The organism is Collinsella tanakaei (assembly GCF_030373545.1).
GTDB classification, from domain to species: domain Bacteria; phylum Actinomycetota; class Coriobacteriia; order Coriobacteriales; family Coriobacteriaceae; genus Collinsella; species Collinsella tanakaei_C.
The window spans coordinates 1-41,458 of the sequence record NZ_JAUDCO010000012.1 but is presented as its reverse complement, the minus strand read 5'-3'; the positions used below and the strand labels follow the sequence as shown (position 1 = coordinate 41,458).

Below are 41,458 nucleotides of genomic sequence, written 5' to 3'. Positions count from 1 at the left end.
GGAATCCCGCGCTCCACGGGGTCTTCACAATTCGTCTGTTTTTCACTGATTGTTGCACTATATCTTGTGTTTTCAGACGCTTACCGCGCCATAGCTACCTTTTGCCGGGCTTTGGAGCTAGGAGAGCTCTCCCCTTGCTACGTCGCTTCCAGCATCGAGCAAATCATCGCGCAGCTCTACAGTCGGCGCCTCGGCGTACACACGGACAAGCGCTTCTGTTCCACTTGGCCTCAGCAGCAACCAGGACTCGTCTGCAAACTCAAGGCGCAGGCCATCCATATGGCTCACGCGAACCGGCTCGCGACCGGCAATCCGCTTGGGGTTGATGCCGGGCAGCATCGTCCGCAATACCTCGATCTGTTCGTTTTGCAGGCGAAGGTCGCGACGGGCGTAGCTCGTCTCGCCGAACGCTTCCTCAAACTCGCTCACAAGCTCGGCCAAGGTCTTGCCCGTCATGGCCATAAGCTCGCAGAGGAGCAGCGCCATCAGCAGGCCGTCGCGCTCGGGGAAGTGCTCCGGGATGCCGAAGCCGCCCGTCTCCTCGCCGCCCATCAGCACGCCGCCCTTGCGCATCTCCTCATATATATATCTGAAGCCAACCGGTTTGATGGCATAGCGGCAGCCGAGGGCATGCGCCACACGGCGGGTGAGAACCGATGAGGACAGGCCGAGCACGACGCGCCCGCTCATGCCGCGATGCTTGACCAGATGGCCCAAGATCAGCGAGAACAGCTTGTGCGCGTTGACGAAGCGACCGTGCTCATCGACCGCACCGATGCGATCGGCGTCGCCGTCGTTGATCAGTCCGACGCTGGCGCCCAGCTCGACAACCGCCTGCTCGCAATCGTCTACCCACGGCTCGATGGGCTCGGGGCGCATGTCGCGCATTCCCTCGTCATCGACACCGTGAATCTCGTCGACCGTGACGCCCAGACTGCGCAGGATGTCAGCCAAGTAGCCGCGGCCGGCTCCGTACATCGGGTCGTATACGACATGCAGGCCGGCGCGGGCGATTGCCTCGCCATCGACGAGGCCCTTCAGGTCCTCCAGATACGGCGTCGCAAAATCCTTGATCTCGATGGGTCCGCGCGCGTCCGTCGGGTCGCCGTCAATCTCCCGCTCGACCTCGGCGGCAAACTCAAACGAGCCCGCCCCGCCGTCGGAAGTACGGAACTTGATGCCCAGATAGTCCTCGGGATGATGCGACCCCGTCACCATGAGGCCGCCGCAGGAGCGCGCATCGCGCGCGATTGCCCACGAAAGTGCGGGTGTGGGCACGTAGCGGTCCGAAAGCCTGACGACCAAGCCGTGACCCGCGACGACGCGGGCGGCGAGACGGGCGAAGGATTCAGCGCCGGGACGCGTATCGTATCCGACATAGACGATGGCACCGGGCGCGGTCTGCGCCCACAGCGTGCCCGCGGCGTCGGCAACGCGTATCACGTTCTCCTCGTTGAACTCGCCGTCGCGACGAGCTCGCCATCCGTCGGTTCCAAAACGAATCATGGCGCTCATGGTCTGTATCGCTCCCGTGCTCCATATATATTACTAGGGCGGTATAACGAATAGGTTTTATACCCATCCCTTTCGTATGCAGTCACGGCAACGCAGGGGGTCGGCGCTATCGCACGCATTCCTCGAGATAACCCGAAAGGGCGCAAACGGTCAGGGGGTCACCGCCGCAGCACGGCCCGACGATTGTCGCGCCAGCGCGCACCCACTGCGCACAGGCCTCGACGAACTCATCCGCCCCGACGGGCCAGACAAGCTCTCCGTCCTCGTTGCGCCGCGGATCGCCGGCGTTGGGGCGCACCGAGACCGGCAGCGACGTCACCGCGACCATGCGACCGACCGCCTCGGCTGCTGCGGCGAGCGAGCAGCAATTGACGCCGACCGACGAGGCGCCCATCTTGGCCGCGAGGCGGCAGGCGTCCTCGATCGAAGCGCCATCGCTGTACAGGTTGCAGGCATCATCCACCGCAAAGCTCATGAGCACGGGCATGCCGCAGGCCACATCGAGTGCGCCGACAAGCGCGGGCTCGGCATCGTGAAGCGACGTAAACGTCTCGAGCATAAGAGCATGAGCCCCCGCATCGAGCAGGACATGCGCCTGTTCGCGGTACGCAGCGCGCACCGCCCGGTACTCAGGAGTATCCGTCTGTTCCCAGGTGAGTCCACACGGGCCGATCGAGCCCGCGACACAGGGGGCGCCCGGGCGGCGCGCGCACTCAACAGCGCGCTCGTTCACGCGCTCCATCGGCGCGTCCACCCCGTCCCGTTGCAGGGCCGGCGCGCTCGCCTGGAAGGTGTTGGTCAGCATGAGATCGGCCCCGACGGCGCGATACAGGCTGTGCAGACGAATGACTTCCTGCGGGTCGGCCACGTTCCAGTACGCCGTCGGGATGTCCCCGCCGCCTGTCTGGCGCATCAGCTCGGTACCCATGGGCCCCTGCATGAGCAGCACCTCGCTGCCAAGACGCTCGCCAAGCCACGAGGCGCCGAGCCGATCGTATCGGGAATCGTCAAGCGACGCGAGCGCCGAATATGCGGCGCGGCCCGACATGGGCTACTCCTCGCCGACCGTGATGCCCTGCTGCTCGAGGTAGGACATCCAACGCTGCATGGTGTCCTCGGACAGGGCGTGTTCCATCATGCACGCCTCGGCGTCCGCACGCTCGAACTCGACACCCAGCTCTTGGACGAGGAAGGTGCGAATCAGGCGATGGCGGTTCCACACGGCGCTGCCGAGCTCGCGGCCGGCATCGGTAAGGATGACCTTGCCGTAGTGGGACTGCTCCACCAGGCCCTGCTCCTTCAGGACGGTGACCGCCTTGTTGACCGACGCCTTGGAGACGCCGAGCTGCTGGGCGATGTCGACCGAGCGGATCCCCTCGCCGAGCGCGCCCTCGCGCTCAAGGCGAACCATGCACTCGAGATAGTCCTCGTTTGCCACGGTCAGATGCAGCTCGCGGGAAATGTCGGTGGTGTCCATATGGTCGTCCTCTCCATCGCATATCGCGTCTCAGTGTAGCGCATCGCCGGGGCGCAGGCATGGTTCCAAAGGGGAACGGAGCGAATCCGCGCGGCTGCAGCCGACAAGTTTGTGCCCGGCGTCATCTTGTCGGCGCTACATCTGGTTTTTACGGGTATATAGCACTATGATTTACATTGTCATACAACAAACTGGGGAGCCCCTATGGCACAATCGATTTTGAGCGTCCGCATGGACAGCGAAACCAAAGCTCAATTTGCAGCCTTCTGCAACGAAGTCGGCATGAGCGTCTCGACCGCCATCAACCTATTCGCCAAGCAGACGCTCCGCGAGGGTCGCATCCCCTTTACAATCGGCCTGTCCGATGATCAGCAGACCCGAAGAGCGCCCCTCCAATCGATCTTGAGCCTTTCTGCCATCAAAAGCATTGTCGAGGAAGAGGCCCGACGCTGCGCCGGCATATCCGCCGTCGTGCTGTTCGGCTCATACGCGCGAGGCGAGGCGACGCCGCAAAGCGACATCGATTTGCGCATCGTTTACGACGACGGTGAGCTCAGTCTTCTGGAGCTGTCGGCGTTTTCAGAAGCGATTCGCGAACGCACGGGGAAACATGTCGACATCGTATCAAGAGCGGATCTAGGTAATGACGAGTTCGCACATGCCATCGAACGCGAAGGGGTGATTCTTTATGAGCGCGAGGAACAGCGATGATGCACGCGTGGCTGAAATATACCGTGTCATACGGGAAACGAACGAGAGGGTCCGCGAGCTCAATCTGACAAAAGACGTTTTCGTTTCCGACGAATCCGCACAGGGCCGCATGAACGCCGACGGCATCTTCATGTGCGTCTTTCGCGTTGCCGAAGAGGCGGGAAACATGTCGAGCCGCGCAAAAGAAGCGTATCCTGACATACCTTGGAAAGCCATCCACGGCATGAGAAACATATTTGCGCATGATTACGGGAAACTCGACCGTTCAATCGTTTGGAGCGCGGTATCGGATGATTTCCCGAAACTCGAGGCGTTTTGCAGGCGATACGCCGCTGACCATGGCTTGAAGCTGTAGCGGCCCTAGCCGACAAGTTTGCACCCGGCACCATCTTGTCGCGACAGGAGGCGTTGGCAGTATTCGACGCGACGTTCACCCAGCAGCTCCACCTCGCGTTCGACTCGGTATTGGAACACAAAGCCGAGCTTCTCCTGCACGCGGCGCGAGCGCTCGTTGCCCCCATAGTATCCCGCCCAGATCGAGATAAGCCCGAGCTCATCAAAGCCGTATGCCACCACGGCCCGCGCCGCCTCCGTGGCATAGCCAAGGCCCCAGTGCGTTGCGCCAATCCAGTAACCGAGTTCCGCCTCATCGATACCCGCCATCTCCGAAGCGTCCTCGTGTTTAAGGGCGATGGCTCCCACAAGCGCCCCCGTGGTCCGCTCGACGATGGCAAAGCTGTCGGGCATCATCAAGACATTGTGAATGATCCCGGCGCTCTCCTCCACACTGCGATGGGGAGGCCAGCCCGCCGCCGGACCGACCCTCGGGTCGCGCGCGAGCTCAAATAGGGCATCGGCATCGTCTTCGCGCCAAGAGCGCAACAGCAAGCGATCGGTTTCCAGCATCTCCAACCTCCATCGGTATCTGCACAGCGACTTCATAGCATGCAATCGTAGCCGACAAGTTTGTACCTGGCACCATCTTGTCGCGTGCTACGCTGTAGGCGGATTTTATATCGGCGACGATCTTCTAAGGAGCTTCCCATGTCCGAATCGAACGAGCCCGACGTCCTATCTCGCTTTTTGAGGTACGTCGCCGTCAACACCCAGTCGAGCGACGAGCACAGCGACCGCGTGCCCTCCACCCCGTGCCAGTTTGACCTCGCGAACCTCTTGGCCGACGAGCTGCGCGCCATGGGGGCGCACGACGTCGAGGTCAGCGAGAACGCCTACGTCACCGCCCACATCCCCGCAAGCGAAGGCGCCGAGAACGCACCGAAGCTCGGCCTCATCGCCCACCTCGACACCACCGAGGCGGCGCCCGGAGCGAACGTCAAGCCCCATATCGTCGCCTACGAGGGTGGCGAGCTGGTATGCGGCATCGTCGACGGCGAGCCGGTGAGCATCTCCCCCGACCGCATCCCCGGCCTTGCCGCACTTGCCGGCGAGAACCTGATATGCACCGACGGCACCACGCTGCTCGGCGCCGACGACAAGGCCGGCGTCGCCGAGATCATGGCGCTCGCCGCGCGCCTGCTAACCGACCCGTCCATTCCCCATCCCGCCCTGGGCATCTGCTTCTGCCCCGACGAGGAGATCGGCCACGGCGCCGAGCTGCTCGATATTCCAGCGTTCGGCTGCACGTATGCCTACACCGTCGACGGCGGCCCGGTGGGCGAGATCGAATGGGAGTGCTTCAACGCCGCCGAGGCGACCGTGCGCTTCGAGGGCTTCTCAATCCATCCCGGCGACGCCAAAGACCGTATGGTGAACGCCGCCAACCTGTTCGTCGAGTACCACAACCTGCTCCCGAGCGTCGCGCGCCCCGAGCACACCGAGGGCTACGAGGGGTTCATCCACCTCTGCAGCGTATCGGGCACCGTCACCCACGCGACGGCGCGCTACATCGTCCGCGACCACAACGCCGCCAAGTTCCAGGCAAAGCTCGACCTCATGCAGCGCGCCTGCGATTTCATGAACGCCCAGCAGGACCAGGTTCGCGTGACCCTCGAAATCAAGCACGAATACCGCAACATGGCCGAGATCGTTGGCGACTATCCGCAGCTCATCGATGTCGCAAAGGAGGCTTTCAGCGCCTCGGACGTCGAGCCGCGCGTCATCCCCATCCGCGGGGGCACCGACGGCGCCCAGCTCTCGTTCCGCGGCCTGCCCTGCCCCAACCTCTCGACCGGCGCGTACTGCTGCCACGGCGTGAACGAGTTCATCCCCGTCTCCGCCCTGGTGAAGATGGTCGACGTGCTCGAGCAGCTGGTCAGGCGCTTCGCGTAGCCGATCCTTATCCACCCATGGCGAAGGGGGCGCACCTCCTTGCGGGCCCAACGTCTCCGGCAAGGCGGTGCGTCCCCTTTGTCGTTTCAGGGCGTTTCCGCGAAGAGCAGAAGCGGCACCGCAAAGCAGCGCGCCCTCCGTACAGCATAAAAGCGGGCTGACAAGGCGGCCCTTGTCAGCCCGGTGGCTATTCGGTCTCGAGCGAGGATTCCCCGACGTCGCTCTCGCTTTCGGTCCCCTCGGACTCGTCCTCTAAGTCCGAGCTGGTCGTGGCCTCGCCGTACACCCAGTCCTCGGACGAGTTGTTGGCAAGGTCGCCGGTCGTCGTGGAGCCCTCGCCGCCGGTGCCCATGGACTGCGGGCCCTGCGGATCCTTGCCGTCGTCCATGCGCTCCATCATCTCGGCGAGCGCTTCCTCGTGCACGAACACGTAGCTCTGGCCGTCCACGTAGGTGTCCTCGCCCGCCCACGACGGCAGGTTGGCCGACCAGATCTCGTCGGTGTCCATGCCGCGCATCGCGTTCACGAGCGTGACGATATCCTGGATGCTCAGGTCGGTGATCACCATGTTGGAAAGCGAATCGATGATGTCGACGATGTTGGTGACGTCCATCTCGTTGAGCATCTTGTTGGCAAGTGCCGAGAGCACCTGGCGCTGATGGCGCATGCGCGTGTAGTCGCCGTCGATGTACTGGTAGCGGGCGCGCGCATAGGTGAGCGCCGTCGCACCGTCCATGTGCTGATAGCCCGGCTCGATGACGATGTCCAGGTGAGCGGGGTCGTCCACGCCGTCGGTCGCGTTGATGTCTATACCGCCCACGGCGTCGATGAGCGCCTCCATGCCCTCGAAGTTGATCTCGGCGTAGTGCGAGATCTCGATGCCGCACAGCTCGTTGACGGCCTTGACGACGCCCTCGGCGCCATCGTAGGCGTGCGTGGCGTTGATCTTCATGGTCGAACCGTTGTACTCGACGCGCGTGTCGCGCGGAATCGAGACGAGCGCCACCTTCTTCTCGGTCGGGTCGATACGCGCCAGGATGATGGAGTCCGAACGATAGGTCTCCTCGCCGGGGCGCCCGTCGGTGCCGAGCAGCAGCATGTAGAAGGGATCGCGCGCGACGTCCGTGTCGACCAGGGTCATCAGCAGGTTGTTCGTGATGACCGACGAGTTGTTGAGGTTGCCGGCGATGCGGCTTACCCACAGGCCGGCGGCGGTGCCCACGCAGGCCAGCAGGCCCAGCACGGTCACCAGGATCACGCGGCGGATGCGCTTGCCGCGCCGACGCTGACGCGCGCGCTCGGAGTAGCGCGCGACGTTGTCGCGGCTATAGATGCGGCTCGCGGCGCCGGTACTCGGGCGCCGGGAATCCTGTACGGGTTTGTTTCTCATGGGGTACCTGCCCTATTCGTCCGTGGGGTCGGGGATGGTCGCGCGCTGCACGCAAGCGCCGAGGTCCTCGAGCTTCTTGACGAAGTGCTCGTAGCCGCGGTCGATGTGATGGATGGCGGAGACCTCGGTGTAGCCGTCGGCCACGAGGCCGGCGACCACGAGGGCCGCGCCACCGCGCAGGTCAGGCGAGACCACCTGGGCGCCCGAGAAGCCCTTGACGCCGTGGATCATGGCGTGGTGGCTCTCGATGCGGATGTCCGCGCCCATGCGGACCAGCTCAGAGGCGAACATGAAACGGTTCTCGAATATGTTCTCGGTGATGACCGAGCTGCCGTCCGCGAGCGCGGACAGCACCATGGCCTGAGCCTGCATATCGGTCGGGAAGCCCGGGAAGGGCAGCGTCTGGATATCGACCGGCAGGATGCGCTCGGCGCGCCTCACGCGCACACCGCCCTCGATGTGCTCGATATCGATGCCCATGAGCTCGAACTTCTTGATGACCATGCCCAGGTGGTTAGAGTTGAAGCCGCGCACCTCGATACCGTCCTCGCCGGCCGCGAGCGCACCGGCGACGATGAAGGTGCCCGCCTCGATGCGGTCGCCGATGACGCGGTGCGTCGTGGGGTGGAGCTCCTTGACGCCCTCGATCTGCACGACCGGGGTTCCGGCTCCGACGATCTTGGCGCCCATCGAATTGAGCATATTCGCCAAATCGACGATCTCGGGCTCGCGGGCGGCGTTGTCGATCACTGTGGTCCCGCGGGCGCGCACGGCCGCCATGATGAGGTTCTCGGTGGCGCCGACACTCGCGAACTCGAGCGTGACGTTGGCGCCGATCAGGCCCTCGGAGGCGTCGGCATGGATGTAGCCGTGGTCGGTGTCGAACTTCACGCCGAGGGCCTCGAGGCCCAGGATATGCATGTCGATCTTGCGGGCGCCGAGGTTGCAGCCACCGGGCATGGCGATCTTCGCGCGGCCGAAGCGGCCGAGCAGCGGACCCATGACCGCCGTCGAGGCGCGCATCTTGGCAACGAGCTCGTAGGGAGCCTCCCAGGAGTCGACGTTGGAGGTGTCGATCACCAGGCTGTGCTCGTCGGCGACCTCGATGGTCGCGCCCATGCGCTTGAGCACCTTGCCCATGACGTGCACGTCGGAGATGTTGGGCACGTTCTGGAGCGTCGTGACGCCCGGGGCCAGCAGGGTCGCGGCCATCAACTTGAGCGCGGAGTTCTTGGCGCCCGATACGCAGACGCTGCCGGCGAGGGCATGTCCACCTTCAACGCGAATGATATCCAAGCGTGATCCCCTTCGATATGAACATGCCCGGGAACTGTGCATCCCCGGGCATGATGAAAGCCTTGTGACCGCCTCCGCGCGCTATGACGTCTGCGCGTCGAGCAGCAGCCTGCACCATGCGATTTCATTATAAAGGTACGCACGGCGTGCATCGTTCTCTGACAAAACGCTCAACTGGTCTTCAAAACCTTGAAGTTTAGCTTGAACCCGAGCGACGTCGACCGCGTCCACGTCGGCGGCGCGTTCAGCGAGCACGATGACCTCGTCATCGGCGATCTGGGCATAGCCGCCGCTCACCGCGAAGCGGTGGTCGATCGTCCCCATGGCGGTATCGCTCACGCGGATGTAGCCGGAACCGAGCGTGCAGATCTCGCTCGCATGGCGCGCGGCCACGCCGAGCTCGCCGTCGGTCGACGGCAGGGCGACAAACGCCGCCTCGCCCTCGTAGGCGCTGGTTTCGGGGCAGACGATCCGCAGCTGCATGGCCATGTGCTACGCCCCCATCTTGGCGGCGCGCTCGCGCACGTCGTCGATCGTTCCGGCGTAGCGGAAGGCCTGCTCGGGCAGGTCGTCGCACTCACCGTCAACGATGGCGGCAAAGGAGCGGACGGTGTCCTCGATGTGGAGGTACACGCCGGGGTTGCCCGTGAACTTCTCGGCCACGTGGAAGGACTGGGACAGGAACTGCTGCAGCTTGCGCGCGCGGTCGACGGTGAGGCGCTGCTCCTCGGACAGCTCGTCCATACCGAGGATGGCGATGATGTCCTGCAGGTCGGAGTACTCCTGGAGGATCTCCTGGACCTTGACGGCGACGCGGTAGTGCTCCTCGCCCACGATGGAGGGGTCGAGCGCGTCGGACGAGGACGCCAGCGGGTCGATGGCCGGGTACAGGCCGAGCGCCGCGATGGAGCGCGACAGAACCGTCTGGGCGTCGAGGTGCGTGAAGGTGGTCGCAGGAGCCGGGTCGGTCAGGTCGTCGGCGGGCACGTAGACGGCCTGGACCGAAGTGATCGAACCGGTCTTGGTGGAGGTGATGCGCTCCTGCAGGTCGCCCATCTCGGTCGCCAGCGTGGGCTGGTAGCCGACGGCGGACGGCATGCGGCCGAGCAGGGCCGAGACCTCGGAGCCGGCCTGGGAGAAGCGGAAGATGTTGTCGATGAACAGCAGCACGTCCTGGCCGCGGTCGCGGAAGTACTCGGCCGTGGTGAGGCCGGCCAGACCGATGCGCAGGCGCGCTCCGGGCGGCTCGTTCATCTGGCCGTAGACCAGACAGGTCTTGTCGATGACGCCGGACTCGCTCATCTCGAGGTACAGGTCGGTGCCCTCGCGGGTGCGCTCGCCGACGCCCGTGAAGACCGAGGTGCCGTTGTGCTCCTGCGCCAGGTTGTTGATGAGCTCCTGGATGAGCACCGTCTTGCCCACGCCGGCGCCGCCGAACAGGCCGGTCTTGCCGCCGCGGATGTAGGGCTCGAGCAGGTCGACCGCCTTGATGCCGGTCTCGAAGATCTCGGTCTTGGTGGTCAGCTCGTCAAAGTGCGGAGCCGCGTGGTGGATGGGATAGTACTCCTCGATCTCGGGCATGGGCTTGCCGTCGACGGGCTTGCCCAGCACGTTCCAGATGCGGCCGAGCGTACCCGGGCCGACGGGCATCTGCATGGGCTCGCCGGTGTCGATGGCGGGGATGCCGCGCGTCAGGCCGTCGGTCGAGGTCATGGCGACCGTACGGACCACGCCGCCGGGAAGCTGGCTTTCAACCTCGAGGACGGTGCTCACGTGGCCCATGGGGGTCTCGGCCTCGACGGTCAGCGCGTTGTAGATCGCGGGGACCTGGCCTTCGAACTTGACGTCGACGACCGGGCCGACGATGCGGACGATGCGCCCCTCGCCTGCAGTGTGGTGGGAGACGGCATCCTTGATGTCGTTCATGTCGGTGCTCGAAGCCATTGCTACTCCTCCAATGCAGAGGCTCCGCCCACGATCTCGTTGATCTCGGTGGTGATGGAAGCCTGGCGAACACGGTTATAGGTACGGTTCAGGGTCGCGACGATCGCCGTCGCGTTCTCGGTCGCGGAGTGCATCGCCTTGCGGCGCGCACCCTGCTCGGAGGCGGCGGAATCGATCAGCGCCTGATGGATGACGGTCAGCACGTACGAGGGGACCAGACCGCCCAGCACGTGCGCCGCGGAGGGCACGAAGCTGAACGACGACGAGATGCGCTCGGGCGCATCGCTCTCGTTGCGGCGCGGGCCGCGCGCCAGCGCGACCGCCTCGGTGTCCAGCGGGAGCAGGCGCTCGACGCGCAGCTCCTGATCCACGCGATTGCGCGCATGGTGGTACACGACCTCGACGCGGTCGATGGTGCCCTGGGCGTAGCCGTCGCAGATGTAGCTCGCGATCATGCGGGCCTGCTCGAGCGTCGGCTCGGCCGAGGTGCCCTCGAAATGCATGATGCGGTTGGGGCGCGACGCGAAGTAGTCGCTCACCTTGCGACCGCAGGTGATGATCTCGCAGGCGACGCCGCGGCGCGCGCACGCAGACACGATCTTGTCGGTCTCGCGCTCGACGAGCACGTTGAAGCCGCCGGCAAGGCCACGGTCGGATGCGATCGCCACCACGAGCACGTTCTGCTCGTGGTCGTGCTTATGCAGCAGCGGGGCGTCACCAGCCGCCTCGGTATCCTGGGCGACCGTGAGCATGACGTCGGTCAGCGCCTTCTTGTACGGCTCGGCGCCGTAGGCGCGATCGAGCGCACGACGGATCTTGGCCGTCGAGACCATCTCCATCGTGCGCGTAATCTGCTTGGTGCTCGTGACCGAAGTGATTCGCTTTTTGATTTCGCGAAGGTTGGCCATGGAGCTTAGTTCTCCTCGGAATCAGAGCCGTCCTCGACGACCTGGGCGGCATGCTTGCCGACGAAATCCGCCTTGTAGTCGGAAATCATCTGCATGAGCTGCTCGTCCAGGTCGCCGGCGATCTTCTCGGAGCGCACGCGCTCGAGGAGTCGCCCGTAGCTGCTGTTCGCGTAGCTGACGAGCCCATCGCGGAACTCGAGCACCTGCGACAGGGGCAGATCGTCCAAGAAGCCCTTGTTGCCGGCGAACAGCACGAGGACCTGCTCGGCCACGTCGAACGGCTTGAAGCGCGACTGCTTGAGCAGCTCCGTCATGCGCGAGCCGTGAGTCAGCTGCTGCTGCGTGGCCGCGTCGAGGTCGCTGCCGAACTGCGCGAAGCCCGAAAGCTCCTGGTAGGAAGCCAGGTCAAGGCGCAGGTTGCCGGCCACCTGCTTCATGGACTTGATCTGCGCGGCGCCGCCGACGCGCGACACGGAGATGCCGACGTCGACCGCGGGGCGCTGTCCCTGGAAGAACAGGTCGCTCTGCAGGTAGATCTGACCATCGGTAATGGAGATGACGTTCGTCGGAATGTAGGCCGACACGTCGCCGTCCTGCGTCTCGATGAGGGGCAGCGCGGTCATAGAGCCCGAGCCGTTGGCCTCGGAGAGCTTGCAGGCACGCTCCAGCAGGCGCGAATGCAGGTAGAAGATGTCGCCGGGGTAGGCCTCGCGTCCGGGCGGACGGCGCAGCGTCAGCGACATCTGACGGTAGGCGACGGCCTGCTTGGACAGGTCATCGTAGATGACGAGCACGTGGCCGCCGGGGTTCTCGGCGCTCGCGGGCTTGCCGTCCACACCGTTGTACATGAAGAACTCACCGATCGCGGCGCCGGCCATGGGCGCGATGTACTGCATGGGCGCCGACTCGGCTGCGGTGGCCGAGACGATGACCGTGTAGTCGAGCGCGTGATGCTCCTCGAGCGTGGCGCGGATGTTGGCGACCGTGGAGGCCTTCTGGCCGATGGCCACGTAGATGCAGACCATGCCCTTGCCGCGCTGGTTGATGATGGCGTCGATGGCGATGGCCGTCTTGCCGACCTTGCGGTCGCCGATGATGAGCTCGCGCTGGCCGCGGCCGATGGGGATCATCGAGTCGATGGCGAGCAGGCCGGTCTGGACGGGCTCGCACACCGGGGTGCGGTCGATGACGCCGGGCGCCTTGAACTCGATGGGGCGATAGTGGGTCGTGCGGATCTCGCCGAGGCCGTCGATGGGCTCGCCGAGCGGGTTCACGACGCGGCCGAGCATGCCGCGGCCCACGGGGATGTCCATGATGTGGCCGGTGGTGCGGCACTCGTCGCCCTCCTTGATGACGGAGACGTTGCCGAACAGAACGGCGCCGACCTCGTCGCGCTCAAGGTTCTGGGCGAGACCGAACACCGTCTCCCCCGTCTCGCTGCTCTTAAACTCAAGCAGCTCGCCGGCCATGGCGCTGCGCAGGCCCGAGACGCGGGCGATGCCGTCTCCCACCTCATCGACGAGGGAGACCTCCTGCGTGTCGACGACCGCGTTGAGCGAATCGAGTTTCTTCGCGAGGGCCTGGGCTATGGTCTGGGCGTTAATGATCTCAGCCATTGCTGGCCTCACCTCCTAAAGTGAGCTGGGCTTCGCCGAGCGTCTTGCGCGCGGCGCGCAGCTGGGTCTTGACCGAGATGTCGCGGCGCTGGCCGCGAGCCTCGAGCACGATGCCGCCGATGATGGACGGGTCGACGCGCTCGATGAGCGACACGCGGCTGCCGAGCTGCTCCTCGCACATCGCGACGATCTGCGCGCGCAGCTCGTCGTCGAGCTCGACGGCGGTCGTGACGGTCACGCCCACGACGTCCTCATCGTCCTCGGTCATGGCGCGATAGGCCTCGGCGACCTGCGGCAACAGGTCGAGCTGGTCGCGCTCGACCATGGTCTTGACGACCGCGAGGATCTCGGGGCTCGCCTGGGAAAGAGCGCCGAGGGCGTCCAGGTCGGTAAAGACGCGACCCTCCGCCTTCGCAGCCTCGAGCAGGGCGCGGGCATAGGTCTCGAGGACCCTGTTCTCCCTACGGCTAGTTGGCATTCAGGCTACCTACCTCTTTGATGTAGCGCTCGATGAGGCGGCGCTGCTCGCCGTCCTCGTCCAGAGACTTCTCCACGATCTTGGAGGCCACGGAGACCGAGAGGTCGGCGATGGTGCCGGCAGCTTCGGAGTACAGCGAGCGGCGCTCCTCCTCGGCGTTCGCACGCGCCTTGGAGATGATGTCCTCGGCCTCGGTGTGCGCGGCGGCGAGGATGCGGGCGCGCTCGTGCTCGGCGTCCTGACGCGCGGCGAGCACGATCTCGGCGGCCTGGCGACGCGCGTCGGCGACGAGCTCGTCGGACGTCTTGCGGTCGTCGAGCGCCTTCTGCTTGGTGCGCTCGGCCTCCTCGAGGCTCTCCTCGATGCGGCGGCTGCGCTCGTCCATCATCGTCAGGACCTTGGGCCAAGCGATCTTGGCCAGCACGACCCAGATGATGAGAAAGGCGATGAGCGCGGGGATGAACTCCGCCATGTTGGGGATCAGAATCGACGGACCGCCGGCAGAGCCCTCGGCAAACGCCGGATTCGGGGCGACGAGCGCCACCGCGGCGATGGAGGCGGCTGCACCGGCAGCGCGGTTTGTAAGCTTCATGTTCCTCTCCTTACTCGACACGTGCGCGAGCGTTAGGAGATCAGCGTGACGACGAAGCCGATGAGGCCGAGCGCCTCGGTGAACGCGGACGCCAGAATGAAGACGGTGAACGCGCGACCCTGGACCTCGGGCTGGCGAGCCATAGCGCTCGTGGCGCCAAACGCCGCGAGGCCGATGGCCAGACCGGCACCGATAACACCGAGACCGTAACCGATAACTCCCACAATTCCTCCTTTGTCGTGCGCCTACCGGCGCAGGATACCCAAATATCTGACAGGGCCGCGACTGCGGCCCGCGTCAACAAGCGATATGCCCGATTAGTGCCCCTCGGCCTCGGCGATCTGGATATAGACCGCGGCGAGGACCGTGAAGACGTAGGCCTGGACGAACGCGACGATGAGCTCGACCGCGTAGATGATGAGCAGGATGGCGAGCCACGCCACGCTCGGCAGCGCGCCCAGCGCGTTCATAGCGCTGAAGTGCTCGAGCAGCGGCTCGGCGAACAGCGTGGCCATGATGGAGAACGAGCCCATGACGATGTGGCCGGCGAACATGTTGCAGAACAGACGGATGGCCAGCGTGATGGGGCGCAGCAGCAGCGAGAAGACCTCGATGACCCACACGAACACGTTCATGGGGAACATCACGCCCGCGGGCGCCAGGCTCTTGATGTAGCCGATCACGCCGTGCTTCTTGCACCCGTAGTACACGAAGTAAAGAAACGTGACGAGCGCGAGCGCGGCGGTGCAGCCGATGGCGCCGGTTCCGGGTTTGCAGCCGGGAATCAGGCCGATGAAGTTGTTGACCAGGATGAAGAAGAAGATCGTCGCCAAGAACGGGAAGTGGCGGCGCCACTCGGTGCCCACCACGCCCTTCGCGACGTCGTTCTCGACGTACTCGATCAGATACTCGACACCGTTGACGAACACGCCCTTGGGTACGAGCGCCTGGCGCTTGGCAAACGTCAGGATGATCGCCGCGAACACGATGGCGGCGATGAGCAACCACACCGAGTACTGCGTGAGGCCTGCCCCCAGATCGCCCACCACGGGCATGGAGGAGAACTCGGAGACCAGATGGTTGATCTCTTCGGGCAGCTTGGAAAACGCGTCCAAGATTCCACCTTTCTTTGGCCGTCGGCTGCGCCGGCGCCCACGACTAATCGGTCTTCGCGAGGACCGCGATGGCGAGGCCGATCCAGCCGATGAAAAAGCCGATCAGCTCGCCTGCGACGAATGCGACGAGCGCCCCCGGTGCGAGCAGGTGAACCACGACGACACCCACGAACAGGATGACGAACGAGGCCCCTACGCCCACCATGCCTTTGGTCATGCTCGCGTCGCTCACGCGGCGCAGTACGGGCACGACGGCCAAAAACAGCGGGACGAACGCGAACAGGCTAAGAAGGACGCCGACGGCGAGCGCCGGTCCGTGCGCGGCAAGATCGAATGCGAGCGCAGGGTCGAACTCGGACATCGGGCTCCCTTCTTGGCGCTGTGCCCCCTGAAAAACAGGGTGCGCATACGTCGTGTGACTAGTATAGGCAAGGAATTCGAAAATTCAATGTGCGTAAACGAAGCGGACACATTGGAAAAGCAGCGGGCTCGCGCCGGCCATCTCACCTGTCCAGCGTGCCGAAGATGCGGTCGCCGGCATCGCCCAGGCCCGGAACGATATAGGCGTCGTCGTTGAGGCCCTCGTCCACCGAGCAGGTGTAGATGTGCACGTCCGGATCCGCCTCGAGCACGGCCGCGAGCCCTTCGGGCGCCGCCACGATGCTCAAGAAGCGGATGTCCGTCGCACCCTGGGAACGCAGATACTGCAGGGCGGCCGAGGCCGACCCGCCGGTGGCGAGCATGGGGTCGACAACCAGGCACAGGCGCTCGGCGATATCTCCGGGCAGCTTGGCGTAGTACTCGTGGGGCTCGTGCGTCACCTCGTCGCGGTACATGCCCACGTGGCCCACGCGCGCGGCGGGCACCAGGTCGAGCACGCCGTCGACCATGCCTAGACCCGCGCGCAGGATGGGGATGACGGCGAGCTTGCGCCCGGCGACGCAGCGGGCGGTCGTCGGGCAGATAGGGGTCTCGATCTGCACGTCGGCAAGCGGCAGGTCGCGCGTCGCCTCGTAGCACTCCAAGCGCGCGAGCTCGCGCACCAGGTCGCGGAACTGCTTGGTGCCCGTCGTGCGGTCGCGCAGGATGGAGAGCTTGTGCTGCACGAGCGGGTGGTCGACCACCGTCACGCGCGAGGAGTCGAAATCACATGCCATACCAAAGCCTTTCTATACGAGACGCCCGGGTCCTGCCGATCGGCGAGCCCGGGCGTCAAAACATCATCGCTTAAGCGCCGGCATCGCCTAGTCCAGCGCCATGACCTTCGCGACGCGGTCCGCATGACGGCCGCCCTCAAACGGCGCGGTCAGAAACACGCGGATGATCTCCTCGTTGACCTCGGGCTCGACGAAACGGCCCGACAGGCACAAGACGTTGCCGTCGTTGTGGCGACGGAACAGGTCGGCGAACTCAGGCGTCGTGATCGAGGAGGCGCGGATGCCGGCGACCTTGTCGGCGGCGAGCGCCATGCCGATACCCGTGCCGCACACGAGGATGCCGCGGTCGGCGGTACCCGATGCAACCGCCTCGGCCACCTTCACCGCATAGTCGGAATAGTCGACGCGATCGTCGGAGTCGGGGCCCATATCCATGACCTCGACCTCAGGCTCACCTACGAGGAAGGCGACAAGGACCTGCTTTTGTTCGAATCCGGCATGGTCTGAGGCGATCGCTACGCGCATGGCAGGTGTCCTTTCGATTCGACGGCGTGACGGGCGCGCCAGGCGCCCTCATCTCACTCTATCACGGTTCGGGTCCGCGCTACGGCGTCGTGCCAGCCTGCGAGGTAGCGAGCGGTATCCTCCGCGTCGCCCTGCGGCTCGAAACGCCTGCCGCGTGCGTGGTTCTGCGCAAGCTCCTCGCGGTCCTCCCAATACCCGACGGCAAGGCCGGCGAGATAGGCCGCGCCGAGCGCCGTCGTCTCGACGGACTCGCTCTGAACGACCGGGATGCCGAGCAGATCGGACTGGAACTGCATGATGAACTCGTTGCGCGACGCGGCGCCGTCCACCGACAGGCTCTCGAGCTTCACACCGGCGTCCGCCTCCATGGCGTGCAGGACGTCATAGCTCTGGTAGGCCATGGATTCGCAGGCTGCGCGCACGATCGTCGCGCGGTCGGATGCGGCCGTGAGTCCCGCGATGATGCCGCGCGCCGTCGGGTCCCACCAGGGCGAGCCCAGGCCGCTGAAGGCCGGCACCAGGTAGCAGCCGGCGTTGTCGGACAGCGAGCGCGCGATATCGGCCGTCTCGGCGGCGTCCGTGATGATGGCGAGCTTGTCGCGCAGCCACTGGATCACCGAGCCCGCATGGAAGATCGACCCCTCCAGGGCGTAGGACACCTTGCCGCCCTCGGCGATGCCGATCGTCGCGATGAGGCCGTTGTCCGAGCGCACCACCTCGTCGCCGGTATTCATGAGCATGAAGCAGCCGGTGCCGTAGGTGTTCTTCGTGTCGCCGCGCTCAAAGCAGCAATGGCCGAAAAACGACGCCTGCTGGTCGCCCGCGACGCCGGTGATGGGCGGCATGTGGGTCATGACCTCGCTCGAGACATGGCCGAAATCGCCCGAGCTCCAGCGCACCTCGGGCAGCATGGAGCGCGGGATGTCGAGCATGGCGAGCAGCTCGTCGTCCCAGTCGAGCGTATGGATGTTGAACAGCATGGTGCGGCTCGCGTTGGTGTAATCCGTCGCGTACACCGTCCCGCCGGTCAGGTTGTAGATCAGCCAGGTGTCGACCGTGCCGAACATGAGCTCGCCGGCCTCGGCCGCCTCGCGCGCCCCGCTGACGTTGTCCAAGATCCACTTGATCTTGGTCGCCGAGAAGTACGGGTCGAGCTTGAGGCCCGTCTTCTCGCGGATCATCTCCTCGTACCCCGCCTCGACGAGCCCCTCGACGATGGGGGCGGTGCGGCGGCACTGCCAGCCGATGGCGTTGTAGATGGGCTGACCGCTGTCGCGATCCCAGACCACGCAGGTCTCGCGCTGGTTGGAGATGCCGATCGCCGCGATGCGGTCGGAGTGGATGCCGCTTTTGAACTGCACCTCCGCCATGACCGCGATCTGCGACGCGAGGATCTCCATGGGATCCTGCTCGACCCAGCCCGATGCGGGATAGGAGACCGAAATCGGCTTGGACGCCTGGGCGACGATGTCGTCGTACTCGTCGACGATCAGGGCCCTCACCGACGTCGTGCCCGAATCGAGCGCCATGATGTAGCTGCTGCCCGGCACCGTGAACGCGTGGTCGGCGAGGTTGAGTTCGGCGAGGTTGAAAGACATCGGGCGCTCCCTTCAGCGCTGAGCGGATTCGAGGGCCGCATGGATGCGTTCGTCGGAAAGGGCGCCGTGGCGCACGATCTCGAGCTTCCCGTGCACGAATGAGACGATGGTCGAGGCATCGCGACACGTCGTCGCGCCGGCGTCCAGCGCGACGTCCACACCGGCGAGAATGCGCGGCTCCACCTCGTCAAACGAGGTGGGCGCAGGCGCGCCGTGCGTGTTCGCGCTCGTCACCGCGAGCGGGGATTTGCACATGTGAACAAGTGCGCGCACCACCGGCGAGGCCGATGCGCGCAAGGCGACCGTCCCGTCCGCCGCCTGCATGAACGCGGGCACGTTCGGAGCCGACCGCACGATCAGCGTGAGCGCGCCGGGCCAAAACGCCTGCGCCAGCGCCCGCGTCTCGTCGGAGACGTCCACACCGTACTCGTCGAGCGCCTCGGGACCGCCGACGAGCCACGGCACGGTCTGCTCGATGTCGCGCCGCTTGAGTGAGAAGATCCTGCGGTAGCCGCTGCCCTCGGCGGGCAGCTCGTCGGACTGCGCATACGCCGCCACCGAGACGCCGACGCCGTAGACGGTCTCGGTCGGCACGAGCGCCAGCGCGCCCGCGCGCAGCATCATGGCCGCGTCACATGCAGCGAGCGGGTGAGGGCACGCATCGCCTGCCACTCTATATATCCGCTGCATGGCGGCCTCCCTCATCGCATGACAAAAACGTTTTACCGCCGACGTGCGACAGCGGCGGTTCGAAGCATTGTCTCACGCGACGGCGCCTCATGCGGCCGCATCTCAAACCCACCGGATAAACGGGAAACAGCGTTCGGCAAAGGGTGCCGAGCGAGTGCGAGCGCGCGATCTCGACCGCTCAGCGTTGCGCGAAGCGGGCGCGAGCGGCAGCGACCACCGCCTCGGGAACGCGAGCCAAGATGAAGCGCGGGCGACCGGGCAGGTCGCGCGCGATGCGCACGTCCTCGAAGCCCGCCGCACGGCAGATGTCGGCCGCCGCGTCGAGCGTCGTCTCGTGGAGCTCGCAGGCCAGAAGACCTCCTGCCCGCAGCATGCTCGGCGCCGCGTTGACCAGGCGCCGGAAGATATCCAGGCCGTCCTCACCGCCCTCGAGGGCAAGATGCGGCTCGAAGCGCGCAACCTCGTCGGGCAGGATGCGCATGACCGAGGTCGGGATGTAGGGCGGGTTGGACACGAGCACGTCAAACGTCCCCCACTCGGTTTGGCGATCGAGCGGGGCGACCAGGTTGCCCTCTCGGAAATCCACCACTTCGGGCGCAATGCCGAGCGCATCGCGATTGCGGATCGCCAAGGCGACGGCACGCGGCTCGATATCCGTCGCGATGCACGTCACGCGCCCCGGGCGCTCGAGGGCGAGCGACAGCGAGATGCAGCCCGTGCCGCAGCCCACCTCGAGCACATGCGAGACGCGCGGCTCGGCGTCGGGCTCGGGAGCCTTTTTATCATCGCTCTCAGCCTCGGGCGCCTCGGTCTCGTCGGCGGCGTCAGCGCCCTCGCCCGTCTCAGCGTCGGCAGACGCGACATCGCCCGCTTCGCTCGCCGCGGCGCGGGCCGCCTCGGCAGCCGCCGCCCGCTCGGCCTCGCGCGCCGCCTCGACCTCGGCGTTCCACGGCAGCGGCGCGCGCTTCACAGCCCCGGGGCGCCCCATCTCCCCGATCACCTCGCGATCAAGATAGGTCAGGACCTCCTCGACCAGCATCTCGGTCTCGGGACGGGGAATCAGCACGCCCGGCTCGCAGGCGACCTCGATGGCGCGAAACGCGGTGTTCCCCACGATGTACTGGAGCGGCTCGCCCTTGGCACGGCGGACGACGGCCTCGTGCATCCGGGAAAGCTCATCGGGCGAAAGCGGCTTGGCGAAATCCGTATACAGCTGTATGCGCTTCAGTCCCGTCACCGAGCTCAGCAGCCATTCGGCAGAGATCCTCGGGTTCTCGATTCCCTTGGATTCAAGGTATCCGTTCGTCCAGTCAAGGCAACGCTTGACAGTCCAGGTCTCCTCCATGGTCCGCTCCGTCTCCACAGGCCGTCGTTTCCAAGCGATTCTATAGCACCGCTCGCCGCCGGCGGCCCGCAACCCCAAATTGCAGTTCTTTCAGCTCAAAAGAGCTGCGCACGCCACGCGACCCGACAACATCCCCTTCCCCGTCCGACCACGACACGGAGATGCCCGGTCGCTCCCCACAAAAAAGCCTCCCATCTCTCGGACGTCTTTTTCCATGTCCAAGAAATGGGAGGCATGTGCCCAAAATGGGAGGCGACTCAGAAGCGACGGCGCCGATCAGGCGGCACCGCGCTCCACCTATCAGGCCAAAACGGCGACAGTCAGATCGTCACGGACCTGGACGCGACCGTCGGCAAGCAGCTGGACCACATGCGGGTACAGCTCGTGCTCGATCTCGTGAATGTGGGCCTCGAGCTCCTCGACATCCCAGCCCTCCTCGACCGGCAGCGCGCGCTGCGCGATGATGGGGCCCGCATCATAGGCGGCGTTGGCAAAGTGCACCGTCACGCCCGTGACCTTCACGCCGCGCTGATACGCGTCGTCGATGGCATGCGCGCCCGGGAAGCTCGGCAGCAGCGCCGGATGCAGGTTCACGATGCGGTTGGGGAACGACGCCAGCAGCGGGGCGCGCACCATGCGCATGTAGCCCGCCATGATGACGTACTCGACGCCATGCGCCAGCAGCTCGTGAGCAATCACCTCGTCGGCCGCGATGGGATCGGCGTAGATCTCCTTGGAGAGGGTGAGCGTCTGGATGCCCGCCTCCTCGGCGCGCTTGAGGCCGAAGGCGGAGGGGCGGCTCGACACCACGAGCTCGACCGTAGCGTTCAGCGACCCGTCGGCGATGCGGTCGATGAGCGCCTGCAGGTTGGTGCCGGAGCCCGAGATGAGCACGCCGATCTTGAGCGGCTCGAGCTCGCCCGACGTGCGCGCAGCGGCGCGGGCGGCCTGGATCTCGTTGCTGTCGATGACGTGGGGCTCCTCGTCGACCGGCTCCAGCGACTCCAGGGAGTCCTTCACCGCACGGGCCAGCTCGCCGTCGACGTTCGCGCTGAAAAACGCGTCGCTCGGCAGGGCCTCGGGCGGCAGACCCGCCTCCTCGACCAGACGGCGATACTCGTCGCTACTGCTCATCGGAGTACACCACCTTGCCGGTGCCGGGCACGCAGGCGCCTACGCGGAACGGATGCTCGCCCAGCTCTTCGAGGGCGACGGTGACGGCGGCCTCGTCCTCGGGCGCGCAGATGATGCACAGGCCGACACCCATGTTGAAGGTCTTGCACGCCTCGTTGGGGGCGAGCTCGGCCTGGTTGGAGATGTAGGTGATGACGGGCGGCACGTCCCAGCCCATCTCGGCGCCGTTGCGCGTCACCACGGCATCGACGTCGTCGGCCAGCGCGCGGTTGAGGTTCTCGGTGATGCCGCCGCCCGTGATGTGGGCAAGCGCATGGACCGGGGCGCCACCGCGCAGCAGATCGAGGATAGGCTTCACGTAGATGCGCGTGGGCGCGAGCAGCGCGTCGGCAAGCGACAGGCCGTCGGCGACCTCGATTGCCTCGAGCTCGGCCTTCTTGGCCGCGGCCTCGGGCGTGCCGGGCACGACGCCGTCGACGCCGATTACCTTGCGCACGAGGGAGTAGCCGTTGGAGTGAACGCCGGTGGAGGGCAGGCCCAAAATGACGTCACCGGGACGGACGTTTGCCGGATCGAGCATCTTGGGGCGGTCGACGACGCCCACCGCGAAACCGGCCAGGTCGTAGTCATCGGGGCGCATGACGCCGGGGTGCTCGGCCATCTCGCCGCCCACGAGCGCGCAGCCCGCGAGCTTGCAGCCGTCGGCGACGCCGCGCACGATCTTGGCCATATGCTCGGCCTCGATGTGGCCGATGGCGATGTAGTCGAGGAAGAACAGGGGCTCGGCGCCCGAGGCGAGAATGTCGTTCACGCACATGGCGACCAGGTCCTGGCCCACGGTCTCGTGGCGGTCGAGGATCTGGGCGAGGACGAGCTTGGTGCCCACGCCGTCGGTGCCCGAGATGAGGATGGGGTCCTCCATGTCCTTCAGCGCCGCAGCGGAGAACAGGCCCCCGAAGCCGCCGATACCGCCGATGACCTCAGGCCGGTTGGTCTCGGCCACCATCTGCTTGATCGCGTCGACCGCGCGCCCGCCCTCGGCGGTGTCGACGCCGGCGTCCTCGTAGGTCACATGCTTGGTGTTCTCGCTCATGCGAATCCTTTCGAAAGAAGGCTCAACCTGCACCCCATGATAGCAGGCTCGCTCACGCCAGCAGCCGCGCACAGCGTGTGAAATTAGGGCAGACGTTTTTCGCCAACGAGGTGTGGGGCGCAAAGGTGTCGTCGCCCCTCTCCTCATTTCACGTGCACGAAGGGCTGGCTGCGCGATGCCAAGGGGTCGAGCGGTGCAGAAATGGGTCGGTTGGGGACGTGTTCCGTCCAACTCATTTGCGGGCCTCCTTCGCCCGCGCCTCCTGGCCCCGTTTTTTGCAGAGGGGGCAGCGCGCTTTTCTGCAGAATGGGTTGAACGGAACACGTCCCCAACCGACCCATTTGCACTACCCCCCGTTTAGGGGACGGTTTTGGAGGGGCCCTTCGGGTAGACGGCGCCCTCGCCCTGTAAAACCAGCAGGTAGATGAGGTGCGCGAATTCGGCCTACTCGGGACCCCGACGCAAAACCGTCCCCTAAACGGGGGTACCGCAAATGTGGACGTTCCGGGCGGCGAAAAAGGGGCCGTCCGGCCCTGTCGCACTCTCGTGTACGGGAGGCTACGCCTCGTGCTCCGCCTCCCAGCTGTGATCGAAGCGCTTCTCGACGACGACGTCGCGGGGAAGCACGGGGTTTTCGGTCAGATTGCAGGGATCGTAGCCGGGCATGAACTTGTCGCGACCGAAGCTCTCGGGGATGGCCACCGGATAGACCCCGGTAAAGCACGCCGTGCAGTAGCCCCGCGCAGGACCATCCTCCCCCACTTGGACACCGAGGGCGGGAACGCAGGCGAGCAGCCCCTGGACGGACAAGAACGCCAGCGAGTCGGCGCCGATAAAGGCGCGAATCTCCTCGACCGACCGATTGGCGCTGATGAGCTGCGCCTGCACGTCGGTATCGATGCCGTAAAAGCAGGGCCACACGACCTCGGGCGAGTTGATGCGCACGTGCACCTCGGCCGCGCCCGCATCGCGCAGCATCTTGACCAGTTGCACCATCGTCGTGCCGCGGACGATGGAGTCGTCGATCACCACCAGGCGCTTGCCGGCGATGTTGTCGCGCAAGGGGTTGAGCTTCATGCGCACGCCCATCGCGCGCAGCTCCTGGGTGGGCTGGATGAACGTCCTCGCAACGTAGCGGTTCTTGATCAGGCCCTCGCCGAACGGGATGCCGCTCTCGCGCGCGTAGCCCTCGGCCGGCGGCATGCCCGAATCCGGCACGCCGATGACCATGTCGGCGTCGACGGGCGCCTCGATCGCCAGGCGGCGGCCCATGTCGTAGCGGCACGCGTAGACGGACTTGCCGCCCATGATGGAATCGGGGCGCGCGAAGTAGACCTGCTCGAAGATGCACTCGGCGCTCTCCGGCGCCGCGGGGACGCCCTGCTCCGAGACGAGCCCGTCGGCCGAGATGCGCAGGATCTCGCCGGGCCGGATATCGCGCACGTAATGGGCGCCGACGATGTCGAGGGCGCAGGTCTCGGACGCGACAACCCAGCCGGCGGCGGAGCCGTCAGGACAGAAATGGGTTGGATGGAACACGTCCCCATCTGACCCAGAATGGGTTGAATGGAACACGTCCCCATCTGACCCATCGCCTGCTAGGATCTTGCCGAGCACGAGGGGACGGATGCCGTGCGGATCACGGAACGCATAGAGCGCCTGCTCGTTGATGAGCGTCATGGCGTAGCCGCCGCGAATGAGCTCCATGGTCTTGCGGATGCCCTCGCGCAGGTGATGCGAGCGCTGGGTGAAATAGCCGATGAGCTTGGTGGCCACCTCGGAATCCGAATTGGACAGGAAGGGGACGCCGAGCTCGATGAGCTGACGGCGCAGCTCATCGGTGTTGACGAGGGTCCCGTTATGCGCGAGCGCGGTGATGACGTCGCCGATCGTGGAGAGGTGGGGCTGCGCAGCCTCCCAGCTCTTGGCGCCCGCCGTGCCGTAGCGCACGTGGCCGACGGCGAGCTGGCCGGGAAGCGACGATAGGTCCGCATCGGAGAACACCTGGTCGATCAGGCCAAGATCCTTGCGGACCATGACCGTCCCGCCGTCGCCGACGGCGATACCGGCGGATTCCTGACCGCGGTGCTGAAGGGCCTTGAGGCCAAAATACGTGATGCGCGCAACATCGCGCCCCGGGGCCCACACGCCGAAGACGCCGCATTCCTCGTGCAGGACATCATCGTTGAGCATCGCGTCTGCCATGGATTTCTCCGCCTTCCTGTCGACAACACGCACATTATGGCACGCGCTGCATGCACACCGACGCGACGTCGGGCCTTGCAGCGGATTCTTAACGCAGCGGTATGGCGGCGCGGGACTAGAGTGCAGGTTTTTGCAGATGGGGGGCGTAATTTCACCCTAGGGATTTTGTTGCATCGGGCAGCCCCGAAGGCTGCCCGATGCAACAAAATCCCTAGGGTGAAATTACGCCCAGGGCGGGAATGGGTCAGATGGAACACGTCCCCATCTGACCCATCCGCCGAGCAATTACGCCCCCACCCGCCCTGGTTCCGCGCGCCCGTCATGTCGCGGGTCCCGTGAATGAGACGGGTGCGGTGGGGTATGATGCAGCGCACACCGCTGATAAGGAGCGCGAACCCGTGAGCACGACAACCGACACCGCCCCGCGCCAAGACATGGGACTTCCCGGCAACGACCTCGACCCCAAGGTCGAGACGCCCGAGGAGCGCAAGCGCATACCCCGCCTCATCAAGGTCTACGGCATCCTGTGCCTGCTGAGCGGCCTGGCCACGCTCGCGCTGGGCGTCATCCTCATCGTGCTCGTGACGCTCGTCCTCGTGCGCGACCCCAGCCTGCTCAGCGTAGCCCGCGACCCGACGCTCACCATCGTCGTGACCTCGTTGAACGTGCTGCTCTCGCTCGCCGGCTCCGCGCTGCTCGTCCGCTTCGGCTACTCGCTGCTCAAGAACCGTCGCCGCAATGCCGCCATCTGGTCGGAGGTGCTCATCGCCATCACCTTCGCGCAGATCATCATCTCCATCATGCTCGACGGTATCGGCTACCAGCTCATCCAACCTGCAATCCAACTCGTCATCCTGCTCGTCATCTCGGTCACAATCGACCCCTCGCTTCGCCAGGAGCGCGAGCTGCAGAAACGTCTGCAGGACATGCAGGACCGCGAAGCTGCCGAGGAGGGCATGCTCGGCCGCGATACGACCGGCGAGGGCTACATCAAGCTCAACTTCTTCAACCTGTTCTGGGTTTTCATGGTCTGTAGCGTCATCGGGCTCGTGCTCGAGGTCATCTGGCACATGACGGTGGTCGACCCCGGCGTATACCAGGACCGCGCGGGCCTGCTGTTCGGCCCCTTCTCCCCCATTTACGGCGTGGGCGCCGTGCTCATGACCACCGCCCTCAACCGCTTCTACCGCAAAAACGTGCTCATCATCTTCTTGGTGAGCGCCGCGATCGGCGGCGCGTTCGAGTACGCGGTCAGCTGGTTCATGCAGACGGCCTTTGGTGCCGTGGCCTGGGATTACACCGGCGCGATGATCTTCGGGGTGATTCCCGATCCCATCGCCGCCCTGTGCGGCGGGCGCACCTCGACCATGTTCGCGAGCATCTGGGGCATCCTGGGTCTCGTGTGGATCAAACTGCTGCTTCCGCGTCTGCTCAAGCTCATCAACCTCATCCCCTGGAAGGCGCGCTACTCCCTCACCTCGCTGTGCGCCGTGCTCATGCTGGTCAACGCCGTCATGACGCTGCAGGCGCTGGACTGCTGGTTCGAGCGCGTCAGCGACATCGCCCCCTCCTCGCCGGTCGAGGAGTTCTATGCCAGCCACTTTGACAACAGCTACATGGAGCACCGGTTCCAGAGCATGACCATCCATCCGGACAACTCCGGCCGTATGGACACCGGCTCCGTCGCGCCGAAGGCGTAGACGTCCCAAATGGGGGCGTGGAAAAAGAGGCGTATGATCGGCGCCCCGAGGGGCCAGCGTGTCCCAAAAGGGGCCAGGAGAAAATTGGGGCATGATCGCCGGTAGGCGAAGGGATGAGGGTGCCCCGAAGGACCAGAAGGAACATGTGCGCCGCGTCGTCGAGGTGTGGACGCCTGCTGCGCAAGCGTTATGCCAGCAGCGCGGTGCCCTGCGGCACCGCAATCGCCACGCCGACGGCGCAGGCGCTATGCCGGCAGCTCGACCTCGGTGACGCACTCGTCTTTGAGCCGGCAGACGAGCGCCTGGAGGGCTTCGACCACATGCGGGCGGATGTCGCCGCCGATAAGCACGAGCATGATGTCGTCGCCCACGGCAAGCTCGCCCTCGTTGAGCCAGACGCGCACGTAGCCGATGCCAGGCATTGCGCGCGCCGCGGCCACCGCGGCATCGACCGCATCCGCATCGTAGGAGAAGCGCATGCCTGCGACGCGCTCGCCCGGGCGCAGCCCGCACGGTGGCGCCTCGCTGCCGCGCACCTCGGATTTAGGCGTCGCGCGCACCGTTCCGTTGTGGACAAGGTACATACCGCACGAATCCGCCGACGGGTCGGCTTTGGCCTCGGCGAGCCAGGAGTCGATAGAGGGCATGGTTGCCACAGGAGCACCTTTCGGTCGATTTACCGCTGGCAGCACGCCCGGACGCGCCCGCGCCGCGCCGCCACACAGAACGGCCCGATTGTACCGCCGAAGACTCCGCGTCCGCTTTGTAAACCATCCGTAAAGACGTCACATCGTTCATTTGCACGACTGACCCCACGTAGGCGCACCGCCCGTCGCGCCACGACCTCTTTATTTTCATGCACGCGTCCCGCGAAAGCTTATTTTCATCTTACGAAGCGTTTAACAATTTTGGCAGGTAGACCCCTAATCTTGAGCATGCCGGCAATGCACCGCATTCCACGAAAGAGGGGAACCGCTATGTCATCTATCGCCGAACGTGGGGCCACGCAGCCCCAGAAGCTGATGGTCTTCGTCCTATCCATGTCCCTGTACGGTTTGGCCACGCTCATCTCCGAGCTCATTCCGTCGATTCAGATCGGCATCGTCGAGCTGTCCGTCGAGTTCTTCCTGTTTATCCCGCTCACCTTGGCCATGCTCTTCGACCCGCTGTCCGCTGCCCTAGGCGCCGCGACCGGTGAGCTTGTGTTTTCCGAGATCATGCTTGGCCAGTTCGGCGGCTTGGGCGAGCTCGAGAAGTTCCTGACCGTGACCATCGGCGTCTACATCGCCGGCCTCATGGTTCGCAACCCCAAGAGCGTCAAGCAGGTCGCCATCGCCGCTATCACCGGTCCGGCCATCCAGCTCGCCATGAGCGCGGTGGTCGACATCGTGAAGGTCCAGGTCGCCGTGGACGACTTCGAAGCCGTCGCAGGCCTCCCTGAGTCGGTCTTTGCCACCGAGGGCTTCGCGTTCCTGAACGATCTGTGCTTCTCGGGTATCCTGTTCTGCCTGCTGCCCACCCTATTTTTGGTGCCGCGCCTGTACGGCAAGATCGAGCCGCTGCTGGGCTGCAAGCCGCGCACGGCTGACAACGATGCGGCTCCTGCCCTGAGCGGCCGTGTCATCGGCTGGTCGGTCGTGGGCTTCATCGTCGCCATCGTGGTCGCCTGCGTCTCCAAGGCCGGCATGTCCATCATCGAGTGGGAAGCTGAGTGGGCCGAAAGCCAGACGGCCATCTTCGCCGGCATCGCCGTGGCGGCCGTCGTCGCACTCGTCGCCGCCTTCTGGGCACGTCGCTCCGCTCAGCTTAAGAACGCGTAGAGGAGCCGACGCGTGTCTGCTGTAACCCTGACGGATGTCACCTTCACCTATCCCGGAGCAGCAGCCCCGACCCTCCGGCATGTCGACCTCGACGTGCCGGAGGGCGATTTTCTCGCCATCATGGGCGCGAACGGCTGCGGAAAGTCCACGCTCTGCAAGACGATGAACGGCCTCATTCCCCAGTTCATCGTCGGCGACCTCACCGGGTCCATCACGGTGTGTGGCACGGATGCCGCCACCGCGCAAATCGGCGAGCTCGCGCAGCGCATCGGATACGTCTACCAGGACTTCGAAAACCAGCTCGTGCGCCCTACCGTCTTGGACGAGGCGTCCTTCGCCTGCCTGAACTACGCGTTTGACGACTATCTCGAGCGCGGCATGCGCGCACTCGAGCTGTGCGGCCTCGCCGAGCGCGCGGACTCCTACATCTGGCAGCTGTCCGGAGGCCAAAAGCACCTCCTCGCGCTTGCGGGCGCCATCGCACTCGGCCCCGACATCATCGTGCTTGACGAGCCGGTCGCCCAGCTCGACCCCTACCACGCACGCCAGACGTACGAGGTCCTGCGCGATCTCAACGAAAACCACGGCAAGACGATCATCGTCATCGAGCACCATACCGACTTCATCGCCGAGTACTGCTCGTCGGCTGCGCTCATGCACGACGGCGCCATCGCTTGGACCCTTCCCGCGCACGAGGCGCTCCAGCGAATCGAGGACCTGGAGGCGAGCGACGTGCACCCGCCGCAGATCGCCCTCGCCGGCCGTGAGCTTCAGCGCGTCGGGGCGCTCGCCGAGCATGCGCCGCTCCCCACGACCGTCGAGGAGGGCTTCGCTGCGTTTGCGAATGTCCCGTTCGTGCCGCCCCATAGCGCGGATTGCAAGAAGCAGGTGGAAGCCTCAAGCGTTCCGGCGGTGTCCTTTCGCGGCGTCGATGTGAGCTACCGCAGCGTCAAGGGCGAACCCCGAAACGTCTTCCGCGGCCTTGACCTTGACATCCGCCAGGGTGAGAAGATCGCACTCGTCGGCTCCAACGGCGCCGGAAAATCCACGCTCATGAAGCTCATGTGCGGCCTGGTCAAACCGCAGACAGGCGAAGTGCTGCTCAACGGCACGCCGACGCGCGACTTAGGGCCCGACGAGCTCTCCGAGACCATCTCGCTTGTCTATCAAAATCCCGAGCAGATGTTTATCAAGGACTCGATCCGCGCCGATATCGAGTTCGCCATGCGCGCACGCGGTGTCGCGGACGCGCGGCAGCGCGCGGAGGAGCTGCTCGCGCGCTTCCGCCTGGCTGAGCTCGCGGACCGCGATGGCCGCCTGATGTCCGGAGGCCAGATGCGACGCGCCTCGCTCGCCATCGGCATTGCGCTCGACCCGCCTGTGCTGCTGTTGGATGAGCCGACCGCCAACCTCGACATCGGAACGCGTCAGGAGATCATCGGGCTCGTGGCGGACCTGCGCGGCGTGACGGACACCGTCGTCATCGCCACCCATGACATGCAGCTCGTATGCCAGTTTGCCGACCGCATCATCGTGCTGTGCGACGGCGAGGTCATCGGCGACGGCACGCCCGACGAGATCTTCATGGACGCCGCGGTGGTCGCCCGCTCGGGCATCCGCCCACCCGAGATCTTCGCGATGGGGCAGGCGCTCGACTGCAGCGCGGCCTGCTATACCCTAAATGACTTCCTTGCCTGCTTCCCCGCATGGCGCGAGCGGCAGGCGGGCAGACGGGAAGGTGATGACGCATGATCGAAAAGCTCTCTGAAAACGTCATGGATAAGGTTTCCATCGACTTTTTGCGCGACCAGGTGCTTAAAAACGCCTACGGCAACGATGACACGCCCATCGCCAAGCTCGATCCGCGCGTCCTTCTGCTGTGGTACCTCTTTTTCGGCCTGGCGCCGTGGTTCATAAGCGATGTCGCCATCTTGCTGGGGATGTTCCTGTTCACCGCCGCCACGACGCGTCTGGCGCGCGTGGCGCCGCTCGTGCTGTTCGTCTTCGCGCTCGGCGTCTTCTCGCAGACGGGCTATATGTTCATCGTGTCGCTGTTCTTCGGCGGCAATCTGTCGACGCTCATCCCGCTGCTCGTGCTGACGCTCAAAGTCGCCACGGTCTCGCTTGCAAGCATCACGGTGTTTTCGGGGCTCGATCCCGACAAGCTCTCGAACGGCCTGCTGTGGTTCGGGTGCCCCGAGCGCCTGTCCTTCTCGATCGGTTTTGCCTACCGCATCCTGCCCATCCTCATGGAGGAGCTGCAAAACATCCTGCTTTCCTTCCGCCTGCGCGGGCGCGCGCCCGCGCACGAGACGCTCGGTGGAAAGGTGCGTTGGATTATCTACCAGGTGAAGACCATCGTGCAGTCGTTCTATCCGCTCATGCTCAACACCGCCAAGCGCTCCCGCACCACCGTCGAGGCGCTTGAGCTCAAGGGGTATCGCTACGCCGCGACCAACATGAAGGTGCTCAAGATCAAGCTCTCGTCGCTACACGCCGGACGTCGGGAGGCCATCTTCGCAACCGTTAGCGCGCTATGGGTCGCGCTCTGCTTCGCCGCACCCCGCATCCTGGAGGTTCTCTCGTGATCATCGATTTCCATACCCACGGCAAACTCGCCAAGTACCTCGCCTTCTCGCCCGACTACACCGACTGGCTGTTCGCCTCGGCAAAGCGTGCCGGGCTGGACGCTCTTTGCCTCACCGAGCATTTCAACACCCAGGGCTTCCAGCAGGTGTACGCCGATATCTCGTCGCGCTATCCGCGCGTGGGCGACGCCTTTGACGTCAACGGCCTGTTGGTGTTTCCCGGCATGGAGGTCGACATCGCTGAGCGCGGCCACACCCTCGTGCTTGGCCCCATGGAGGACATCCTGGCGTTTAACCGCGCGCTTGAACCGCATAAAGCGAAGGATGCGTTCCTGCCCTTCGATGAGCTGGCCGATGAGGTGGAGCGCCGCGGGCTGCACTTTGGGGCAGGCCACCCCTTCCGCGCCCCGGGGCGCATCCCCGAGCTCACCTGCGACCAGCTGCGTCGCTTTGAGTTTGTCGACCTGAACGGTAAGGACCTGAGCCACGACCGCACGCGCACCGTCGAGCGGACCTACGCCTTCGCCCAGCGCATAGGCGGTGTTCCCGTTGTCTCGGGGTCGGACACGCACCAGGCGTTCCAGTACGGCTGCGTCGTCACGCGCATGGCGCACCCCTGCTCGACGTTTGATGAGCTGTTCGAGCAGGTGCACGAGCGCGCCTATCAGATCGAGTTCGCCGAGGACCTTGAGTTCCGCGTCCTTACGGCGGCCACCCTCAAGCGCGCGCTCAAGGAGATCGACCGCTTGGGCGGCAGCTACGTGGAGACGATTCTCGCCGGCCCTGCCGCATAGGATCGCTGACGCCGACGTCGCCGCATAGGGCCGCCGGCTCCGCCGTCGCATAGGGCTACCGGCCCCGCCGTCGCCGCCGAGCCGAGCGGCCAGCGCTCATCTGCCCTTCCCATGAAAGGACCCGTATGTCGCCGATATCGTTGTTCAAGCAAGGAATTGCCTATACCCAGGCAGAACACGCCATCATCGACTTCATCTCGTCCAACCCCACCGAGTTTTTGGTCATGCCCATCCAGCAGCTTGCCGCACGCCTGGGCGTATCTGATGCCACGGTCTCCCGGTTTGCACGGCACGCCGGCTTTCGGGATTTTAAAGAGCTCAAGGGGGCAGTTGCGGCAAGTACGTTGGGGCCGGCAGAGAAGATCGCGGCAAGCATCGAGGGCGGGACGTCATCCGCTGCGGCTTTTTTGAAGGGGCAGCAGGGATACCTCGACATCACGGCGCAACGCCTCGACGCCGATGCGTTCGGACGCGCCGCACGCGCGCTGGCAGATGCAAAGCTCGTGCTCATCCATGGCAAGGGCGCTGCCGTTGCCTGCGCCGAGCTGCTGCGCTTTCGCTTGGCGCGCTTCGGGAAGCGCGTCGAGATGCTGCCGGCGGGAGGATCTGAACTGTTCGAGGGGCTCGTGCACGCGCGTCGGGACAGCGCGCTGGTGACCTTCGGGTTCTCACGGTTGCCTGCCGAAAGCCGCGTAGCCATCGAGCATGCGAACGCCGTCGGCGCGACTTCGGTGCTTTTTACCAGCAGGGCGCTGCGCGAGGCCAACGCCCACGCTGACATCGAGCTTGTCGTGTACCGGGGCGAACCGCTCGAATACCATTCCATGACCAGCGCCATCGCGTTGGTCGACGCACTCGTCGTCGCCGTCGCGGCCCATCTCGACGGGACGGCGACCGACGAACTTGAACGGCTTCGCACGCTCAAGCGCCGCTACGAGGGCACGCTGCCCAGATAGCGGTCGGCGGAGCCGTAAGGATAGCCAGGCGGTTTCGCGGGCGCGGCGCGGCGCAGTGCCACGGGCCAGGCAGGTCCGACCGACCCGCCTTGGGTTCGCGCTGTCGGACGAGCGTGCCCTTCGCTGCGCGGAGCTCGGGCGCCCGGCCTACTGCCGCGCGGTCTCGGCGTCCACAGACAGCACCATGACGGCGCGCGTCGTGCGGGGGATGATCTCGCCCGCGCAGGTGATCAGGCTCATGACCTTGTCGGTCGAGCCGATTCGCTCCTGAGCGTCGGGCGCCTGCGCCTTGGCGTAGGTATAGATGTCCTCGAGGTAGGCCTGGAGCGATTCGCCCTCACCCGTGAAGTTAGGCGTGCGCGCGTCGAGGTATGTGTCCTCGACCTGCGCGGTGAACAGCGGCGTCATGGTGTAGGTCGCGTCGCGCGTGATGTAGTAGACCTTCCCGATCTTGTCGAAGTCGGCCTGGTTGGTGGTGTTGTCGATGACCTTCAGCATGGAGCCGTCGTACATGTGGTGCCCGTACAACGTGGTCTGCTGGTCGACCATACCCGGCGCGGTGTCGTCCATGTCCATGAAGATCGTGCCCGAACCGTTGCCCGACAGGTCGAACAGCGTGGTCAGGTACGTGGTGTTGTCATCGGTCTGGACGACCGGGTAGTTGACCACGGTGCCCGGGATATACAGCCAGCCCACAACGTCGGGATTGATCTCGGCAAGCGCGTCAAAGTCGACGTCCGGGACGCCGTCGCCCTCGTCGGAGGAGACCGCGTACTGTTGGATCTCGCTGTAGGCCTCCTGCGCCTGGCGGTAGCCGATCTGGGCGGACACGAAGATGCCCGCGGCGACGATAAGCAGGATAATGCCGAGCACGATCAAAACGATGGAGAGCTTCGAGCCGCCGCGACGCTCGCCGCCGTCATCGCGGGAGCGGCGCTTGCCGCGCGGACCGCGGGGAGGCTCGCCGCCTACGGCGACCGGGCTCTGGACGGCATGGGAGCGCGCGGCGTCGGAAGCTGCGGCGCGATCGGTGCGGGCGGCCCGTGCGGTGCGGGCAGCCTGCGCGGAGACCGGGATGGATGCGGTCACCGAGGTGTCGTTCTCGGGATCGGCGGGCTGGTTGTCGAGCGCGGGGATGCGGCGGCTGAAGGTACGCGAGACCGCCTGGGGCGTGGGCGCGGTTGCGGCGGGTGCGGCCTGGGGCGCCGGGACCGCGGACGCGGCGGGGGCAGACGCGGGCACGGCCGGGGTGGCCTGGGGCGCCGCCGTGCGATACGCGGGCATGGTGCCCGCGGATGCCGCCGGAGCCGAAGCCGGCGTACGGGCCGAAACAGCGGACGGACGCGGACCTGAGGTTGCCGCCGAGCCCGCATTGCGTTTGGAGGAGCTCGCGATGGCGACCCACTGCTCGGTCGTCATAGGCGAGGCAGCGGCGCGACGGGCCGGAGCGGCCGCCCCGGCGGACGCGAAGCGGGAACCGGCGGGGCGGGCATCTGCCGCAGCGCCGGCAGCGGGCTGACCGGCTGCCGAAGCGGAGGCGAAGCGCCTTCCCGCCGGGCGAGCCGTCGCCTGGGGCGTCGCGGAGTCAGCCGGCGCAGTCGGCATCGAAGCGGGATGCGCGGCGTTTGCGGAGGCGAAGCGCGAACCGGCCGGGCGCCCCGCTGCAGGGGCCGTTGCAGGCGCAGGGCCCGCAAAGCGGGAACCGGCGGGGCGGGCAACGGGGTCGGACGCCTGCGACGCACGAACCCCGGCAAAATGGCTTCCGGCCGGAACCATGCGTGTTTTCGGCGCAGATGCGGGAGCGGAAACGGCGCCCGCCGTCGGCGTGGGAACGCGACCCGCGGCGTCGGATGCAGGGGTGGACGCAGGCGCGTCAGCAGACGCGTTGCACCCGGATGCACCCTGCGCGTCGTCCAAGATGTCGAGGCCGTCCATTAGACCCATGGTCGTCGCCTTTCTCTGCGCTCAGCGAACGTGTTCTCAGTGTGCTGACGAGGTGTTACGCCTCGGCCATCTCGCGCTTGAGGTCCTCGACCACCGCGCGGTACTCGGGCATGGTGGCGCCCAGGATCTGCGTGGCGTAGATCGCCGCGTTCTTGGCGCCGTTGATGGCCACGCAGGCCACCGGCACGCCGGAGGGCATCTGCACCATGGACAGCAGGGAATCCAAGCCGCCCAGGTCACTCGTCTTCATGGGGACGCCGATGACCGGCAGCGGCGTGAACGCAGCGACGACACCGCCCAGGTGCGCGGCCTTGCCGGCGGCGGCGACGATCACCTTGATGCCGCGCTCGGCTGCGGAACCGGCCCACTCGTGAACCTTGTCGGGTGTGCGGTGGGCGCTGGCGATGACCAGCTCGTAGGGAACGCCCAGGCGCTCGAGCTCAGCCGTGCAGCCCTCCATGGTGGGAAGGTCGGACTTGGAACCCATGATGATGCCCACAAGCGGGGTCTTGTCGGCGGTATCTGCCATGATGTGCCTCCTGTTGAGAGCGGCGGCGGGCGGAGTGCCCGTCCCTTAACTACGAACTATCCCAGTATAGCCGCGCCCGCACGGCACGGTCCTGTGTGCGCAGGATATCGGCTATTTCTTCTTATGCGGGCGCTTCTTGCGGGCCGTGTTCGACCGCCCGGTGGAACCACCTTGCTCCCGGCGCGAACGAACTGCATAGAACCCCGCGCCGAAAAACGCCGCGAGCGCCACAACGAGCAAATAGATCAGCGGGTTGGACGAGCCAGTCTGCTGCTGGACCGTCAGAATCGCAAGAAGCACCTGTTGCATGGAAACCCCTTTCATGTGCATACACGAAGAGTGTACCCGGACACGGCCCGACGCACGCCCCTCGACAGCGCGAAATGGCGCCTGGCGTTTTTCACCTCGGTGCGACCCCGTTTCCGAGCCGAGCGACCGTGAAAACGCCGGCGCGAGACGAGCCGGAAATCACTACCCCCGTTTAGAAGACGGTTTTGCGAAGGGTCCTCAAGTACCGGTGCCCTGAGCATCAGAAAATCAGCAGGTAGAAAGCTTGCCGTTTCAGGCTCTACTCGAGTGGCCGGCTCAGAACCGTCCCCTAAACGGGGGTACCGTTTTTTGCGAACGTCTTTCGGCGGAAACGCGCCGCTGACGGAAAAGACACCTGCCCTCATTTCACGTCCGGCGCCGCTGGCGCGGCAGCCAAAAAAGCGGCGCGCTGCGGGAACGTGCCCCGCAGCGCGCCGCGTGTCGCCAGGTTGTCGCCCGTGCTAGATCTCGTACTGCGGCAGATCCTGCAGCGCGATGACCTCCATACCGGAGCCCTCGCCGGCAGCGCCCGCCTGCTCGACAGCCTCGACGGCAGCCACGAAGGCGTTGGCCGCCGACAGCGCCGTCAGGCAGGTCACGCCGCGGCGCACGGCCTCGGTGCGCACGATGTAGCCGTCGCCGCGCGACCCGGGTCCGTACGGCGTGTTGATGATGAAGGCGATCTCGCCTGCGGCGATCATGTCGCCCACGTTGGGGTGCGGGCCGCTGATCTTCTCCACGACCTCGCACTTCACGTTTCCGCCCGCCAGCACGCGTGCCGTACCCGCCGTCGAGCAGATATCAAATCCCAGGTAGCGCAGGATGCGCGCAAGCGACAGGATGTGGCGCTTGTCGCGGTCGTTCACCGAGATGAACACCTTGCCGCTGCCGGGACGGGGCAGCTCGTAGCTGATAGCGAGCTGCGACTTGGCGTACGCCTCCGGGTAGCTCTGCGCGATACCCATGACCTCGCCGGTCGACTTCATCTCGGGGCCAAGCACCACGTCGGCGCCGGGGAAGCGTCCCCACGGCATGACGGCTTCCTTCATGCAGAACCAGTCGAGCGGCCGGTCGTCGGCGGGAAGCCCCAGGTCGGCGATCTTCTCGCCCGCCATGATGCAGGCGGCCGCCTTGGCCAGCGGCACGCCCGTGGCCTTGGAGATAAACGGCACCGTGCGGCTCGCGCGCGGGTTGGCCTCGATAACGTAGACGGTCTCGCCGCGGATGGCGTACTGCACGTTTACCAGGCCGCGCACGCCGAGCGCGAGCGCAATGCGGCGCGTGGTCTCGCGCAGCTTCTCTACCAAACTCTCCGAGAACGAGAACGGCGGAATGCAGGTTGCCGAGTCGCCGGAGTGGATGCCCGCCTCCTCGATGTGCTCCAGGATGCCGCCGATGTAGACCTCCTCGCCGTCGCACAGGGCGTCGACGTCGGACTCGATCGCGCCCTCGAGGAAGCGGTCGAGGTAGACTGGGTAGTCGGGGCTGATGCGCGCGGCCTCGGCCATGTACTCGCGCAGGTGCTCCGCGTCGTAGGCGATCATCATGCCGCGGCCACCCAGCACGTAGGAGGGGCGCACGAGCAGCGGATAGCCGATGCGCGCCGCGACCTGCTCGGCCTCCTCGAAGCTCGTTGCCATGCCCGCCGGCGGGTACATGATGCCCAGGCGGTCGAGCAGAGCGCTGAAGCGTTCGCGGTCCTCGGCCCAATCGATGGCATCGGGCTGCGTGCCCATCACGTGCACGCCCGACTCGGTCAGCATGCGCGCCAGCTTGAGCGGCGTCTGCCCGCCGAGCGTGACCACCACGCCGTCGGGGCGCTCGACATCCACGATGTCCATGACGTCCTCGTAGGTCAGCGGCTCAAAGTACAGACGGTCCGAGGTGTCGTAGTCGGTGGACACCGTCTCGGGGTTGCAGTTGACCATGATGGTCTCGAAGCCGCGGTCGGCCAGCGCGTAACTCGCGTGCACGCAGCAGTAGTCGAACTCGATGCCCTGGCCGATGCGGTTGGGACCCGCGCCCAAGATCATGGCCTTGGGGCGCGAGGCGGGCGTGACCTCGTCGGGTGCGCAGGCGCGGCGGGCGGCAAGCCCCGCGCGCAGCGGCGTCTCGTAGGTCTTGTAGTGGTACTCCGTGGCGCTCGCGAACTCGGCGGCGCAGGTGTCGACCGTCTTCATGGACGGCACGACGCCCAGACCCTTGCGGTAGGCGCGCACGAAGCGCTCGTCGGAACCCGTGAGCCAGGCGATCTCGGCGTCGCTCGCGCCATACTGCTTGAGCAGGCGCATGGCGTCGGCGTCGATGTCCTCCACGCGCAGACCGCGCACGGTCTCGCGCACCGCCACCATGTCGGCCAGGCGCGCGAGGAACCACGGGTCGATGCCGCACAGGTCGTGCAGGCGCTCGACCGTCCAGCCGCGACGCAGGGCCTCGACGACCGCATGGATGCGCCCCTCGGTAGGCGTGGCGACCTCGCGGGACAGCTCGTCGTCGGACAGGTCGCCAAGGTCGTCGGAGGGCGAAAGCAGGCCCGCGCGTCCGTCCTCGAGCGAGCGCATGGCCTTGCCGAACGCCTCCTCGAAGGTGCGGCCGATGGCCATAATCTCGCCCACGGCCTTCATGCGCGTGGACAGCGTCGTGTCGGTGCCCTTGAACTTCTCGAACGCAAAGCGCGGCACCTTGACCACGCAGTAGTCGATGGACGGCTCGAAGCACGCCGGCGTGGCGCGCGTGATGTCGTTGACGATCTCGTCGAGGGTGTAGCCCACGGCCAGGCGCGCGGCGGCCTTGGCGATGGGGAAACCGGTGGCCTTGGAGGCGAGCGCCGAAGAGCGCGACACGCGCGGGTTCATCTCGATGACGATGAGGCGGCCGGTCGCGGGGTTCACCGCGAACTGCACGTTGGAGCCGCCGGTCTCGACGCCCACCTTCTCGAGGATGGCGAGCGACGCGGTGCGCATGCGCTGGTACTCCAGGTCGGACAGCGTCTGGGCGGGGGCGACGGTGATGGAGTCGCCGGTATGCACGCCCATGGGGTCGAGGTTCTCGATGGAGCACACGATGATGCCGTTGCCGGCGCGGTCGCGCATGACCTCCATCTCGTACTCTTTCCAGCCCTCGATGGACTCCTCCACGAGCACCTCGCCGGCGGGCGACAGCTCGAGGCCCTGGGAGACGATCTCTTTGAGCTCGGCCTCGTCGTGGGCGATGCCGCCGCCCGCGCCGCCCAAGGTGAAGCTCGGGCGCAGCACGCAGGGGTAGCCCACGCGCGCGACGATGTCCAGGGCGTCCTGGACCGAGTAGGCGTAACCCGAGCGCGCGACCTCGAGGCCGATCTCGTCCATGGCCTCGTTGAACAGCTTGCGGTCCTCGCCGCGCTCGATGGCGGCCAGATCGCAGCCGATCATCTCGACGCCGTATTTGTCGAGCGTGCCGTTTTTGGCGAGCTCGACCGCCGCGTTCAGGCCGGTCTGGCCGCCGAGCGTGGGCAGCAGCGCATCGGGGTGCTCGCGGGCGATGACGCGCTCCACGAACTCGGCCGTGATGGGCTCGACGTAGGTGCGGTCGGCAAGGCCGGGATCGGTCATGATGGTCGCGGGGTTGGAGTTGACGAGGACGACCTCGTACCCCTCCTCCTTCAGCACCTTGCAGGCCTGGGCGCCGGAGTAGTCGAACTCGCAGGCCTGGCCGATCACGATGGGGCCGGAGCCGATGACGAGGATTCTCTTGATATCTTCACGTTTGGGCATGGGAACCTCTTCTCTATCCCTTCGGCCTGCTCAAGTGCCGAATCTCGGCGCTTGCTCGTCGGTCGCCGCGCGCTATGCGGGCTTCCTCCTCGTTCGTGCCGGTCTTCGGCACGCAGGCAGGCCGTCTCCGTTGGTTGGGTGGGTTGATTGGGGACGTGGGTTGATTGGGGACGTGTTCCTTCCAACCCCTTTTGGGTTGGTTGGGGACGGATTCGTCCCGGCCCCTGGGCGACGTGCCCGCTCCCCTCCCCCCGCACAGGCAAAAGGGGTTGGAACGAACACGTCCCCATCTGACCCATTACTCGCTGGCGAAAACCCAGCCGGCGAGGCGGTCGGTGGCGATGTCGATGTTCAGGTAGTCCGGCTCGCCATCCATGAGACGCGCGAAGGCCGTGAACAGGTAGTGCGCGTCGGTGGGGCCGGGCGCGGCCTCGGGATGGTACTGCACGCTGAAGGCCGGCTTGTCGAGCAGCTGAATGCCCTCGGCCGTGCCGTCGTTGAGGTTCACGTGCGTGAGGCGAATGCGGCCGAAGCGCTCGTTGGACACGACGGGTGCGATGCCGCGCTCGACCCAGAAGCGCAGGTCGCCGTCGGCGGGATGCTCGGCGACGCCGCCCGAGAGCTCGGGGACGAGCTCGCCGAGCGTCGGGAACACCAGGCCGAAGCCGTGATTTTGCGCGGTGATCTCCACGCGGCGCGACAGCAGGTTCATGACCGGCTGGTTGCCGCCGCGGTGGCCAAACTTGAGCTTTTCCATCGTGGCGCCGCACGCGAGGCTGATCATCTGGTGCCCCAGGCAGATGCCGAACAGCGGCACGCGCCCGATAAGCTTCTCCACCTGGGAGTAGGTCTTGTCGACCGCATCCGGGTCGCCCGGGCCGTTGGAGAGAAAGACGCCGTCGGGCTCAAGCGCGAGCACATCCTCGGCTGGCGTGTCCCACGGCACCACGGTCAGGTCGCAGCCGACGCGGGCGAGCCCCTCCAGGATGCCCCGCTTGATGCCGCAGTCGTAGGCGACGACGCGGTAGCGCCCGGCCTCGGCCGCGGGGGCGGAAGCAAACGCGTGCTGCGCAGGCAGGTCGGCAGCCGTATAGGCATGCGGCTCGGCGCAGCTCACGGTGCGCACGAGGTTCTGGCCGACCAGGCTCGGCGCGGCCTCGAGCAGCGCCGCGAGCTCGGTCAGCTCGAAGACCTCGGTGGACACGATGCCCTTCTGGGCACCGTGGTCGCGCAGGTGACGCACGAGCGCGCGCGTGTCCACGCCCTCGATCGCCACGATTCCCTGCTGCTCGAGGTAGGCGGGGACGCTCAGACTGCTGCGCCAGTTGGAGGGCGTCGCGCACATGTCGTGCACGACCATGCCGCGCAGCGCCGGGGCGTCCGCGGCGCGCTCGGGACTGCCGGGATAGGCGCTCTGCACGTCGGCGGGATCGATGCCGTAGTTGCCGATCTGCGGGTAGGTCATGGTCACGATCTGGCCGGCGTAGCTCGGGTCGGTCAGGACCTCGAAGTAGCCCTCCAGCGAGGTGTTGAAGCAAACTTCGCCGGTCGAGGTGCCGGCCGCTCCGCACGCGCGGCCGTAAAAAACGGTCCCGTCCTCCAGCATGAGGATAGCGGGACCGCGATAGCCTTTGCTTGTCTGTTGGATGATGCGTTGCGCGAGCTCGCTCGGCGCAGCCTTCTGCGCGCCGACGCCCGCTGTCGTGTTCAGCGTGGTGCCAAGTTCCATGTTCTCTCCTTTTCGGTCTCTCGGTACCGGCTTAAAGGTCGGAAATGCTTTGGCGTATTGTAGGCGTTTTTTCGCGAGCAAGAGACAGGGATGCAGAAGTATTCACGCAGCGGAAAAGATGGTGCACTTTTATTCAGGAGTTGCCGCGATTTGGTGAAGATGCCTGCTCGCGGGCGGTGTGGGTCAGATGGGGACGTGTTCCATCCAACCCATCGGGGGTCTGCCCCCGATGGGTTGGATCTGTCTCTTATACACATCT

The 41,458-nt window shown here is 65.8% G+C and carries 38 protein-coding genes; 9 read left to right on the top strand and 29 right to left on the bottom strand.

What is annotated here, in order from left to right:
- Positions 1-117: 117 nt before the first annotated feature.
- The 3 genes from QUW00_RS08755 to QUW00_RS08745 form a co-directional block, all read right to left on the bottom strand.
- A complete protein-coding gene (locus QUW00_RS08755; RefSeq protein WP_289613998.1) occupies positions 118-1,515 on the bottom strand; it encodes a phosphoglucomutase/phosphomannomutase family protein in 1,398 nt (465 codons plus the stop codon).
- Between the two features lie 106 nt (positions 1,516-1,621).
- Positions 1,622-2,563: a homocysteine S-methyltransferase family protein gene (locus tag QUW00_RS08750; RefSeq protein WP_289613997.1), complete on the bottom strand. Its 942-nt coding sequence runs from the start codon at positions 2,561-2,563 to the stop codon at positions 1,622-1,624.
- Between the two features lie 3 nt (positions 2,564-2,566).
- A complete protein-coding gene (locus tag QUW00_RS08745; protein WP_289613996.1) occupies positions 2,567-2,992 on the bottom strand; it encodes a metal-dependent transcriptional regulator in 426 nt (141 codons plus the stop codon).
- A gap of 204 nt (positions 2,993-3,196) precedes the next feature.
- Here QUW00_RS08745 and QUW00_RS08740 point away from each other — a divergent pair, with 204 nt between their 5' ends.
- Both QUW00_RS08740 and QUW00_RS08735 read left to right on the top strand, forming a co-directional pair.
- Positions 3,197-3,703: a type II toxin-antitoxin system RelB/DinJ family antitoxin gene (locus QUW00_RS08740; RefSeq protein WP_289613995.1), complete on the top strand. Its 507-nt coding sequence runs from the start codon at positions 3,197-3,199 to the stop codon at positions 3,701-3,703.
- Entirely contained in the window at positions 3,681-4,058 is a 378-nt protein-coding gene (locus QUW00_RS08735; RefSeq protein WP_289613994.1) for a HepT-like ribonuclease domain-containing protein, read from the top strand. Before QUW00_RS08740 ends, QUW00_RS08735 begins: the two co-directional genes overlap by 23 nt.
- Positions 4,059-4,063: 5 nt before the next feature.
- On the opposite strand, the gene QUW00_RS08730 is transcribed toward QUW00_RS08735, so the two are convergent.
- On the bottom strand, positions 4,064-4,609 hold the full coding sequence (locus QUW00_RS08730) for a GNAT family N-acetyltransferase (protein ID WP_289613993.1): 546 nt from the start codon (positions 4,607-4,609) through the stop codon (positions 4,064-4,066).
- A gap of 138 nt (positions 4,610-4,747) precedes the next feature.
- Between QUW00_RS08730 and pepT the strand changes: the two genes are divergently transcribed.
- Entirely contained in the window at positions 4,748-5,992 is a 1,245-nt protein-coding gene (gene pepT / locus QUW00_RS08725; RefSeq protein WP_289613992.1) for a peptidase T, read from the top strand.
- A gap of 187 nt (positions 5,993-6,179) precedes the next feature.
- Here pepT and QUW00_RS08720 read toward each other — a convergent pair whose 3' ends face one another.
- From QUW00_RS08720 to QUW00_RS08630, 19 genes are all read right to left on the bottom strand, one after another.
- Positions 6,180-7,382: an LCP family protein gene (locus tag QUW00_RS08720; protein ID WP_289613991.1), complete on the bottom strand. Its 1,203-nt coding sequence runs from the start codon at positions 7,380-7,382 to the stop codon at positions 6,180-6,182.
- Between the two features lie 12 nt (positions 7,383-7,394).
- Positions 7,395-8,678: a UDP-N-acetylglucosamine 1-carboxyvinyltransferase gene (murA, locus tag QUW00_RS08715; protein WP_289613990.1), complete on the bottom strand. Its 1,284-nt coding sequence runs from the start codon at positions 8,676-8,678 to the stop codon at positions 7,395-7,397.
- A gap of 81 nt (positions 8,679-8,759) precedes the next feature.
- Positions 8,760-9,167, bottom strand: a complete 408-nt coding sequence (gene atpC / locus QUW00_RS08710; RefSeq protein ID WP_354003417.1) for an ATP synthase F1 subunit epsilon — start codon at positions 9,165-9,167, stop codon at positions 8,760-8,762.
- Between the two features lie 3 nt (positions 9,168-9,170).
- Complete coding sequence (atpD, locus tag QUW00_RS08705) at positions 9,171-10,622, bottom strand: F0F1 ATP synthase subunit beta (RefSeq protein WP_289613989.1); 1,452 nt, start codon at positions 10,620-10,622, stop codon at positions 9,171-9,173.
- Between the two features lie 2 nt (positions 10,623-10,624).
- Positions 10,625-11,530, bottom strand: coding sequence for an ATP synthase F1 subunit gamma (gene atpG / locus QUW00_RS08700; protein WP_289613988.1), 906 nt, complete (start codon positions 11,528-11,530; stop codon positions 10,625-10,627).
- Between the two features lie 5 nt (positions 11,531-11,535).
- On the bottom strand, positions 11,536-13,146 hold the full coding sequence (gene atpA / locus QUW00_RS08695) for a F0F1 ATP synthase subunit alpha (protein WP_289613987.1): 1,611 nt from the start codon (positions 13,144-13,146) through the stop codon (positions 11,536-11,538).
- Complete coding sequence (locus tag QUW00_RS08690; RefSeq protein WP_289613986.1) at positions 13,139-13,624, bottom strand: F0F1 ATP synthase subunit delta; 486 nt, start codon at positions 13,622-13,624, stop codon at positions 13,139-13,141. The genes atpA and QUW00_RS08690 overlap by 8 nt, the downstream gene beginning before the upstream one ends.
- A complete protein-coding gene (atpF, locus tag QUW00_RS08685) occupies positions 13,614-14,216 on the bottom strand; it encodes a F0F1 ATP synthase subunit B (RefSeq protein WP_289613985.1) in 603 nt (200 codons plus the stop codon). Before atpF ends, QUW00_RS08690 begins: the two co-directional genes overlap by 11 nt.
- A gap of 32 nt (positions 14,217-14,248) precedes the next feature.
- On the bottom strand, positions 14,249-14,440 hold the full coding sequence (locus tag QUW00_RS08680) for an ATP synthase F0 subunit C (protein WP_019127352.1): 192 nt from the start codon (positions 14,438-14,440) through the stop codon (positions 14,249-14,251).
- 93 nt (positions 14,441-14,533) lie between these two features.
- Positions 14,534-15,331 (bottom strand): F0F1 ATP synthase subunit A, encoded by a 798-nt coding sequence (gene atpB / locus QUW00_RS08675; protein ID WP_289613984.1) that lies wholly within the window; start codon positions 15,329-15,331, stop codon positions 14,534-14,536.
- A 43-nt stretch (positions 15,332-15,374) separates the two neighbouring features.
- Positions 15,375-15,692: a hypothetical protein gene (locus tag QUW00_RS08670; RefSeq protein WP_289613983.1), complete on the bottom strand. Its 318-nt coding sequence runs from the start codon at positions 15,690-15,692 to the stop codon at positions 15,375-15,377.
- A gap of 142 nt (positions 15,693-15,834) precedes the next feature.
- Positions 15,835-16,488 (bottom strand): uracil phosphoribosyltransferase, encoded by a 654-nt coding sequence (gene upp, locus QUW00_RS08665; RefSeq protein WP_289613982.1) that lies wholly within the window; start codon positions 16,486-16,488, stop codon positions 15,835-15,837.
- A gap of 87 nt (positions 16,489-16,575) precedes the next feature.
- The gene (rpiB, locus tag QUW00_RS08660; RefSeq protein WP_289613981.1) at positions 16,576-17,013 is read right to left on the bottom strand and encodes a ribose 5-phosphate isomerase B; all 438 of its coding nucleotides are present in this window, start codon (positions 17,011-17,013) and stop codon (positions 16,576-16,578) included.
- Between the two features lie 53 nt (positions 17,014-17,066).
- Positions 17,067-18,611 carry a glycerol kinase GlpK gene (glpK, locus tag QUW00_RS08655; RefSeq protein WP_289613980.1) on the bottom strand — a complete coding sequence of 515 codons (1,545 nt, stop codon included), beginning with the start codon at positions 18,609-18,611 and terminating at the stop codon, positions 17,067-17,069.
- Positions 18,612-18,623: 12 nt separating this feature from the next.
- Complete coding sequence (locus QUW00_RS08650) at positions 18,624-19,301, bottom strand: L-threonylcarbamoyladenylate synthase (RefSeq protein WP_289613979.1); 678 nt, start codon at positions 19,299-19,301, stop codon at positions 18,624-18,626.
- 178 nt (positions 19,302-19,479) lie between these two features.
- Positions 19,480-20,646 carry a N5-glutamine methyltransferase family protein gene (locus tag QUW00_RS08645; RefSeq protein WP_289613978.1) on the bottom strand — a complete coding sequence of 389 codons (1,167 nt, stop codon included), beginning with the start codon at positions 20,644-20,646 and terminating at the stop codon, positions 19,480-19,482.
- Positions 20,647-20,946: 300 nt separating this feature from the next.
- Positions 20,947-21,600, bottom strand: a complete 654-nt coding sequence (gene purN / locus QUW00_RS08640) for a phosphoribosylglycinamide formyltransferase (RefSeq protein ID WP_289614000.1) — start codon at positions 21,598-21,600, stop codon at positions 20,947-20,949.
- Positions 21,601-21,769: 169 nt separating this feature from the next.
- Complete coding sequence (gene purM, locus QUW00_RS08635; RefSeq protein WP_289613977.1) at positions 21,770-22,873, bottom strand: phosphoribosylformylglycinamidine cyclo-ligase; 1,104 nt, start codon at positions 22,871-22,873, stop codon at positions 21,770-21,772.
- 558 nt (positions 22,874-23,431) lie between these two features.
- Positions 23,432-25,078, bottom strand: coding sequence for an amidophosphoribosyltransferase (locus tag QUW00_RS08630; RefSeq protein ID WP_289613976.1), 1,647 nt, complete (start codon positions 25,076-25,078; stop codon positions 23,432-23,434).
- A gap of 398 nt (positions 25,079-25,476) precedes the next feature.
- Here QUW00_RS08630 and QUW00_RS08625 point away from each other — a divergent pair, with 398 nt between their 5' ends.
- Entirely contained in the window at positions 25,477-26,778 is a 1,302-nt protein-coding gene (locus QUW00_RS08625; protein ID WP_289613975.1) for a putative ABC transporter permease, read from the top strand.
- A gap of 245 nt (positions 26,779-27,023) precedes the next feature.
- Here QUW00_RS08625 and QUW00_RS08620 read toward each other — a convergent pair whose 3' ends face one another.
- Positions 27,024-27,425 carry a molybdenum cofactor biosynthesis protein MoaE gene (locus QUW00_RS08620; RefSeq protein WP_289613999.1) on the bottom strand — a complete coding sequence of 134 codons (402 nt, stop codon included), beginning with the start codon at positions 27,423-27,425 and terminating at the stop codon, positions 27,024-27,026.
- Positions 27,426-27,755: 330 nt separating this feature from the next.
- Between QUW00_RS08620 and QUW00_RS08615 the strand changes: the two genes are divergently transcribed.
- The 5 genes from QUW00_RS08615 (at position 27,756) to QUW00_RS08595 (ending at position 32,936) form a co-directional block, all read left to right on the top strand.
- The gene (locus tag QUW00_RS08615) at positions 27,756-28,598 is read left to right on the top strand and encodes a hypothetical protein (RefSeq protein WP_289613974.1); all 843 of its coding nucleotides are present in this window, start codon (positions 27,756-27,758) and stop codon (positions 28,596-28,598) included.
- Between the two features lie 12 nt (positions 28,599-28,610).
- Complete coding sequence (locus QUW00_RS08610) at positions 28,611-30,350, top strand: ABC transporter ATP-binding protein (protein ID WP_289613973.1); 1,740 nt, start codon at positions 28,611-28,613, stop codon at positions 30,348-30,350.
- Complete coding sequence (locus tag QUW00_RS08605; RefSeq protein ID WP_289613972.1) at positions 30,347-31,186, top strand: energy-coupling factor transporter transmembrane component T family protein; 840 nt, start codon at positions 30,347-30,349, stop codon at positions 31,184-31,186. Before QUW00_RS08610 ends, QUW00_RS08605 begins: the two co-directional genes overlap by 4 nt.
- Positions 31,183-31,980, top strand: coding sequence for a PHP-associated domain-containing protein (locus QUW00_RS08600; RefSeq protein ID WP_289613971.1), 798 nt, complete (start codon positions 31,183-31,185; stop codon positions 31,978-31,980). Before QUW00_RS08605 ends, QUW00_RS08600 begins: the two co-directional genes overlap by 4 nt.
- A 125-nt stretch (positions 31,981-32,105) precedes the next feature.
- Positions 32,106-32,936, top strand: a complete 831-nt coding sequence (locus tag QUW00_RS08595) for a MurR/RpiR family transcriptional regulator (protein ID WP_289613970.1) — start codon at positions 32,106-32,108, stop codon at positions 32,934-32,936.
- A gap of 147 nt (positions 32,937-33,083) precedes the next feature.
- On the opposite strand, the gene QUW00_RS08590 is transcribed toward QUW00_RS08595, so the two are convergent.
- The 5 genes from QUW00_RS08590 to carA form a co-directional block, all read right to left on the bottom strand.
- Entirely contained in the window at positions 33,084-34,880 is a 1,797-nt protein-coding gene (locus tag QUW00_RS08590; RefSeq protein ID WP_289613969.1) for a sortase domain-containing protein, read from the bottom strand.
- Between the two features lie 55 nt (positions 34,881-34,935).
- Positions 34,936-35,409: a 5-(carboxyamino)imidazole ribonucleotide mutase gene (gene purE / locus QUW00_RS08585; protein ID WP_289613968.1), complete on the bottom strand. Its 474-nt coding sequence runs from the start codon at positions 35,407-35,409 to the stop codon at positions 34,936-34,938.
- Between the two features lie 111 nt (positions 35,410-35,520).
- Positions 35,521-35,718, bottom strand: a complete 198-nt coding sequence (locus tag QUW00_RS08580) for a hypothetical protein (protein ID WP_289613967.1) — start codon at positions 35,716-35,718, stop codon at positions 35,521-35,523.
- Between the two features lie 461 nt (positions 35,719-36,179).
- Complete coding sequence (gene carB, locus QUW00_RS08575) at positions 36,180-39,470, bottom strand: carbamoyl-phosphate synthase large subunit (protein ID WP_289613966.1); 3,291 nt, start codon at positions 39,468-39,470, stop codon at positions 36,180-36,182.
- A 298-nt stretch (positions 39,471-39,768) separates the two neighbouring features.
- Positions 39,769-41,199: a glutamine-hydrolyzing carbamoyl-phosphate synthase small subunit gene (carA, locus tag QUW00_RS08570; protein WP_289613965.1), complete on the bottom strand. Its 1,431-nt coding sequence runs from the start codon at positions 41,197-41,199 to the stop codon at positions 39,769-39,771.
- Positions 41,200-41,458: the final 259 nt, after the last annotated feature.

Coding starts and splice junctions, on each gene's coding strand:
- QUW00_RS08755 (WP_289613998.1), bottom strand. CDS start 1,515: ATGAGCGCCATGATTCGTTTTGGAACCGACGGATGGCGAGCTCGTCGC.
- QUW00_RS08750 (WP_289613997.1), bottom strand. CDS start 2,563: ATGTCGGGCCGCGCCGCATATTCGGCGCTCGCGTCGCTTGACGATTCC.
- QUW00_RS08745 (WP_289613996.1), bottom strand. CDS start 2,992: ATGGACACCACCGACATTTCCCGCGAGCTGCATCTGACCGTGGCAAAC.
- QUW00_RS08740 (WP_289613995.1), top strand. CDS start 3,197: ATGGCACAATCGATTTTGAGCGTCCGCATGGACAGCGAAACCAAAGCT.
- QUW00_RS08735 (WP_289613994.1), top strand. CDS start 3,681: ATGAGCGCGAGGAACAGCGATGATGCACGCGTGGCTGAAATATACCGT.
- QUW00_RS08730 (WP_289613993.1), bottom strand. CDS start 4,609: ATGCTGGAAACCGATCGCTTGCTGTTGCGCTCTTGGCGCGAAGACGAT.
- pepT (WP_289613992.1), top strand. CDS start 4,748: ATGTCCGAATCGAACGAGCCCGACGTCCTATCTCGCTTTTTGAGGTAC.
- QUW00_RS08720 (WP_289613991.1), bottom strand. CDS start 7,382: ATGAGAAACAAACCCGTACAGGATTCCCGGCGCCCGAGTACCGGCGCC.
- atpC (WP_354003417.1), bottom strand. CDS start 9,167: ATGGCCATGCAGCTGCGGATCGTCTGCCCCGAAACCAGCGCCTACGAG.
- atpD (WP_289613989.1), bottom strand. CDS start 10,622: ATGGCTTCGAGCACCGACATGAACGACATCAAGGATGCCGTCTCCCAC.
- atpG (WP_289613988.1), bottom strand. CDS start 11,530: ATGGCCAACCTTCGCGAAATCAAAAAGCGAATCACTTCGGTCACGAGC.
- atpA (WP_289613987.1), bottom strand. CDS start 13,146: ATGGCTGAGATCATTAACGCCCAGACCATAGCCCAGGCCCTCGCGAAG.
- QUW00_RS08690 (WP_289613986.1), bottom strand. CDS start 13,624: ATGCCAACTAGCCGTAGGGAGAACAGGGTCCTCGAGACCTATGCCCGC.
- atpF (WP_289613985.1), bottom strand. CDS start 14,216: ATGAAGCTTACAAACCGCGCTGCCGGTGCAGCCGCCTCCATCGCCGCG.
- QUW00_RS08670 (WP_289613983.1), bottom strand. CDS start 15,692: ATGTCCGAGTTCGACCCTGCGCTCGCATTCGATCTTGCCGCGCACGGA.
- upp (WP_289613982.1), bottom strand. CDS start 16,488: ATGGCATGTGATTTCGACTCCTCGCGCGTGACGGTGGTCGACCACCCG.
- rpiB (WP_289613981.1), bottom strand. CDS start 17,013: ATGCGCGTAGCGATCGCCTCAGACCATGCCGGATTCGAACAAAAGCAG.
- glpK (WP_289613980.1), bottom strand. CDS start 18,611: ATGTCTTTCAACCTCGCCGAACTCAACCTCGCCGACCACGCGTTCACG.
- QUW00_RS08650 (WP_289613979.1), bottom strand. CDS start 19,301: ATGCAGCGGATATATAGAGTGGCAGGCGATGCGTGCCCTCACCCGCTC.
- QUW00_RS08645 (WP_289613978.1), bottom strand. CDS start 20,646: ATGGAGGAGACCTGGACTGTCAAGCGTTGCCTTGACTGGACGAACGGA.
- purM (WP_289613977.1), bottom strand. CDS start 22,873: ATGAGCGAGAACACCAAGCATGTGACCTACGAGGACGCCGGCGTCGAC.
- QUW00_RS08630 (WP_289613976.1), bottom strand. CDS start 25,078: ATGGCAGACGCGATGCTCAACGATGATGTCCTGCACGAGGAATGCGGC.
- QUW00_RS08620 (WP_289613999.1), bottom strand. CDS start 27,425: ATGCCCTCTATCGACTCCTGGCTCGCCGAGGCCAAAGCCGACCCGTCG.
- QUW00_RS08615 (WP_289613974.1), top strand. CDS start 27,756: ATGTCATCTATCGCCGAACGTGGGGCCACGCAGCCCCAGAAGCTGATG.
- QUW00_RS08605 (WP_289613972.1), top strand. CDS start 30,347: ATGATCGAAAAGCTCTCTGAAAACGTCATGGATAAGGTTTCCATCGAC.
- QUW00_RS08595 (WP_289613970.1), top strand. CDS start 32,106: ATGTCGCCGATATCGTTGTTCAAGCAAGGAATTGCCTATACCCAGGCA.
- QUW00_RS08590 (WP_289613969.1), bottom strand. CDS start 34,880: ATGGGTCTAATGGACGGCCTCGACATCTTGGACGACGCGCAGGGTGCA.
- purE (WP_289613968.1), bottom strand. CDS start 35,409: ATGGCAGATACCGCCGACAAGACCCCGCTTGTGGGCATCATCATGGGT.
- QUW00_RS08580 (WP_289613967.1), bottom strand. CDS start 35,718: ATGCAACAGGTGCTTCTTGCGATTCTGACGGTCCAGCAGCAGACTGGC.
- carB (WP_289613966.1), bottom strand. CDS start 39,470: ATGCCCAAACGTGAAGATATCAAGAGAATCCTCGTCATCGGCTCCGGC.
- carA (WP_289613965.1), bottom strand. CDS start 41,199: ATGGAACTTGGCACCACGCTGAACACGACAGCGGGCGTCGGCGCGCAG.